55 protein-coding genes and 1 other RNA gene (2 of these 56 cut by a window edge) are annotated in these 57,671 nt (G+C 48.5%); 7 read left to right on the top strand and 49 right to left on the bottom strand.

The features are described 5' to 3' along the window. From murA to ACESLK_RS04765, 14 genes are all read right to left on the bottom strand, one after another. Positions 1 to 331, bottom strand: partial view of a UDP-N-acetylglucosamine 1-carboxyvinyltransferase gene (gene murA, locus ACESLK_RS04830; RefSeq protein WP_372663050.1) — the 5' portion only. 944 nt of this gene lie to the left of the window's left edge; only the first 331 of its 1,275 coding nucleotides appear in the window; its start codon is at positions 329 to 331; its stop codon lies beyond the left edge, outside the window. A 16-nt stretch (positions 332 to 347) separates the two neighbouring features. Then, complete coding sequence (gene murB / locus ACESLK_RS04825) at positions 348 to 1,253, bottom strand: UDP-N-acetylmuramate dehydrogenase (RefSeq protein WP_372663048.1); 906 nt, start codon at positions 1,251 to 1,253, stop codon at positions 348 to 350. A gap of 306 nt (positions 1,254 to 1,559) precedes the next feature. Beyond that, entirely contained in the window at positions 1,560 to 2,663 is a 1,104-nt protein-coding gene (gene murG, locus ACESLK_RS04820) for an undecaprenyldiphospho-muramoylpentapeptide beta-N-acetylglucosaminyltransferase (RefSeq protein WP_372663046.1), read from the bottom strand. Between the two features lie 5 nt (positions 2,664 to 2,668). Continuing rightward, positions 2,669 to 3,766: a stage V sporulation protein E gene (gene spoVE / locus ACESLK_RS04815; protein ID WP_372663044.1), complete on the bottom strand. Its 1,098-nt coding sequence runs from the start codon at positions 3,764 to 3,766 to the stop codon at positions 2,669 to 2,671. Between the two features lie 44 nt (positions 3,767 to 3,810). Next, complete coding sequence (murD, locus tag ACESLK_RS04810) at positions 3,811 to 5,244, bottom strand: UDP-N-acetylmuramoyl-L-alanine--D-glutamate ligase (protein WP_372663042.1); 1,434 nt, start codon at positions 5,242 to 5,244, stop codon at positions 3,811 to 3,813. A gap of 62 nt (positions 5,245 to 5,306) precedes the next feature. Further along, positions 5,307 to 6,269, bottom strand: a complete 963-nt coding sequence (gene mraY / locus ACESLK_RS04805) for a phospho-N-acetylmuramoyl-pentapeptide-transferase (RefSeq protein WP_372663040.1) — start codon at positions 6,267 to 6,269, stop codon at positions 5,307 to 5,309. A 4-nt stretch (positions 6,270 to 6,273) separates the two neighbouring features. Then, the gene (locus tag ACESLK_RS04800) at positions 6,274 to 7,674 is read right to left on the bottom strand and encodes a UDP-N-acetylmuramoyl-tripeptide--D-alanyl-D-alanine ligase (RefSeq protein WP_372663038.1); all 1,401 of its coding nucleotides are present in this window, start codon (positions 7,672 to 7,674) and stop codon (positions 6,274 to 6,276) included. Next, complete coding sequence (locus tag ACESLK_RS04795; protein ID WP_372663036.1) at positions 7,674 to 9,161, bottom strand: UDP-N-acetylmuramoyl-L-alanyl-D-glutamate--2,6-diaminopimelate ligase; 1,488 nt, start codon at positions 9,159 to 9,161, stop codon at positions 7,674 to 7,676. Before ACESLK_RS04795 ends, ACESLK_RS04800 begins: the two co-directional genes overlap by 1 nt. An 81-nt stretch (positions 9,162 to 9,242) precedes the next feature. After that, the gene (locus ACESLK_RS04790; RefSeq protein WP_372663034.1) at positions 9,243 to 11,165 is read right to left on the bottom strand and encodes a stage V sporulation protein D; all 1,923 of its coding nucleotides are present in this window, start codon (positions 11,163 to 11,165) and stop codon (positions 9,243 to 9,245) included. 88 nt (positions 11,166 to 11,253) lie between these two features. Continuing rightward, entirely contained in the window at positions 11,254 to 13,500 is a 2,247-nt protein-coding gene (locus ACESLK_RS04785; protein ID WP_372663032.1) for a penicillin-binding transpeptidase domain-containing protein, read from the bottom strand. A 23-nt stretch (positions 13,501 to 13,523) separates the two neighbouring features. Beyond that, entirely contained in the window at positions 13,524 to 13,931 is a 408-nt protein-coding gene (gene ftsL, locus ACESLK_RS04780; RefSeq protein ID WP_372663030.1) for a cell division protein FtsL, read from the bottom strand. A 47-nt stretch (positions 13,932 to 13,978) separates the two neighbouring features. Beyond that, a complete protein-coding gene (gene rsmH / locus ACESLK_RS04775) occupies positions 13,979 to 14,932 on the bottom strand; it encodes a 16S rRNA (cytosine(1402)-N(4))-methyltransferase RsmH (RefSeq protein WP_372663028.1) in 954 nt (317 codons plus the stop codon). Positions 14,933 to 15,006: 74 nt separating this feature from the next. Further along, a complete protein-coding gene (gene mraZ / locus ACESLK_RS04770; RefSeq protein ID WP_372663026.1) occupies positions 15,007 to 15,444 on the bottom strand; it encodes a division/cell wall cluster transcriptional repressor MraZ in 438 nt (145 codons plus the stop codon). Between the two features lie 127 nt (positions 15,445 to 15,571). After that, positions 15,572 to 16,720, bottom strand: a complete 1,149-nt coding sequence (locus ACESLK_RS04765; RefSeq protein WP_372663023.1) for a DUF4349 domain-containing protein — start codon at positions 16,718 to 16,720, stop codon at positions 15,572 to 15,574. Between the two features lie 322 nt (positions 16,721 to 17,042). On the opposite strand from ACESLK_RS04765, the gene ACESLK_RS04760 reads away from it, so the two are divergent. Beyond that, positions 17,043 to 17,726: a hypothetical protein gene (locus tag ACESLK_RS04760; protein ID WP_372663020.1), complete on the top strand. Its 684-nt coding sequence runs from the start codon at positions 17,043 to 17,045 to the stop codon at positions 17,724 to 17,726. A 324-nt stretch (positions 17,727 to 18,050) separates the two neighbouring features. Here ACESLK_RS04760 and ACESLK_RS04755 read toward each other — a convergent pair whose 3' ends face one another. From ACESLK_RS04755 to ACESLK_RS04735, 5 genes are all read right to left on the bottom strand, one after another. After that, a complete protein-coding gene (locus ACESLK_RS04755) occupies positions 18,051 to 19,313 on the bottom strand; it encodes an adenosylhomocysteinase (RefSeq protein ID WP_372663017.1) in 1,263 nt (420 codons plus the stop codon). Continuing rightward, positions 19,310 to 20,980 (bottom strand): bacillithiol biosynthesis cysteine-adding enzyme BshC, encoded by a 1,671-nt coding sequence (bshC, locus tag ACESLK_RS04750; RefSeq protein WP_372663014.1) that lies wholly within the window; start codon positions 20,978 to 20,980, stop codon positions 19,310 to 19,312. Before bshC ends, ACESLK_RS04755 begins: the two co-directional genes overlap by 4 nt. Before the next feature lie 118 nt (positions 20,981 to 21,098). Then, on the bottom strand, positions 21,099 to 21,503 hold the full coding sequence (locus tag ACESLK_RS04745) for a DUF3397 domain-containing protein (protein WP_372663011.1): 405 nt from the start codon (positions 21,501 to 21,503) through the stop codon (positions 21,099 to 21,101). A gap of 19 nt (positions 21,504 to 21,522) precedes the next feature. Then, positions 21,523 to 22,527, bottom strand: coding sequence for a ketopantoate reductase family protein (locus ACESLK_RS04740; RefSeq protein WP_372663008.1), 1,005 nt, complete (start codon positions 22,525 to 22,527; stop codon positions 21,523 to 21,525). Positions 22,528 to 22,582: 55 nt separating this feature from the next. Then, on the bottom strand, positions 22,583 to 23,233 hold the full coding sequence (locus ACESLK_RS04735) for an RsfA family transcriptional regulator (RefSeq protein ID WP_372663005.1): 651 nt from the start codon (positions 23,231 to 23,233) through the stop codon (positions 22,583 to 22,585). 350 nt (positions 23,234 to 23,583) lie between these two features. On the opposite strand from ACESLK_RS04735, the gene ACESLK_RS04730 reads away from it, so the two are divergent. Next, positions 23,584 to 23,820, top strand: coding sequence for a DUF2626 family protein (locus ACESLK_RS04730; protein WP_372663003.1), 237 nt, complete (start codon positions 23,584 to 23,586; stop codon positions 23,818 to 23,820). 109 nt (positions 23,821 to 23,929) lie between these two features. Here the strand turns inward: ACESLK_RS04730 and ACESLK_RS04725 are convergent, their stop codons facing one another. Beyond that, positions 23,930 to 25,111, bottom strand: coding sequence for a class I SAM-dependent methyltransferase (locus ACESLK_RS04725; RefSeq protein ID WP_372663001.1), 1,182 nt, complete (start codon positions 25,109 to 25,111; stop codon positions 23,930 to 23,932). 54 nt (positions 25,112 to 25,165) lie between these two features. Between ACESLK_RS04725 and ACESLK_RS04720 the strand changes: the two genes are divergently transcribed. Beyond that, positions 25,166 to 26,335, top strand: coding sequence for a coiled-coil domain-containing protein (locus tag ACESLK_RS04720; RefSeq protein ID WP_372662998.1), 1,170 nt, complete (start codon positions 25,166 to 25,168; stop codon positions 26,333 to 26,335). Here the strand turns inward: ACESLK_RS04720 and ACESLK_RS04715 are convergent. Continuing rightward, a complete protein-coding gene (locus ACESLK_RS04715; RefSeq protein ID WP_372662995.1) occupies positions 26,306 to 27,634 on the bottom strand; it encodes an extracellular solute-binding protein in 1,329 nt (442 codons plus the stop codon). The two genes, ACESLK_RS04720 and ACESLK_RS04715, sit on opposite strands and share 30 nt — an antisense overlap. Positions 27,635 to 27,757: 123 nt before the next feature. Here ACESLK_RS04715 and ACESLK_RS04710 point away from each other — a divergent pair, with 123 nt between their 5' ends. Further along, positions 27,758 to 28,255 (top strand): hypothetical protein, encoded by a 498-nt coding sequence (locus tag ACESLK_RS04710; RefSeq protein ID WP_372662993.1) that lies wholly within the window; start codon positions 27,758 to 27,760, stop codon positions 28,253 to 28,255. Positions 28,256 to 28,266: 11 nt separating this feature from the next. On the opposite strand, the gene ACESLK_RS04705 is transcribed toward ACESLK_RS04710, so the two are convergent. Further along, entirely contained in the window at positions 28,267 to 29,598 is a 1,332-nt protein-coding gene (locus ACESLK_RS04705; RefSeq protein WP_372662991.1) for a PhoH family protein, read from the bottom strand. A 179-nt stretch (positions 29,599 to 29,777) separates the two neighbouring features. On the opposite strand from ACESLK_RS04705, the gene ACESLK_RS04700 reads away from it, so the two are divergent. Continuing rightward, on the top strand, positions 29,778 to 30,317 hold the full coding sequence (locus ACESLK_RS04700; RefSeq protein WP_372662989.1) for a YhcN/YlaJ family sporulation lipoprotein: 540 nt from the start codon (positions 29,778 to 29,780) through the stop codon (positions 30,315 to 30,317). A gap of 42 nt (positions 30,318 to 30,359) precedes the next feature. On the opposite strand, the gene ACESLK_RS04695 is transcribed toward ACESLK_RS04700, so the two are convergent. From ACESLK_RS04695 to ACESLK_RS04665, 7 genes are all read right to left on the bottom strand, one after another. After that, complete coding sequence (locus ACESLK_RS04695; protein WP_372662987.1) at positions 30,360 to 30,815, bottom strand: pyridoxamine 5'-phosphate oxidase family protein; 456 nt, start codon at positions 30,813 to 30,815, stop codon at positions 30,360 to 30,362. An 80-nt stretch (positions 30,816 to 30,895) separates the two neighbouring features. Continuing rightward, the gene (locus ACESLK_RS04690; protein WP_372662985.1) at positions 30,896 to 31,990 is read right to left on the bottom strand and encodes an LCP family protein; all 1,095 of its coding nucleotides are present in this window, start codon (positions 31,988 to 31,990) and stop codon (positions 30,896 to 30,898) included. Next, the gene (locus ACESLK_RS04685; protein WP_372662983.1) at positions 31,987 to 32,307 is read right to left on the bottom strand and encodes a hypothetical protein; all 321 of its coding nucleotides are present in this window, start codon (positions 32,305 to 32,307) and stop codon (positions 31,987 to 31,989) included. Before ACESLK_RS04685 ends, ACESLK_RS04690 begins: the two co-directional genes overlap by 4 nt. A gap of 226 nt (positions 32,308 to 32,533) precedes the next feature. After that, positions 32,534 to 32,851, bottom strand: a complete 318-nt coding sequence (locus ACESLK_RS04680; protein WP_372662981.1) for a YlaH-like family protein — start codon at positions 32,849 to 32,851, stop codon at positions 32,534 to 32,536. 510 nt (positions 32,852 to 33,361) lie between these two features. Further along, positions 33,362 to 35,203, bottom strand: coding sequence for a translational GTPase TypA (typA, locus tag ACESLK_RS04675; RefSeq protein WP_372662979.1), 1,842 nt, complete (start codon positions 35,201 to 35,203; stop codon positions 33,362 to 33,364). Between the two features lie 206 nt (positions 35,204 to 35,409). Next, positions 35,410 to 35,892 (bottom strand): hypothetical protein, encoded by a 483-nt coding sequence (locus ACESLK_RS04670; protein WP_372662977.1) that lies wholly within the window; start codon positions 35,890 to 35,892, stop codon positions 35,410 to 35,412. Positions 35,893 to 36,100: 208 nt separating this feature from the next. After that, positions 36,101 to 36,778, bottom strand: coding sequence for a TerC family protein (locus tag ACESLK_RS04665; protein ID WP_372662974.1), 678 nt, complete (start codon positions 36,776 to 36,778; stop codon positions 36,101 to 36,103). Between the two features lie 178 nt (positions 36,779 to 36,956). On the opposite strand from ACESLK_RS04665, the gene ACESLK_RS04660 reads away from it, so the two are divergent. Then, a complete protein-coding gene (locus ACESLK_RS04660) occupies positions 36,957 to 37,649 on the top strand; it encodes a TerC family protein (protein ID WP_372663307.1) in 693 nt (230 codons plus the stop codon). 24 nt (positions 37,650 to 37,673) lie between these two features. On the opposite strand, the gene thiI is transcribed toward ACESLK_RS04660, so the two are convergent. From thiI to ACESLK_RS04635, 5 genes are all read right to left on the bottom strand, one after another. Beyond that, positions 37,674 to 38,894 carry a tRNA uracil 4-sulfurtransferase ThiI gene (thiI, locus tag ACESLK_RS04655; protein ID WP_372662971.1) on the bottom strand — a complete coding sequence of 407 codons (1,221 nt, stop codon included), beginning with the start codon at positions 38,892 to 38,894 and terminating at the stop codon, positions 37,674 to 37,676. After that, a complete protein-coding gene (locus ACESLK_RS04650; RefSeq protein WP_372662968.1) occupies positions 38,891 to 40,072 on the bottom strand; it encodes a cysteine desulfurase family protein in 1,182 nt (393 codons plus the stop codon). Before ACESLK_RS04650 ends, thiI begins: the two co-directional genes overlap by 4 nt. Positions 40,073 to 40,198: 126 nt before the next feature. Beyond that, positions 40,199 to 40,876, bottom strand: coding sequence for a lytic transglycosylase domain-containing protein (locus ACESLK_RS04645; RefSeq protein ID WP_372662965.1), 678 nt, complete (start codon positions 40,874 to 40,876; stop codon positions 40,199 to 40,201). A 123-nt stretch (positions 40,877 to 40,999) separates the two neighbouring features. Next, a complete protein-coding gene (locus ACESLK_RS04640) occupies positions 41,000 to 41,212 on the bottom strand; it encodes a DUF1540 domain-containing protein (RefSeq protein WP_372662962.1) in 213 nt (70 codons plus the stop codon). A gap of 79 nt (positions 41,213 to 41,291) precedes the next feature. Beyond that, positions 41,292 to 41,792 carry a YpuI family protein gene (locus ACESLK_RS04635; protein WP_372662959.1) on the bottom strand — a complete coding sequence of 167 codons (501 nt, stop codon included), beginning with the start codon at positions 41,790 to 41,792 and terminating at the stop codon, positions 41,292 to 41,294. A 226-nt stretch (positions 41,793 to 42,018) separates the two neighbouring features. Here ACESLK_RS04635 and ACESLK_RS04630 point away from each other — a divergent pair, with 226 nt between their 5' ends. Next, positions 42,019 to 43,875, top strand: a complete 1,857-nt coding sequence (locus tag ACESLK_RS04630) for a S8 family peptidase (RefSeq protein ID WP_372662956.1) — start codon at positions 42,019 to 42,021, stop codon at positions 43,873 to 43,875. 88 nt (positions 43,876 to 43,963) lie between these two features. Here ACESLK_RS04630 and rnpB read toward each other — a convergent pair. From rnpB to ACESLK_RS04555, 15 genes are all read right to left on the bottom strand, one after another. Further along, positions 43,964 to 44,377, bottom strand: an RNA gene (gene rnpB / locus ACESLK_RS04625) — RNase P RNA component class A. Between the two features lie 81 nt (positions 44,378 to 44,458). After that, positions 44,459 to 45,574: a Nif3-like dinuclear metal center hexameric protein gene (locus ACESLK_RS04620; RefSeq protein WP_372662952.1), complete on the bottom strand. Its 1,116-nt coding sequence runs from the start codon at positions 45,572 to 45,574 to the stop codon at positions 44,459 to 44,461. After that, positions 45,541 to 46,350, bottom strand: coding sequence for a tRNA (adenine(22)-N(1))-methyltransferase (locus tag ACESLK_RS04615; protein WP_372662949.1), 810 nt, complete (start codon positions 46,348 to 46,350; stop codon positions 45,541 to 45,543). The genes ACESLK_RS04620 and ACESLK_RS04615 overlap by 34 nt, the downstream gene beginning before the upstream one ends. 2 nt (positions 46,351 to 46,352) lie before the next feature. After that, positions 46,353 to 47,186: a hypothetical protein gene (locus ACESLK_RS04610; RefSeq protein ID WP_372662946.1), complete on the bottom strand. Its 834-nt coding sequence runs from the start codon at positions 47,184 to 47,186 to the stop codon at positions 46,353 to 46,355. Between the two features lie 83 nt (positions 47,187 to 47,269). After that, the gene (gene rpoD, locus ACESLK_RS04605; RefSeq protein ID WP_372662944.1) at positions 47,270 to 48,412 is read right to left on the bottom strand and encodes an RNA polymerase sigma factor RpoD; all 1,143 of its coding nucleotides are present in this window, start codon (positions 48,410 to 48,412) and stop codon (positions 47,270 to 47,272) included. Positions 48,413 to 48,446: 34 nt separating this feature from the next. Continuing rightward, the gene (dnaG, locus tag ACESLK_RS04600; protein ID WP_372662940.1) at positions 48,447 to 50,276 is read right to left on the bottom strand and encodes a DNA primase; all 1,830 of its coding nucleotides are present in this window, start codon (positions 50,274 to 50,276) and stop codon (positions 48,447 to 48,449) included. A gap of 90 nt (positions 50,277 to 50,366) precedes the next feature. Next, positions 50,367 to 50,861 carry a YaiI/YqxD family protein gene (locus ACESLK_RS04595; RefSeq protein WP_372662937.1) on the bottom strand — a complete coding sequence of 165 codons (495 nt, stop codon included), beginning with the start codon at positions 50,859 to 50,861 and terminating at the stop codon, positions 50,367 to 50,369. A gap of 224 nt (positions 50,862 to 51,085) precedes the next feature. Continuing rightward, positions 51,086 to 51,895 carry a pyruvate, water dikinase regulatory protein gene (locus ACESLK_RS04590; RefSeq protein ID WP_372662934.1) on the bottom strand — a complete coding sequence of 270 codons (810 nt, stop codon included), beginning with the start codon at positions 51,893 to 51,895 and terminating at the stop codon, positions 51,086 to 51,088. A 27-nt stretch (positions 51,896 to 51,922) separates the two neighbouring features. Continuing rightward, a complete protein-coding gene (gene glyS, locus ACESLK_RS04585; RefSeq protein WP_372662931.1) occupies positions 51,923 to 54,004 on the bottom strand; it encodes a glycine--tRNA ligase subunit beta in 2,082 nt (693 codons plus the stop codon). Then, positions 53,997 to 54,884, bottom strand: coding sequence for a glycine--tRNA ligase subunit alpha (gene glyQ, locus ACESLK_RS04580; protein ID WP_372662928.1), 888 nt, complete (start codon positions 54,882 to 54,884; stop codon positions 53,997 to 53,999). Before glyQ ends, glyS begins: the two co-directional genes overlap by 8 nt. A 318-nt stretch (positions 54,885 to 55,202) precedes the next feature. Then, complete coding sequence (gene recO / locus ACESLK_RS04575) at positions 55,203 to 56,015, bottom strand: DNA repair protein RecO (RefSeq protein WP_372662925.1); 813 nt, start codon at positions 56,013 to 56,015, stop codon at positions 55,203 to 55,205. Between the two features lie 6 nt (positions 56,016 to 56,021). Further along, complete coding sequence (locus tag ACESLK_RS04570; protein WP_372662922.1) at positions 56,022 to 56,171, bottom strand: YqzL family protein; 150 nt, start codon at positions 56,169 to 56,171, stop codon at positions 56,022 to 56,024. 89 nt (positions 56,172 to 56,260) lie between these two features. Then, positions 56,261 to 57,163, bottom strand: a complete 903-nt coding sequence (gene era, locus ACESLK_RS04565; protein ID WP_372662919.1) for a GTPase Era — start codon at positions 57,161 to 57,163, stop codon at positions 56,261 to 56,263. 49 nt (positions 57,164 to 57,212) lie between these two features. After that, entirely contained in the window at positions 57,213 to 57,638 is a 426-nt protein-coding gene (gene cdd, locus ACESLK_RS04560) for a cytidine deaminase (RefSeq protein ID WP_372663305.1), read from the bottom strand. Next, positions 57,638 to 57,671, bottom strand: partial view of a diacylglycerol kinase family protein gene (locus ACESLK_RS04555; protein WP_372662916.1) — the 3' portion only. 353 nt of this gene lie beyond the right edge of the window; only the last 34 of its 387 coding nucleotides appear in the window; the start codon falls outside the window, past its right edge; the stop codon is at positions 57,638 to 57,640. Before ACESLK_RS04555 ends, cdd begins: the two co-directional genes overlap by 1 nt.

The raw sequence follows: 57,671 nt of genomic DNA, 5'->3' as shown, positions 1-57,671 counted from the left end.
AGAGCTGCACTTCCCCGAATCGCGCAAGAAGCGGCCCCATCAAGAACACCGAGGAACGCATTTTTCGCATCAGCGTCTCCGGAATGTGAGAGGATGTTGCGACTGCCGTTTCGACTGTCACCACCGTATCCTGATGTCGGGCCTCGCACCCGAGATCTCGCAAAATATCCAGCATGACTTCGATATCGAGCAGCCTGGGGACATTGCGAATGGTCACTTTTCCTTCCGCGAGCAAGCTGGCGGCCAAAATCGGCAAAGCGGCATTTTTGGCTCCGTGGATACGAATGGTTCCCGAAAGCGGCTGTCCGCCTTCAATAACCAAATTGTCCAAGGGTTTCACCTCCGGGTTACCGCTCACCCATCAAGAGAACCTCAGGTACTAATAATATTCCATTAGTTTGTTCGATCGTTTGTTGAACTCGTCTCATGAGGGTGAGGACGTCCTCAGCCGTAGCATCCCCATGGTTAACGATAAAGTTGGCGTGTACTTGGGAAACTTCGGCTCCACCTTCGCGCAGCCCTTTTAATCCGGCCGTCTCAATCAGCCTCGCTGCATGATCGTTCGGCGGATTACGGAATACGCTTCCCGCGCAAGCCATTTGGAGGGGTTGGGTCCGCCGCCTGCGGTCTTTGTAAGTAGCCATCGCCGCGGCGATTTCCTTACGGTCTCCCTCTTCCAGACGAAACACCGCACGAGTAACAATACCCCGACGCTCATGTAAAATCGTATGGCGATACGTAAACGCCATCTGCTCATTCCCCAGCACTTCCCGACTTCCGTCTTCCCAAGTGATGTCGACTGACTGTAAGATACGTGAAATGTCCGAATTGTGCGCACCGGCATTCATGTATACGGCCCCGCCTACCGTTCCGGGAATTCCTCCCGCGAATTCCAGACCGGTCAGCCCTTCCTTACCGGCCATGACCGACAGCTTAATAAACGAATACGATGCGCCTGCCGTCACCGTATCATCCTCAAATCGAATCTCGTCAAAACCGTCACCCAGCTTGATGACCGCTCCGCGAATTCCTTTATCGGACACTAGCGTGTTAGAGCCTCGGCCGAGTACGCACCAAGGGACGCCATGGCGGTACAGCAAAGCTAAGGCTGCCGCGAGCTGTTCCTCTGTATCTGGCATGACGAACAAATCTGCAGGCCCGCCAATCTTCCAGGTGGTATGTCCGGCCAGCGGTTCGTGGAGCCGTACACGGCCGATGCGTGCTTGTTCAAGCTCAGCGACCAACTGTTCCATAGCGTTATCCTCCTTGCAAGTCCTTCAGTGCTTAAGCTGCCGTCGTTACCGGTGCCTTCACGTTCGGCAGTCACGATCACGCTGTATCTTATGACAGGTGGGCGGGGGTGGTGACAAATGCCCACAAGCAAGCCTTCTGGAGGACGAGACGGTTTATCTTTTCCAGAACTATCAGATGAGTATAAGAGTCTATATCCTTATACTTATCTGATAGCTGGATACAAACGTATACTGCCATCCAAATGCAACAAACGCTGCGGTGCTTTGCGCTCGCAGGTTTGTTGGCATAAGGACGGCGAAGCCGTTTTACCGGTGCAGCCGGGTAATCTGTTCATAGATCGCAGCAGCAGCATTAGGCATTCCCAGCTTGCGAGATGCTTCAGCCATTAAAGCTCTATGTAAGGTATCGTCCATGATCGTTCGGATATGGCTGAATAACAATTCACCCGTTAATTGACGTTCTAAGATCATGACTGCCGCCCCAGCATCCGCAAGGCTGCGCGCATTCGGCTCTTGATGATTGTTAGTCACGTTTGGCGAAGGGATCAATATGGACGGTATCCCTAGAGAAGTAATCTCGGCCAGGGAAGAAGCGCCGGCCCGGCTGACGACAAGGGAAGCTGCGGAAAGCACTTCCGGCATATTATTAACATAAGACAAAACATGCACCCGGTCAGCGATGCCTGGGAGCAGCTTCTTCATTTTTGTTTTGGTTTCCTCGTAAAATCTTTCACCCGACACGAAAACAAAGTGAACGCTTGGAAGCTTAGACAGCATCGGCACCATGTCTATCATAGCGTCGTTCAGCGCTTTGGCGCCGCGACTTCCTCCCACGATGAGCACGAAAGGAGTTTCGGGATGAAGTCCCAGTGAAGCGAACCCTTTGTCTCTCTTGGCCAGCACGACGGCTGAAGCACAGGGGTTGCCGGCATGCTCAACATCCGGGGAGCGTTTGAAATAGCTTACAGACTCCGCGAAGCTAACGGCAACAGCATTCGCGTAGCGGCTAAGAAATTTGTTCGTCAGTCCTGGAATAACGTTCTGCTCATGAATCAGCGTTGGAATACCCAGGCGGGAAGCGGCGTAGACGACCGGCCCGCATACGTAGCCGCCGGTGCCTACAACAACATCCGGCTTAAACTTTCTCAGCAATTCTTTAGAGCGTCGTACCCCTTGCCAAAAGCGAACTATTGTCCGTACGTTCTCCCAGGACAAGGATCGCCTAAAGCCAGTAATCGTTATCGCTTCGAACGCTATGCCCTGCTGCGGCACGATGCGACTTTCAAGACCTCGGCTCGTCCCGATATAAAGCAGAGATGAATCTGGTTGCTGCTTCAGTATTTCTTGACCGATAGCCAACGCGGGGTAGATGTGCCCTCCGGTACCTCCTCCGGTCAATACAACTCGCATGGACGTCACCTCGAATAACGGGATAAATTAAGGAGTAAACCTAGCGCTGTTAGTAATAATGTCAACGAGGAGCCTCCATAGCTGACTAACGGAAGCGTAACGCCCGTGACTGGTAATAAGCCGATAACAACACCGATATTTATAAGCACCTGTACAGCGATAATGCCGACAATACCGGTAGCAAGGAAGCTGCCGAACGGGTCGGAAATCGTAATCGCTGTTCTCATTCCACGCCAGATCAGCAGCAGGAATAATATGATTAGCAAGGAACCCCCGATAAATCCGAGCTCCTCCGCCAGAATAGAGAAAATAAAATCAGTCTGCGGCTCCGGTAAATAATTATATTTCTGACGGCTCATCCCAAGTCCTAGGCCTACCAGACCTCCAGGCCCAATCGCATACAGCGATTGGATGGATTGATACCCCGCACCAAGCGGATCCTGCCAGGGATCCAGGAAAGCCGTAATCCGTAGCAGACGATAGGGCGCAGCCGCTATGAGCCCAACAAATCCGGCAATTCCTACTAAGGCTAACCCGCCCAAATGGGCATGTCTCGCTCCAGCCACATAGATTACCAGCAGTGATGCCCCGATCATTACCGCTCCGGTTCCTAAGTCGGGCTGCAGCATGATAAGCGCGAATGCAAATCCCATTATACCAAGCGGCGGTAGTAATCCTCTAGTGAATTGAGTAATTTGATTCTGTCTCTCGGCTAGCAGCTTCGATAGAAATAAGATCATGGCGAGCTTCATAAATTCCGACGGCTGAATGCCGAAAGAACCAATGCCAAGCCAGCTTCGAGCTCCTCCGCGAATGACGCCCAGTCCCGGAATGAGTACAATGATCAGCATGCCAAAGCATGCAAGCAGCAACGGAACCGCCCATTTGCGCCAAAAGGTATAGTCTACATTCATCATAAATAACATAGAAACAATACCTAGTACAGCGAAGATGAGCTGCCTCTTCACGTAATAATAAGCATCGCCATAATCATGAAAAGCGGCGACAGCGCTTGCGCTATACACCATTACTACGCCAATAGCCAGAATACCAAGCGTAGCGGCTATCATCCATACATCAGGAACAGAACGGGCTTTGGCCATGTACCGGCACCTCACGGTTTGCAGAAGTGGGGACGGGCCCCCTTCTACAACGTATGCGCCGATTGCTTAAAAATGCGACCCCGTGCTTCATAGGAGGAGAACATGTCCCAGCTTGCGCAAGCCGGCGACAGGAGAATGGTATCTCCCGGCTCGGCTAGGGCAGCAGCTTCCTCTACAGCACGGCGAAGCGTAAGCTCAGCGTCATCTACAGGTTCGACGATTTTCACTCTCGTTAAACCGGCTAACGACGCGACAAGCCCAAGCTTCTCCCGCGTCTGACCCAGCGACACCAATCCGCTGACTCGTTCCCGGAATACCGGCAGCAGCTCCATATAGTCAGAGCCTCGATCCAAGCCTCCCGCAATAAGGATAAGGGGTGAGGGCAGCGATAGGATCGACATTGTCGAAGCCATAGGGTTAGTCGCTTTGGAATCGTTGTAGAACTTCACTCCGTTAAACGTTCCTACATACTCCAGCCTGTGCTCCACTCCACGGAAATCGCGCAGCGGCTGGGACAGCTTATGCAGCTCAGCGCCGGCGGCGATAGATATCGCGATGGCGGCCAAAGCATTCGCAACATTATGGCGACCTGGAATTCCAAGCTCGTCGACGGATAGGATCCTCTCCTCCGAGCCCTCCTCATTGCGATACACGATCCATCGATCGATGACAGCTTCATCCTCACTAGGACGAATATCCAGGTACGGCGGCTCGACTATAACCCCCTGCGGTAAGCTTCGCGTCAAGGAAAACGGCAAATGACGCCCGCGAAACTCCCTAGCGAGCCTGCGACAGGTTTCGTCATCCTCGTTATATATGGCTACATCATCTGAGGTTTGGTTTTCGAACATTTTCGCTTTGGAGCCGACATAATCGGCCATCGTTCCGTGATAATCCAGATGCGTTTCCGCGAGATTAAGCAAGCAAGCAATGTGCGGCTTGAAATCCGACGTCCCCTTAAGCTGAAAGCTGCTTAGCTCCGCAACCAGCCACCCGTCCGCCGCGATCTCTTGGGCAGCCTCGCAGAGAGGTCGTCCAATGTTGCCTGCGACGATAGGCTTTAGTCCGGCCGCTTCCAGCAGCACGCCGGTCAAGGTTGTTGTTGTTGTCTTTCCATTTGAGCCCGTGATCCCAATAATCGGCGCCGGCGATAAATGTCCGGCAACCTCTACCTCGCTTACCACTTCAACGCCAAGCCGGTTAGCAACGATTATGGGTTCGGAGGTGTAGGGAATACCCGGATTTTTGACGAGCAGCGCGGTTTCCCTCGTCACAAGTCCATCCGGATGACCTCCGCAGACAACAGAAATGCCCAAAGCCGTCAGTTCATCGGCTTCAGGGCATAGCTCCCGCTCTTTCTTGTCGTTTACGACGACGTCGGCGCCGAAGCTATGAAACAGCTTGGCTGCCGCAACGCCGCTCCTCGCTAAGCCGAGCACGACAACATGCCGTCCTCGGTAGGCTGTGAGATGCATCATATTGTAGCGCTCCTTTATTCTAGGACGGCAAATCGTAACGCAAGCGTTACCTCATTCATCGCTTAGCTTACCTTATACAGTAACAGTCCCGCTCCCGCCAGCAGTAAGCCCACGAACCAGAAGGTCGTGACGACACGCCACTCCGACCATCCCGACAGCTCGAAATGATGATGGATCGGACTCATTTTGAATACCCTTTTACCACGTGTCTTGAAGGAAATGACTTGAATTATGACAGACAGCATCTCCAGAACAAAGACGCCGCCAATGACAATAAGCAGCAGCTCTGTCTTCGTTAGGATCGCAACGGCGGCAATTCCGCCGCCGATCCCAAGCGAGCCGGTATCTCCCATGAAAATTTTGGCCGGATGTGCGTTATAGACGAGAAAACCCAGTACGGCGCCCACCATGGCTGCACTAAAGACCGCGGACTGGGGCTGCGTTGCTTCCAAAGCAACAATCGCGAAGGCACCAAAAGCTAATGCGCTTGCCCCTGACAACAAGCCGTCAAGTCCGTCTGTTATATTTACAGCATTGCTAGAAGCCCAGAAGATAATGACAACCAGCAAGTAATATCCCCAGCTTAAATCCACGGACCAGTCTGTACCTGGAACGGAGATGAGCGTGCTATGGTCCATTTGGTATAGGATAAGGCAGAAAATGGCCGAAACTAATAATTGTCCGAATAACTTCTGTTTCGCGGTTAAACCTAGAGAGCGTTTGAATACGATTTTAATATAATCATCGAGAAATCCGACAAGTCCAAACCCTAGGCATGCTGTCAGCAGGGCCCAATACTCAGGACCTGGATCAGCGAATTTCAAGAACGCCAGCGTCAAAGCGACTAAGATGATAATGCCGCCCATCGTTGGGGTTCCGTTTTTCTTCAGATGAGATTGAGGTCCGTCATCACGCACCTGTTGTCCGAATTTAAGCCTCCGAAGGAGTGGAATAAATAGCGGCCCGAACAGCACCGCAAGAACAAATGATACCCCTAACGTCCAAATAATAGATGTGTAATCCATTCCGTCACCCCCTGGCTCCTCTCTGCAGCGCCGTTACGATTTCCTCTAGTCTAATGCCTCTTGATGCTTTAACGAGCACTAGGTCCTCTGGAGCCAGCTGCTTAAGCAACTCTTCGATCAACATGCCCTTATCCTTAAAATAAAGCACATGACCGTCTGGATAATTCGACTTGGCTTCCCTATACGTGTGTTCCGACAAAGGACCGAAGATGAGCACCCTATCCGCTTTGGATACCGTCAAATAACGACCGATAGCTGCATGAAAAGCAGCTTCGTCCGGCCCAAGCTCCAGCATGTCTCCTAATACGATCCACTTACGATTATAACCTGAAAGCTGCTCAACCAGATTAATTGCGGCTTTAACAGAAGTAGGGCTCGCATTGTAGGCGTCGTTAAGAATAACAGCCCCATTGCTTGCAAAGCTCCGTTCGATCCGCATTCCGGTCAGCTTCAAAGCCTTCAACCCAGCGCTGATTTCCTCTTTACTTAGATGGAACAGCCGCCCAACTACGATAGCAGCGAGCGCATTGATCGCGTTATGTCTTCCCGGCACCGGCAATTCATAATCTCCGGAGGCCTCGCCATGAACTGAGAATAAAGTCTCTTCCGCGGTTACTCGTATATCGCGGGCAATCCAATCATTCCCCGGTTTCTCGCCAAATGTGACAGCTGTTACCCCATCCGGCAGCTTCATTGCCGCTAATTGTTCGGACAGCAGAGGCTCATCACCATAATAGACGAGTTGACCTCCTGCGGGAAGCCCTTCTGTTATCTCCAGCTTAGCCCGGGCAATATTGCTCCGCGATCCTAATTGCAACAAGTGAGATTCTCCCACATTCGTAATAATGGCTATATCGGGCTTCGCTATCTTAGACAACGCTGCAATCTCGCCTTTACCGCTCATACCCATCTCAAGCACCAATACTTCTGTATCCGCTGGTGCGCTAAGAATAGTTAACGGTAGTCCGATGTGATTATTGTAATTCCCCTCGGTTTTATGTACCCGATACCGCGTGGATAGAACAGAGGAGACCAGATCTTTAGTCGTGGTTTTGCCGTTGCTGCCCGTTACCGCTACAATCTTCGCCTTCAGCTGCTGCAAATAACCAACCGATAATGCCTGCAAGGCAATTAACGTATTGTCTACACGTATAAGCGGCATATCGAATGGAGGTAACGGTACGCTGCTATCCCATAATGCAGCCGCTGCACCGGCATCCCTTGCAGCTTGGATATAATCATGTCCATCGAAATTATCGCCCTGCAAGGGCACGAACAACTGTCCCGGCTTAATTGTGCGCGTATCGGTTGAAACACCCGACAACAGCATATCGCCATCTGCAGAGAGAAGAAGCTTCTCCTTAGCCCCACACCAGTCGGCTACCTCGCGAAAAGCTGCCTTCATCAATTCATTCGACTCCTTATCGCTTCTTTAGCTGCGAGGCGGTCATCAAAATCCTGCGTATGCCCGCCAATAATTTGATACGTTTCGTGGCCTTTCCCCGCAATCAATACTACATCGCCGGAGCTTGCCATATCAACCGCTTTTTGAATGGCGGCGCGCCTATCGGGCTCGAGCGCATAACGCTCGGAGGACGTTCCCGCTGCTTTCAATCCGACTTCAATTTCATTCAAAATAACGAGCGGATCTTCTGTTCGGGGATTATCGCTCGTCACGATTATCCGATCCGCAAGCTCCGCTGCAATTCGACCCATGATCGGACGTTTGGTCTTATCTCTGTCTCCCCCGCATCCGAAGACACAGATGACTTCCCCATTTGTCAGCTCCTTAACGGTACGAAGAACATTTTCCAGACTGTCCGGAGTATGCGCATAATCAACGATCACGGCGTAGGGTTGACCTTCATTAACGGCTTCTACCCTTCCAGGCACACCAGAAATTCGCTCTAAGCTATGGATAGCCGCATCCAGGTCGATCCCTTCACAGAGGGCGGAACCAAGGGCAGCTAGCGCGTTATAGACATTAAACTTGCCGACTAGCTGCAGGTTGACCTGCCGGTTACCGCGGAAAGAATGAAGCTCGAAGGAGGTCCCGCTGGCCGAAATTCTCACTTTAAATGCTTGAAGATGCGCTTCTTTCTCGATACCATACGTTAACACTTCGGATGATGTTAATTTAGCAAACCGATGGGACGCTTCATCATCGGCATTAAGAACCGAGAAGCAGCGCTCCTTCGGATTGTCAGAGAAGGTATTGCCAAGCCGGGAGAAGAATAGGCCTTTGGCCGCCTCGTAGGCTTCCATCGTGCCGTGGTAGTCGAGATGGTCCTGCGTTAAATTCGTAAACACAGCTGTACGGAAATGCGCGCCCTTGACCCGCCCTTGCTCTAATGCATGGGAGGATACCTCGATGACACAGCGCTCCGTTCCCGCTTCAACCATCGAATGAAAGATTTGTTGAAGCTGCAGGATATCGGGAGTTGTTCCCGACATCGGAAAGCTCTGTCCGCCGTATCTCGTTTCAATGGTGCCGATCACCCCGGCAGCTACTCCGGCATCCGCCCAGATCTGTTCGATCAAATAAGTCGTTGTCGTCTTGCCGTTCGTTCCGGTAATTCCGACGGGACGAAGCTGATGAGACGGTCTGCCATAAAAGAAGTCAGCCAGCATCGCAAGCGCCTGTCTTGTATCCGGAACAATGAGCTGGGCAGCGGAAATCGGAAGCTCGCGTGCAGTAACAAGTGCCGCTGCCCCCCGTTCGATCGCTTGTTCAGCGAAGTCATGTCCGTCAACCGTATGTCCGGGTAAGCAAACAAACAAGCAACCCGGCTTAACTTTACGAGAGTCGACCTCCAAACTATGAATCTCTGCCTTTGGATCGCCGATTATTCGGGAAATTAACAGCTGCTGTGACAGTTCGAATACATTCATATGAAACCGGCCTCCTAATCGACCTTTTGTACCCTCATTATGGTCTAATGACTCCTAATCATTCAAGTGGTAATAACAAACTTAGTCCTCCGTCCCTAGGTAGATCCGGATAACGGAGCCCTGATCGACCCTTGCACCTGCTTCTGGAGCCTGCCGGATGACGGTTTTACCGCTTCCCGATGTCGCAAGCTGGAAGTTTGAATTCATATCCTCATAGAGGTCGGATATCGTTCTGCCTATCAGATCCGGAACGGTGACAATCTTGGTTTCCCCGTATTTATATTCCTTCTCCACTTGTTTGTTCCGAGGCTTAACCCCCAAGTAAGGCAAAGCATCCGCCATGATGCTTCGTACAATAGGAGCGGCGACTACCCCTCCGAATTGGATTCCCTTAGGATTGTCTACGGCTACGTAGACGATCAATTCCGGATCATCCGCGGGTGCGAAGCCGATGAAGGAAACGATGTGCTCATTCGTTGAATAACGTCCATTAACAACCTTTTGAGCGGTTCCCGTTTTACCCCCAACACGATACCCGTCAAGAAAGGCCTTTCCTCCCGTTCCTTGTGCAACGACATTCTCCAGCGCCTCCCGAACCATCTTGGAGGTTTCCGGCGAGATGACCTGCCGAACTAGCTCGGGCTGCGCTTCCTCAAGAAGCATCCCCGTTTCGGGCTGAATCCATGATTTCGACACATAAGGTTTAAACAGCTTTCCCCCATTAATAGCTGCCGACACAGCTGTGATCTGCTGAATAGGCGTTACGGATACCCCTTGACCGAAGGCAGTTGTTGCAAGCTCTACGGGGCCAACCTGCTTCGGCTTGAACATGATCCCGTTTTCTTCCCCTTTAAGATCTATCCCTGTTTTCTTCCCGAAGCCGAACGCGTTGATATAGGAAAACAATTTATCCTTGCCGAGTCTCTGTCCCAAAGTGACAAACCCCGGGTTGCAGGAGTTCTCAACAACCTCCATGAAAGTCTGGCTGCCATGGCCGCCTTTTTTCCAGCAGCGCAGCCTAGCTCCAGCGACTTCAATATACCCCGGATCATAGAAATGCTCCTTCAGAAGGTCAACCTTACCTTCTTCCAGCGCCGCAGCAAGGGTGATGATCTTAAACGTAGAGCCTGGCTCATAAGTCATCCAGATCGGAAGATTTCTATTATACACCTCTGCCGTTACTTCCTGATATTTGTCAGGCTGAAAGGTCGGGCGGCTTCCCATCGCATAGATTTCGCCGGTCTTCGGATTCATAGCTATCGCGATGACGCTGTTGGCCTGGTATTGCAGCAGCGCTTGGTCGAGCTCCCGCTCTACGATCGACTGGATCGTCTGATCGATGGTCAATTGCAGGGATAAGCCATTTTGCGGCGGCACGAATTTATCCGAGGATTGCGGCATTTTCCCGCCACCCGCTTCGGCTAAATAGGATACGGTCCCCTTAAGGCCTGTTAATCTCTGGTCGTATTGCAGCTCTAAACCTGACAACCCTTGGTTATAGCTGCCCGTAAAGCCTAGTACGTGGGCAGCTAGACTGCCATAGGGATAAAACCGTTTGTTGTCCTCCGACACGACGATCCCGGGTAAATTCATATTGCGTATTTCCATTGCCTTCTCCGTCGTGACCTTACGGCCGCCCGGTTGAAGTCCTACGCTCGACTGTTTCTTAATGAGAAGCTTGTATAGCTGCTCTTCCGACATACCGAGGGGACCGGAAAGCTTACGGGCGGTTTCGCGCTTGTCTTTAACCTGCACGGGAATGGCCATGATCGTAGGGGAGCTTATGTTATAGGCAAGCTTTGTTCCGTTACGATCCAGAATCTCGCCCCGTTTAGCTGCGAATGGAATATCCCGCCGCCAGGAATTCTCGGCCTTCTCGGCAATTTCCCCGCCTTTCCATAACTGCACATAACCAAGCCTAAGCACCAAAGCCGTAAAAGCGAGCACAGTCACGATCAATGCCATATACAACCTTTTTCTAACTGTCACTTGGGATACCTTCAACCTGAAAAACCCCCTTATCCGGGATTGTCTGGACCTTATAAGGCTTAGTTCCAGACTATTCTCGGGACAAAGGGGTTAGAACAAGCCCTCAGCCCTCAGGCGAGGCTGCCTCCGTTACCGGCGATGGCTCAGGGGTTTCACCCGGCGGTGCAAGCGTAAGTTGAAGAGTCCACTTCCCATCGACTTTAACGGCTTTCTGACCGGTCACATATCCTTGGCCTTCCACGGTGCAGACGACCTGCAGCAAGGAGCACATTTCAAGAGCATCTCTCAGCGAGAGACCCTTCAGACTGGGTACATTTCCGCTTTTGGTATCCGTCAGCAAATAAATTTGCTGAGAGGTTGGAAGTACGCTGCCCGCCTTCGGCAGCTGTTGGAGCACTTTGCCTCCGCTGCCTAGTACACCTACCGGGAAGGAATGCTGCTGCAGCTGCTTCTTCGCTTGCGCCACGGTCATGCCGGTTACATCCGGGATTGTAGCAGTCACATCAGCATCACCGCTCTGAGAAGAGGCGGCAGAAGCATTAATCGCAGTCGGAATCGTGTCGGGTAAATCTTTACGAATGCCAAGATGAAGCAATGACTGCTCCATAATTTTCTTGAATATCGGGGCAGCGACGGAGCCTCCGCCCGCACGCTCAATTTGCGGCTCATCTACGATTACCAGCAGAACGATCTTCGGATTTTCCACAGGCGCGTAACCGATGAAGGATACGACATATTTGTCCTCGGAATAACCCGTTCCAATAACCTTTTGCGCTGTTCCTGTCTTACCCGCAATTCGATAACCGGGAATATACGCGTTTTTCCCCGTACCGATGACTTGATCGCTGACCACCTGCTCGAGATATTCGCCGACCTTCCGCGAAGTCGCTTCAGAGATGACCTGTCTTATTACTTCAGGCTCAACAACCTCTTTCTGACCTGTTGCGGGATCTGAAATCGACTTGACTACGTGCGGCTTCATAAGCTTCCCGCCATTCGCGACAGCCGCCACCGCAGTAACCTGCTGGATCGGGGTAACGAGAACCTTACCTTGGCCAAAAGCGGCCGTAGCGACCTCGGACGGATAATTCAGGCTAAAGGTTTTGGATACTTCGTTCGGAAGATCGATACCCGTCTTCTGCCCGAAACCGAAATCATTGATATACTTTACTAATTTCTCTTTACCAAGCATCTCGAATCCCAGCTTAACGAAAGCCACATTACTAGAATGCTTAAGACCATCCAGGTAGGAAATTTCGCCCCAGCCCGTCCAGTTATGATCTCTGACAGGCCTATCCTTCTCGGTGTATTTAATGGAGCCGGATTTGTAGAAATCGTCCGGGTTGAAGTACCCTTCCTCGACTGCGCTGGCTAAAGTCACGATCTTGAAGGTAGACCCCGGCTCATATAAGGATTGAATTGCGTTATCACGGAAGGAATTCTGATCCTCCGTTTCCCAATATACATTTGGATTATAGTCCGGCAAGCTGGCCATACCCAGAATTTCCATCGTATCCGGATCGGCAGCGATTGCCGTGATACTAACCGGGTCATATTCTATATACGCCGCTCTTAGCGCTTCCTCGATGTAGAACTGTATGTCCCTGTCGATCGTCAAAGTCACATTTTTGCCGTCTACCGCTTGTTTTGCTTCCACTTCTCCGTTCGGCAACTGCGTTCGGATACCATCTTTTTGATACTTAATGAATCCTGGTATACCGCTCAGCTGATCGTCCAGCCTCTTCTCTAGTCCATAGATTGCATCACCCTCTTTGTTCTGATAACCCAGAATATGAGACGCGAGTGAACCATTAGGATAATAGCGTTTCTGTTCATCCATGAAATAGAGGCCAACGTTTTTTGTACCAGTCAGCGTGCGGAGCTCCTCGCGAAAGAGATCAAGCCTGTCTTTGACCATCTTATCGATCTTCCATCCATCCGGCCGGATCTCTCGTTGATCCCGATAGGTCCCGTCTTCCTTCTTGGATGTAATCATCTCGCGCAGCTTGACTTCGGAAGTTCCTAATACCGAATGAAGCTTAGCAACGATTTGATCCGCAAGCTTCCATTCGGGATGTTCTTTATCTAAATCAGCTATACGCTTCGGACCGACCGCAACTGTATAAGCCGCAGCATCGGCGGCCAGCACCTTGCCGTCACGATCGAGCAGCATTCCTCTTTCCTGAGGAATGGTTTCACTCGTGATCCAGGTGTCCATAGCGTGCTGCAGATAGACATCACCTTTATAGATCTGCACCCAATAAACGCGAAAGATTAAACCGGCAAAAAGGAGGGTGATTAGCCCTCCCATCAGCAATGTCCGAAGCTTAATTCTTTTTGTCATAACCATAGCAAAGCCCTCTTCATTCCCGATCAGCCCTTAGGCTTCATAGCCACTACGGTTTGATCGATTTTGGAAGTTACAGTAATCCCGCCTGGTATCGGCACCATTCCGGCTTTAATCGCCATGTCTTTAATGCGTTTCGGATCGCTGAGGCGCTCCACTTCGCGTTGAAGCTCATTTATTTGCTCTGTCGTTTGTCCAACGTTTTTATTCGTTGTTTGAATTTGTCCATTGATTTGATAGATTTCCGCATAACGAAAAATAATAAAGCCTGCTATAAACACGACAACGGCGATCGTAAACAAATATAATAGCTTTTCTCCGATTGGAATTGAGCGGCGGCGAATCGCTTTGCTTTTTTGCGTTGTTTGTTGTTGTCTGACTCTCTCTTCGGGTGCGCGCTCCGGGCGAAGCGCCAAGTTGCCGTAATAAGCCATGTGTGGACTGTTCCCCTTTCGAATCTATCTATTTAGGTCTCGGGTTATCAGAGCTTCTCTGCAATTCTTAGCTTTGATGAACGAGCGCGAGGATTAACCTCTAATTCTTCTTCCGAAGGCAAAATCGGCTTGCGCGGTGTCAGCTTCAGACGACCCTCGCCGCCGCCGCATACGCATAACGGGAAGTCCGTCGGACAGCTGCAGCTTGCAACTTCCTTAGTGAAGGCCAGCTTACATATCCGATCCTCTAACGAATGGAACGTAATGACCGCTATACGGCCTCCTGGACTTAAGCAGTCAATGGATTGCTCCAACGCTTCACGAAAAGCTCCAAGCTCATCATTCACCGCAATTCTCAGCGCTTGAAAGGAGCGCTTCGCGGGATGCGGACCCGTGCGGCGAGTTGCTGCAGGAATCGACACTTTTATTAATTCCGCTAGCTCGCCAGTCTTCTCGATCGGCGATTTCTCGCGTGCTTTGACAATATTCGCGGCAATTTTGCGAGCGAATTTCTCTTCGCCGTAATCGCGAAGGATATTCGCTATTTCTCGCTCTTCCCACTCGTTCACAATTTCTTTGGCAGTCAGTGATTCATCGCGATCCATTCGCATATCGAGCTCTGCGTCTTGGTTGTAGCTGAAGCCGCGTTCGGCTTCGTCCAGCTGCGGACTAGATACCCCTAGGTCGAACAAGATGCCATCCACTTGGGGGATGCCGTCCTTTTCCGGTACTCCGGCTTCCCGGAGCGCCAGCTTCAGATACCGGAAATTGCTTTTCACCAAGGTTACGACTTCACTGTAAGCCGCTAATCGTATGCGCGCGTTGGTAAGAGCGGCTTCATCCTGATCCAAGGCAATCAATCGACCCTGCGGGCCGAGTTGCGAAGCTATAAGCTCGCTATGTCCCGCCCCCCCTAAGGTACAATCGACGTAAATCCCGTCTGGACGAATGTTCAGGCCTTTAACTGACTCTTCTTTCAACACGGTTACATGGTGAAACATAATTGCTGCCTCCCGGTACCCGACAAGGGGTCCGTCTTTCTTTTTTATGTATTTGGCAATAAGTTGTTAGCATTCTAGAAGTTAAAATCAAAGTCGACCAGCTTTTCGGCAATTTCGTTAAAGGAGTCGGCGGATTGCCGGGAATATTCCTCCCAGGTTGCCTTATCCCAAATCTCTACTCTGCTGGAAACTCCAATAACGGTGCATTCCTTATCTAGCTTAGCGTACTCGCGCAAGTGATTCGGCACATTTACCCTTCCCTGTTTGTCCCATTCGCATTCGGAAGCGCCCGAGAAGAGGAGCCGTGAGAAAGCTCTGGCATTGGCCGCCATGGAAGGCAGGCTCTTAACCTTCTGTTCAAGTGAAGCCCATTCCTGGCGTGGATAGACGAATAAACAATTGTCCAATCCGCGGGTGACGATGAAATCAGTGCCGAGAGCGTCGCGGAATTTCGCCGGAATAATAATTCTTCCCTTATCATCGATGCTATGCTGAAATTCGCCTAAAAACATACGCTCTCTTCACCTCCCCCATCTTTCACCACTTTACACCACTTTGAACCACTTATGATGATTATTCGCGCCATAAAATAAAAATCCTGCTTCGAGAGCAGGATTTTTGAAAATATATTTTACGAGATTAACGATCCTCGTCTTTGGTTTGTTGCTCTTTAACGTCCGATAGAGGTTCGGGGTCGGCGTTGCTGTCCGCTTCTGGAATTTCCGTAGACACTCCTTGGGAGCCCGACTGTTGGTTATTCCATGACTTCCTGGTCTCCTCTGCGTTTTTGCGGCGTGTATTCTGACGTCGGCGAACGAGGAAATAAACCGGAATTCCGATGACGGACAAAACAATCAGCACTGGCAGCATGGCTGCGACAACAACTAGCAGACCCTCGCCGAATTGTCTCAAAACCTTGGTGCTTCCCGAGATCGCATCAGAGATACGTTCTGCGAAGGCTTTTCCCTCATCCTCTTCCATGGATAAAGGCTCTATGCCCGAAGCTTGATATAATCTCAGGTTAATCGTGGAGAACGCCACATTCTGGTCCAGGTATCGCATGCGGCCTTTGATTTGCTCAATTTCCTGCTGCACATTGCCTAGTTCATTGGAGAATCGGACGAGATCATCTGATTTGGTGGCTTTATCCATGAAAGCGAGGAGTCTTTCTTCTACGGTTTGCTTCGCTTTCAGACGGGCCTCCAGGTCTACGAACTCTTCTGTAACATCGCTGCCTTCCACCTCGCGATCGAGCTTGAGGTTTTTAATCTTTTGTAATTTCTCTAGAAATGGAGAAAAGCCATTGGAAGGAACTTTGATGACATAGGTCGCTCCGACTTCGTCGGTATTCCGGCTATCCGAAAACTGAAGGACATACGCACCGCTTAGGTGAATCAGGTTTACCAATTCCTCTTCGGCTGGGGCGAATTCCTTAACCTTCATAACCAGATTGGCGCGATAGATCACTTTGCGGTCAAAGCCCGCATTGGCGTCCGCAATCGGGCCAATCCCTCCTCCACCGACGTTTGTGTCGCTTGCGGCCGATGCTTTCGGTGCTACAGCTGCCGCTTCACTTTGAGCCGAAGTCACTTGGACTTCAGTGGAGCCGAATTGATCATTTACCGAGAAACTAGTGGAATCAGCTTTACCCTTCGCATCTTGCGCAGCCGGAGCTGCCGCCTCATTCTCTACAGACCCAGAATTACTATCGTTGCTTCCACTGCAAGCCGTCAATCCAATGAGCAACAATAACACCGCCAACAACAAACTGCCGTTTCGAATTCCCATATTCCAAATCCCCCTCATCCAGATCGCCCCTTCTTAGGTTTCTGAACACATAGACGAGAGGAGTTAGGGAAATGTTACCTGAGTTGAAAATATTACCTAAAGCTGAACCGGATGGCCAGCCACAATCCTTTCGATTTCGGATCTTTCAGCCGGATTTTATAGTTATCCATTTTCCTGTTGCGCTCTCTGACAATATTGTGGCACTCTATCGATATCACGCAATAACGGAGTGGCAAAGAATGCCCCGCTTCCTTTCTAAATCGGAAAGGAGTCGGGGTTTTGTGTTTTTTAAAACGAATATGGAGAGGCGAGTGATCAGGCAATGGGTTTTGAGATCGAACACGATAAATGGATAGGTGATCATCTTCGGCGAAGAAGAGGGGAACGACTAGATGCTCTGAAACGCGGCCATGGGTTCGGAAATCGATTGTTCGCTGAGCAAATCCGGTGGCAGCTTGTCGGACATTTCCATGGATTGCATCCTGAATATGAAGTGAAGGACTGGCGAGGGAGATCCTACTTTGTAGATTTCATGTGGATTGTTGGAGCTATACATATTGTATTTGAGATTATGGACTTTGGCTCTCACGGCACGGATCGAACCAAGTATCGGATGGATTTGAACCGGGGACTTTTTCTTCAAGCTCAGGACTGTACGGTCTTCTACATCTCTTTGGATGAGTTAAAAGAGAACCCCTCGTTCATTCTCTCCGCATTGCGGAACATCTTGTTCCCTTATCTGTCTGCTAAGAGTGGAACCAAAAGAATGGTAGAGAAACGCTATTCAAAAATCGAACGAGACTTGATGCGAGCGGCCATTCGCCATAATCGTGCTATTCGCCCATCCGAAGCTGCAAGGGAGTTGGAACTACATATTATGACTGTCATCAAGCACTGCCGCATGCTCGTCGATAAAGGGAAATTTCGGGCTGTGGCCAGAGGAGTGTCCCAGCGAGTCAACTACTATGAATATGTGGGCTCTATCCAAAGTCCGGATTTGGTTTGAGTACTGTTTCCGTTTCGATGCTTGGAATTATATATGAAAAATCATATAGAAAATTCCCTGGGCTGGCTAAAGTGAAAAATATATGTGAAAAATCGTATATAATTTGTCCTTTTGCATGAATCCCGCCAATTATGTTCGAAAAATCGTATATATCAGTGGACAGCACATTGGATTTACTTCTTACTCTCCCGCAAACTCCCTTCGTCGGCTCATACAGCAAAAAAGACACAACCCGTTCCCGGTCGTGCCCTTCTTGTGCTTCGCTGCCCAAAACCTTAGGGACAGCCTCGCCAAGCCATGTTTATCGATTTAATCTAGACTTACTTAATGAGAAGCCCAGCTATCCAAGTAAGATTTCTGCTCTTCGGTTAAGGTATCAATAGTGATACCCATGGACTCCAGCTTCGTACGGGCGACTAGCTCGTCGAGCTCGAACGGCACATTAACAACCTTGCTGCCCATGCTCACGTAGTTCTCGTTCACATAACGAAGGGCCATCGCTTGCAATGCGAATGTCATATCCATGATTTCAGCCGGATGTCCGTCGCCAGCTGCAAGGTTAACTAGGCGGCCTTCGGCAAGCACATAGATCTTGCGGCCATCCTTCAACTGATACTCTTCGATATTGCGGCGCACAACTCTTTTGGAAACCGACATCGCTGCCAGCTCAACCAGATTAACCTCGATATCGAAGTGTCCAGCATTGGATAATATCGCTCCGTCTTTCATGTTCGCAATATGCTCACCGCGAATGACATCTTTATTGCCTGTAACCGTTACGTAGAAATCCCCTACTCGCGCAGCTTCGGCCATCGACATCACTGCAAAGCCGTCCATATAAGCTTCTACCGCACGAATCGCATCAATCTCGGTCACGACAACGTTCGCACCAAGTCCCTTAGCACGCATCGCTACGCCTTTACCGCACCAGCCATAGCCGTTAACTACCACTGTCTTACCCGCTACGACGAGGTTAGTCGTCCGGTTGATTCCATCCCATACGGATTGACCGGTACCGTAACGGTTATCGAACAAGTATTTGCAATAGGCATCATTAACGGCAACCATTGGGAACTTCAGCGATCCGTCTTTCTCCATTGCTTTGAGACGAAGAATTCCAGTCGTGGTCTCCTCTGCACCGCCGCGAACTTTAGCGAGCAGCTCCTTGCGCTCGGAATGAAGGATTGAAACCAAGTCTCCGCCATCATCGATGATGAGATCCGGCTCTGTATCCAGTGTTTTGACCATCAGGTCCTTATATTCTTGCGGATCCGGATTGTATTTCGCGAATACCGCAATTCCATCCTCAACAAGCGCGGCACAAACATCATCCTGTGTGGAAAGCGGGTTGCTGCCCGTAATTACGACTTCAGCTCCGCCAGCTTGCACGACTTTGGCTAAGTAAGCTGTTTTGGCTTCCAAGTGAAGCGATATCGCTACACGCAGCCCTTTGAACGGTTGATCCTTTTCGAATTGCTCGCGGATCTTGTTAAGCACGGGCATATGCGCTTGTACCCAATCGATTTTAAGTTTACCTTCCGGTGCTAACGATGGATCACGGACTATGCTTTTCAAAGATGTTCTCATGAAATGATTCCTCCAGATTCTATTCTATAAGTCGGTAAACTTCTTACTAAGCGTTGCCCGCTCACGGCGTCATAAGGTACTTCCAGCCATTGCGACAGCCAATCTGAGCCATAACGGTTCCAGAAATGCACAATCCCGTATACCCTCTCCTGCGGCTTATCCAGCGGTGAAAGTGATAAGTGGATACGATCCCACTGCTGAAGCGATGCCTCATTCTGCTTGGCAAGAGCGTCTATAGAGCGGGCTTCCAAGTAAGCGATCTGCTCCAGTATCTTACCCCGATTCGTTTCTGCCAACGGGGCAAGCCCAGGCTGCATATTCGAAACGGTATCTAAGATTGGTGCATACAAGTCCATGAACTGCTGTTTCGCAAGCGAAAACTTATCCTCGAGATCCCACTTATCCTGAGCCAGCAGCCACTGCATTTTCCTTTGTTCCCACTCGCTTAAGGCTTCTTCAGGGGTTAGACAAAACTTCTCTAGCAGCTTCCATATATTATGCTCCAAATAGGTGAATGATTGCCGCGGAATCAAGATTGGCATAGACCTGCCGAATTCCTTGAATGAAGGACCCAGTATACCCCAGTACGCGAGCTCAGAAGGTCCTAATACTGCACCAAGTACAGGAAGCAAGTAATCCTGCATTAAGGGACGTGTCAACGCATTCGTGCTTAAAAGATCCGGTGAAGAGGCTGTTGCCTTCAACATTTCCTCATAAGAAAGAGTAACATTACCTTTCCGATCTACAAATGCATCCTGCTCTTTATAAAGAAGAAGTCTGCCTTGTTCATGCTGCAGAAATAAATTCGCGCTGCCCGGCGTTATCTCGGCTTGAAGCTTGAAGCCCCTGTCCGCGACTTGGATTTCTCCAGCCTTTAATGCCGATTCCAGCGCGTCGTTTCTCTGGATAAGCTCTCTGAACATGGGGCCTTCCAGCGCTCGCAGGTTAGGATCATCCGCGTCTAATAGAATAAGCCCTTGATTTCCGAACCAATCAGCAAGCAAACGAGCAAACGCCAGACTAAGAGTAGGAGCGTCCTTTATATGACTCTGGAGACGTTCCAGAATAGCGGGTTTGAACTCGCTATCCGGTAACTGAGAGGCCAGCTCTTGCAATGCAAACTCCCATTGCTGCGTTGTTATCGAAGTTCTGCTAACAGCTAATCGTGGCCCTTCCGGACGTTCGACCCTAATTCGCCTAACGCCGTCCGCAGCGGTTTGTACGTTCACATGATTCGCCTCGTCGAAATCATGATCTTCTCCCGCAATCCAGAAGACCGGGACGACAGGTCTGCCTAATTGCTTCTCTGCATGGCGCGCGGCTTGAATAACGGATATGGCCTTATAATAAATAAGCATTGCTCCACCGAACAAGCCAGCCTGCTGTCCTCCAACAACAACTAAAGAGCTGGATAGCTCGAGCTTATCTAGAGAAGCCTCAGCCTCTGAATAATAGGGGAGCTTTGACTGATATTTTCTAAGCGCACCTGCCACTTGGCGAAGGTTTGCTCGCTGTGAAGCTGATTCGTCCAGTTGTAACGCTCTTTTAACCCAATCCTCACTCTTTGAGGGATGGCTGCCGAACAATTCACTCACTTCAGAGTCTCCTGAACGGTAACGTTCCGCCATCGAAGAAGGGTCGGAATCAATAAGGGATATAATGTCCAAAGGGAAGGTTCCCCCCGATCTATCGTATTGCCATCAAAATTGATTTTACACAACAGAGTAAAGCGAGTCAAAAGGGCTTCACATCCCCGGAGCATTAGAACTCCGCAAATAATACTTTCTATAGGTTTTTATTCATACCCGTTGGAAATATAATTTCCATGGACATCAGAAGGATATAGAAAATAGCCATTGCGAAGAAGGACAGCCTCCACACCGCCCTAATCAGCTTAGACGTATCGAGCTTCCCCTTCATTCTATTCTGGGCGTTACCAATCAAACCTCCACCGATAAGGAGTAATAAAATAATAAAAAACAGACCAAAATTCGTATCCAACCGACTATTCAGGAGAGTGGCCACACACCCGATCAAGAATGCATTGGTCACATCCATAGCCAACCGAATGGCTTTCTTCCGGTCACCGCCCCTAGTTGCAGAAACGACATATACGAGAAGAAATGGAACAATGGGTACGACGGCCAAAACCGCGTATGCATGCACTAGCGATTCCCATATGGAGCTCATTTGTTACCTCTCCCCTAATTTAATGGGCGGCTTTGACGAGGGCCATAACGGCTTGGTTCCATGGCGCTTCTATACCTTGTCGGATCGCCATCCGACAAATCGCCCCATTAATAAATTCAATCTCTGTTTCTTTATGTAAGTTTATATCTTGCAGCATAGAAGACTCATTGCTGTATGTCGTATGACATACCCTTAACACAGTTTCCCATAGTTTAGATTCGTCCTTTAAGCCATAATGGCTTAAAATTCCGAATGTTTCATGAAACAAGGCTTGCATCAATCGCTTGCGATCGGCAGTTTCGGTAAGCTCTCCGTTGCGAATCCGCAGAATAGCGGTAAGAGGATTGATGACCGCATTGATCAGCAGCTTCCGCAAAACCACATCTTCCAACTGTTTCGACAATAAAACGGAAAATCCTGCCTGCTTCAGCAATTGCTCCACTTGCAATAATGCTTCATTGGCGATATCGCCGTCTATATGGCTATTTCCCGATATTTCTGCATCGCCGTCCGGAAACCACTCTCCTAATCGGATTTCTCCTTCCCCCGTATGACGAACAATTACCTCGCTTATTCGTAAAGCGCCTTCAGTCGTAACTGCAGTAATTAATCTCCTCCCAGGCAAAGCCTGCCGTAATAGCTCCACATGGCCAATTCCGTTTTGAAAGAGTACAAGAGTACCGTTAAACGGAATAATGTAAGCAAGCTTCTGCAGAAAATCAGGAGTAAGCGCCGTTTGCTTGACGGTAAGCAGTATAGGTCCATTCTCGAATTTCGATAAGACTTCCGTCAATGAAGCTGCTTTTACGGTAACCTTAGCTAAGGTCTCTCCAGAAGGATCCTGAATCGTGAGTCCTTCGTGATTCAGTAGGGAGGCCTGATGAAGGGTTTTGGTCCATAACTCGCAATTACATCCGGCAGCCGTTAGTCTTCCTGCCAGCAGCAACCCAAGAGATCCTCCACCTAGTACAGCAATTGCAGCCATAACGATCCACTTCCTATGCTTACTTTTTCTTACCACCATACCAAAGCAAAACCCGCGAGGAAAGTCCCGCGGGTTTTGTTTACCATCATTTAGTTCAGTCGTTATTAATTCTTTCAAGATTTCCGTTTGCGTCCATCTTGAACCTAGCACGATCCTCGTCTACTTCCTCTGACAAAAAAGCGAGTCTGCGTGCACGGTCCATAATGCGAATGAGCGATTTATAATCATCATTCACGACCCGATAATCGGTTTGAACCTCATTAACCTCTTTAGATAGACGTTCGTTTACCTCGCGTAATTCGCTTAGTTTGTCGTCCTTGTCTTTCAAATCCTTCTCTAAATGACGAATTTGTCTGCTCATTTCCTGAACGGTACCCTTCCACTGGCGCAAATATCGAATGATTGCTTCCAATGACATGGACTCCGCGGACAAAAGCTCGGCTTTCCCGTTATCGCTTTCATCAACGGTCAAGCGGTCCGTGCCTGAAATCGTGGAAATACCTTGCTTTTTCAAATAATTACGTTTCTGGCGCTGTTGTTTAGCCATGCCAATAGCTTCATCGTATTTTTTGCGAACAAAGCTATTCCATCGGAAACCACATGCAGCAGAAGTCCGGGCAATTCGCTGCCCAACTTCCTCAAAAGCGGCCAATTGGGTACTGCCTTCGCGGATGTGGCGCAGTGTAACCTCCGCCAATATCAAATCATCATCCGGACTCCATGCGTCTTGTCTCACAGCCGTCATGGGTGCCCTTCCCTCCTCGAGATTCACATATATTTTGTTGCTTTCTTCATTTCTATGCCCGCAGTAGAATTCATAGAATCTATCGGATACTTCTATTTATATCCATTTTTCGAATCACTATACCTTTGGGCAGTAAATAGGCAACACTAAATCCTAGATACATACCTTCTTAATGAAAAGGGAACACTAGGATATGCAGCAAAAAGTTTGCCGTTTCGTCACTACTTATTGGGTTTACACACATTTGTCCAAACGGTATAATATGCTTTAGAAATCAGCGTATAGAATACGACCGAACGTGACGATAGATGTGCATTTGTTCGATCGCATCGGAGAGAGGGGATCTTTACATGGCGCGTATGTTTCGTGTGCTCGGCTTCTGGACACTAGTTATTGCCCTAATGGCATTTGCAGGAGATATGTATGAATTTGCACTGTTGTTCTTCATGCAAACAGCTGTTTTCTTTCTGCTCGGCTATCTGAACTTCTCCGAACGTACATATCTAATGATGTTCTGGGGATATATGGTACTTGCGTTCCTTGGGTTCACTTATTGGACCGTATTCGAAATGGGTATGCCGGTATAAACCGCACCCCACCCGGATACAAAGCTTCACCACTAACATAATCTATAACACGAAGAGGCTGATCATACGTCTATGAAGACGGAATGGCAGCCTCTTATAGTTTCATCCGTTAAACGTTTTTATGGAAAATCTGAACCTTGAAGAGCTCACTCATTCCATCTGAGAGAAGCAGCTGGCGAATAGCCCGGTTCCGACGAACAAGCGGATGAAAGGGATCCGTGAGCGTGTGCGAGCTTAACTTGTTTAAAATCCCCGACTCTACTAGGAACTTCTTTTGCGTCCCGTAAAACAGCTCCTTACAGCCGCGGTCCAAAGCGCTTCGCCGAATATGACTGAAGTTCACATGTGCCGTTATATCCTGCTCTCCTGGAAATACATACGGATCGTTATGGGCTCTGTGCTTGTAATAACATAATAAAGTACCATCCATGCGATGAGAAGCGATTAGCTCCTCCCTCTCGTCCCCGTAATCTATAAGCACCATAATAGCTTGATTCAATCGTTTCACAATGTTTGTTAACCACTGCGCCGCATCCAGATTCACTTCGATAGTCTGATTATTTAGCAGAGTGATGCCTTCCTCATTAATCCAATCCACTAGACGAGGATTCGTCGGCTCCATCACACAGGGAATGAACCTTAGCTTCTCTTCGTCCCAAGTGACACCCCACTCCAGCAAGCGCCCCGCCCTCTGAACCAATCTATAGACCGGAAATGCGTCAAGCAGCTCGTTCGCAACAATAACTACAGGATGATCGCTTAGAGTTAAGGCTTCTCCCTCCTCGCGGTTTAGAACGCGCGCCTTACCGGCTAGAATGTAAGGTTTCAAATGCTCTGAGGCTAAGCGACGGTGTTCGGGATTCTCGTCAATAATCGTTAAAATAAAACGCCTCCGCATATCGCTTGAAAGACCTTCGGACTCGTCCTCCTTCTCCCATGACTCCAGCAGCTGCCGTCCCAAACGACCTGTGCCGCCGCCCCAGTCGATGACTTCAATAGATTCCGCGTCGGCGAATCGTTCTTTGGCAAGCCGTTTTATCTCCGATGCCAGCTGCTCACCCATTAAATCACCGACGTAAGCACTTGTGTAGAAGTCTCCTTCACGCCCAACCCTTGAAGCTCCGGCCCGATAATAACCAAATTCGGGATGATAGAGACAAAGCATCATATACTGATGAAAGGGGATTGCGGACAGCTCTTTACCGCTATCCGTTCTCCCTATTTCTAAACTATCTGATATCCTATCCCTAATGATTATAGAAAGAGGCGATTCTGTTTCTAACGGTTCCACCAGTTACACACCTTTCGCAGGCTCTGTTGTCATATTATAATAACATAGGATCGAATGAACGTACGGAATGATGGCGCGACCAACCTGTGGTACGAAGGCGTACTTAATCGGAGCGCATCGCAAAAAGGGGGGATATCGATGCGTCGTCTGGCAGGAGCTTTTCTAATAGCTTCCATATTGCTGTTATTCTTATCCCGTGCCGGCGCGACATTGCCGGTATTCGCCGAGCCTCTTCCGGAAGAGACGAGAAGATTGCTGGAGAAAAGCTTGTCCGTGGTCGAGCTCGACCGTGAAATCGAGAGAATATCAAGTCTAAAGAGTGATACTCAGACTGCCATCCAGAAAAGTCAAAACAGACTGGCGGAACAAGAAATCGCGATCGCCGTCCAAAGAGAACAGGCGGGGCGTGTGCTGCGGTCTTATTATATGGGGTACAAAGACTTCTGGTTATCCTCCCTATTATCCGTATCTTCTCTGCCTGATCTCCTTCGAGTGTGGGACGTGATGGATATGATTGTCGAAGCAGATAATCAAATAATGGATCGATATAAAGACGAATACAAGAAGCTAAACAAAGGTTACGAGCAATTAAAGAAAGACAAAGATGAGCTAATCGCGGTTGGAAACCAGCTCATAGCTCAACGTGAACGGATTATTGCCTTACAGAATGAGTTAGATGAAGCCCTTGCCGCAAGCGGCGACGAACAAATGCTGCTTCGTTTAATGGAGGAGCTGCAAGCTTATTGGAAAAGTGTTGGATTATATGAGGTGAAGCAGCATTTCAAAGCACTTGCCAGTGCGATGACTAACCTGCCGAGCTTTGTAAAGGAAACTCCCGGAATCATTCAATCAAGCGGTTTAAAGACAAAGCTGACGATCTCAGATGACCAATTAAACGAATTTCTGCGAAAAGAAGACAATCGATTCGATGATTTTTCCTTTACCTTCGACGATGGCCTCTTAACGATGGAAGGAGCCAATGGAGGTATGGAGGTAAAAATCCAAGGCCGATACAAGGTTGAAGATGAGCCCGAGAATGCGTTGCGGTTTCATGTGGATACATTGATATTTAATGGATTAGCCTTGCCTGATACGACTAGAGCCGAGCTGGAACGTGAATTCGACTTAGGCTTCTATCCGCAGAAGCTGATTAAATATGTGAAAGCCCAAAGCGTATCACTAGAGGATGGGTATTTAGTCGTTCAATTGAAGATTGGCAATTGACTCCGTCCATCGCTTGTTCCAATCGAGTAATGTGATGTCCCCCATTGCGAAGCTGTTCCAGATAACGCCAAGCTCCTTTAACCGTTCCGGAAGCTTTGGTTCCTTAATAAGCGAGGCTTGATTCGGGAAGGATTTCCCGTCTCTGCCTGGCAGAAGATTGGATAATTGCCTATCACTATCGTAAAGTGAACGGTAGACGGGAAGTTTATTCAGCTCCTCCATATTCTGCAATTGAATCGAAATGTCCGTCATTTCGGCAATCCAAGTACGTGCAGCATCCCCCGCCTCTGAATGGGAAGAAATAGCGAAGCTGCTCCCGCGCGGCCACACATGTGGAAGCTTCCAGGCGTGGTGATCCAGCTCAAGCTTTGCATCTGACGAAAGGCGCGGTTCTGCCGCCATTGCAGCTGCTATGGAATAAGGGATTACAGCTGCCAGCGTTTCTCTATCCTGCAGCAATCGACTTGCTTCTTCTGCAGTCTGCGCCAAAGTAATACCGCTTCTATGTTGCTCCAGTAAGGATAACGCTTGTTCGAATAGGGTCCCCTCCCAAGGTCGGTTGCCGCCGCTCCAGATCCCATCGCTGCGCTCATCCGATACGCTCTCCAGCCAGGCTAGCAGCGTTAATGGATCGCTTGGATGGAGCGTCAGCCATGAAGGGGTTCCCTGTAATTCAGAGCTTCTTATCGCTAGAGCGCTCCATTGTTCAATCGTTAACGGGAGCGCGGCATCCTCTCCAAGCCATTCGTGTAACCATTCCGTATTCCATACGAGTACGAATGGATCCATGGAGCGAGGAACGCCCCATAAGTAGCCGTTCCATTTCAGCGGAGATGTCAAAGCATCGAATTGCTCAGCAAGAGCTTTGCCAACGAATGCTGCATCTGCAGGCAATAGATACCCCGATGCAGCGAATTCCTTCACCCATTCGTTAGCTAGCAGCATGATATCCGGTGAATCGCCCAGCTGCGAAGATTGGTGAAAAATCCGATAGGCTTGATTAGGGTCAATCCTTATCAATTCAACCGTTATATCGGGATGCCTAAGTGTAAAAGCTTCATTCTGACCGGCCAGCACACTGAATTCAGCCTCCTCCAGACCAACCTCCACCGTTAGCAGAGAGAGCTCTTGCATCTTAACCGGCTGTACGGTTGCAAGTGCTTCAGCTTCGGGTTCGGGGACAATCGGAGAGACAGGAGAAGGTGCTTTCGCCCAAGGAGATAATATCAGGATCATTACACAAAGCATTAGGAATACTAGGGCCGATTTATGACGGTCCACAGCCTTCACCTTTTTCATCGTTTACGTTATAAGTACTTTATTTATGATAACAGGACAAAGGCAACCTGTCTCTCTTTTTTAGAAAGCGCTTTATCGGTTATTCTATTTAAAAGACAAGTAATGAAGAGAGGCTGAGCTTTTATGAAACTTGCAAAGATGATTGGCTTGGATATGCATCTGCCTGCGGGTAAGCTTCCCGGATTTTATGCTCAAATCATTAAAGGGATCGCACAGAATGCTCCTCTCTATGGTCGATACAAGGAGCTTCTTATCTTTAAATCAGAAGATCAAATACCCCAAGCCCTCAAGGTACTTGAGCATTATCGCGTCCCTTCTGAACGTTGCGACTTACTCCTCCTTCCCCCTGAAGGCTTAGAGCAGGATGACTTATTTGATGATTATGCAATCATTACCCGAAATGAAAATATCTTCGTCGATCTCGCTTTGGTTGCTCTGTTTACAATTCATGCAACAAAGCCGGATGCGGAACCCGCCCCGGCTTTGCTGCAGCTTAAGGAACATATGATCGGAAATATAAGCTCGAATAACGTTACGATGCACTTAATCGATCGGCAGCTTAAGGAGCTTGCTGATCGGATTGCCAAAGCATATAGCTGCGATGTCGAGTGGCATTATTGAGCAATCGTTATCTAGAGCCTTTCTGTTGCCAGCTGGGCCAAGCGAGACCTTTCGCCTTTCTCCAGTGTGACGTGGCCGCTAACCCCTTCTTCCTTAAAGCGCTCCACCAGATAAGTAAGGCCATTGCTCTGAGAATCCAAGTAAGGATGATCAATTTGCTCAGGATCGCCCAGGAGAACGATTTTACTGTTCTCTCCGACCCTCGAGACGATGGTCTTAACCTCATGCTTGCTTAGGTTCTGCGCTTCGTCAATAATGATGAACTGACCGGGGATGGAACGGCCGCGGATATAAGTGAGCGCCTCTACTTGGATACTGCCCATGCCGATTAATATTTTATCAAGATCCCCGGATTTCTTCGTATCAAACAGAAACTCTAAATTATCATAGATGGGTTGCATCCACGGACGCAGCTTTTCTTCCTTCTCCCCGGGTAAATAACCGATATCCTTTCCCATTGGGACAACTGGACGAGCGATCAAAAGCTTCTTGAATTTATGCTCGTCTTCCACCTTCATCAGACCCGCCGCAAGGGTTATGAGCGTCTTCCCCGTCCCCGCACGGCCGGTTAACGTCACAAGAGGAATATCGTCATTCAGAAGCAATTCCAGAGCCATTCGCTGCTGAGCATTCCGTGCTGTAATTCCCCAGATCGGATCATTGCTCATATGCAGCGGTTCTAGTCTTTGACCATCTGAGTTGACCTTAAGAAGAGCTGACTTGGAGGTACCAAGCTCATCTCTCAGGATGACGAATTCGTTCGGATGCAAGTTTACCTTAACCCCAAGCTGAGTAATGCTAAGTGAACGAGTAGAGTAGAATTCATCGATAACGGATGGATGGACATGAAGAGTTACAGAACCCGTATATTGATCAGAGACAGACACTGTTCTATCCGATAGATAATCCTGAGCCGTAATGCCGAGAACATCTGCTTTGACCCTGACGAGAACATCCTTGCTTACAATAATAACCGGACGGGAATCTTCGCTCTCCTGCTGTTCCATATGATAATTCAACGCCACCGCGAGGATCCGGTTGTCGTTAGTCATCTCCCCGAATAATTCCTGAACTCTAACATAGTGGCGATGATTCATTTCAACCTTTAACGTGCCGCCATTCCTGAGAGTAACGCCATTATGAAGCTGCCCCATAGCCCTCATGTTGTCCAGCTCTCTCGAGATATTGCGAGCATTGCGTCCGATTTCATCAGCAAGTCGCTTCTTGGAATCAATTTCTTCCAGCACCACGGAAGGAATAATGACTTCATTGTCTTCAAAGGCAAACAAGGAGAGCGGATCATGCAGCAGGACATTTGTATCGAGCACATAAATTTTTCGCATGCGGTGGTCCCTCCAGGTTTGGCGATTTGGTTGGCGATTACACAAATTCTACTTTGCTTCTTTACATAGTGAGCGAGTGACAGGGAACAATAACACCATCGAAGCTTTCTCCTGTTACAGCCGAGCAAATGCACCTCGGCCAATACGGGCATCCCTCCAAACCAGGGTGGTGAAAACCAGTGAAGAATTATAAGGTAAAAGCTTACGGAGCCGCAATGCTGCTGCTGATAATATTAGCTATGGGCTCCGCAGGCTGTGGTCAAAAAGAATCAGCGCCATTGCCCCCCGATAACCAAATGGAAGCTCAGGCTAATAACAACCGTACCAACAACAAGCCTATCGACAATCCAAGGAAGGTTGCCGCTCATCTCGAAATGCTGGCTCGAGGTGTAGAAGGCGTTAGAGATGCTAATTGTGTCGTCTTTGGCAATTACGCTATTGTCGGTATCAATGTCAATGAGAAGATGGAAAGATCACAGGTCGGTACGCTCAAATATGCGGTGGCTGAAGCCTTCCGTAAGGATCCATATGGAATCAATGCTGTAGTAACAGCAGATATGGATTTAGCGCAAAGAATACGGGAAATTAGGGTTGATGTCAGAAACGGCCGTCCCATTGCCGGATTCACGGAAGAACTCGCTGATATTATCGGCAGGCTCGTTCCGCAAATTCCGCGTAATATTATTCCGCCCAACGCCCCCGAGAATATGGGGGGCTGATTCCTGCAAAAGTATAAAAAGTGACAAAAAGCCCAGTGAAAATCACTGGGCTTTCCTCATCGCATCGAACACTTGGGTATCCAAGCGGTCTGCAGCTCTTTTATCATAGGTTTTCTCATACTCCGGTTGTACAGACAGACGGGCGCCATAAAACATAGCATCTCTGACTGCATTCACTTCAATGTCAACACAAGCCAGTGGAAAGGGAACCCCTTCCAGATGGTCGCTGATCACGCGGGCTTGCCCATAAACGGCATGCACGCTTCCTCCACCGAATAGCGTAACGCTTACTTCCGGATTTGCCTTAAGATTCGATATCAAGCGGGAACGTCCATCAAGAGCGAACCGGAGTTTTGTCGGATCGACTGCATAAATCCAAGAAATCGCGCTTGATGTTGGACCATTATTCTCGGCATCCAACGTATGCAGAAGAACGAAATTCTCCTTCTGAAGTTGCGTGTAAAGAGCTTCGGTAAGAGCGGTTAATGTTTCTGCCATCCGCAGCCCTCCTGCTGAACAATTTCTGGCTTTATTATAACATAAGCCATTAACGTTTCCAACGGACAAAGACAGTACTCTTATTCTTCAGTCGAAGCAGTCGCCGAGTTAACAGGCGAAGCGGTTGGGCGTCCATCAGGAATTAATTCCTCGGCCAAAGCTTGTTTGGCTTCCGCCAGCTTTTCTTGATTTAAGTATACATATGGACTTTTCCATTCGCCTTCTAAAGGTATGAAACGAATGCTGGAACGATTAATACCGAAATAAGTTTTTATGATATTTTCTATCTGCGCTTTAGGAATGTCTGTCCTCATGTTATCTCCTACCGCATTGAGGATGCCATCAATTTTTGTCACCGTTCCGAGAGATTTCATCCGATCCGTAATCGCACCGAGCACTTGGCTTTGTCTTTCGTTACGTTCAAAATCGCTGGACTGTGCTGTACCCCGATTGGATTGACGATAGCGGACGAAGCCGAGCGCTTGTTCACCGTCTAGCTCCTGCGCACCCTCTTTGAGATCGATATTCGTACCATCAGCATTGTCGACATAACGCATATCCTTGTCTACCGTTACATCTACGCCTCCAAGAGCATCTACAACATCGACGAAGCCTCGGAAGTCGATTACAGCCGTATAGTCGATCTTAATATCGAAAAATCTCGATAACATCAGCCGTGTTTCGTCGCGCGCATAAGCTGCGACAGCATCACCCTCAAGGTTCTTTTCATTCCGGCCCTCTCGAGAGAATGCAGAATAATAAGCATTAGCCTTATGTTTTTTGTACCCATCTATATCCATATCGCTGTCTCGTGGAATAGAAACAACCGTTGCGGTTTTGGTTTCCGGATTAAAGCTTGCTACCATCATGACATCCGTATTCATGCTTCCCGTCTCGGGTCTTGTATCCAAACCTAATAATACCAGAGCGATTGGTTTGTTTTGCGCACGTTCTTCCTTCGGAATAACGCTTCCGTTATTCGGTTTGCCAATCTTGTTCAGATTCCCTTGCCATGAATCAAAATATAATATCCCCGCATAAGTCCCCAGCACAACAATAATGAGGGAGAGAAGCAGGAAAACAAACCTTCCCCAGCGAAATTTTTTGCCAGGCGGCTTGATTGCTTTAGCTGTACGTTTATCCCTTCGAGACGGCAACGGTGTATCCTGGCTCATTTCAGTTCCTCCTCGTCTTCGTTGTCGAGAACTTCGTCATCATCCAAAGCGCTAGGTTGTCCGAACAGATCCCGGCCTAATTGTTCAACGGCTTCGCGATCGAACCATACGGTTCGCGTGGATCCATCGGCTTTGGAATAAGTAACGTGAATCTTTGCTGCATCTTCTGCGCTGACATCATAGGACATAAGTTCGTGGTCTTCCGACAAAATCTGCGCAAAAAAGACAAGGGTCTCCCTTGCCGCCTCATCATCAGGATGGGTGGAGGAAACCCACTTCATTTGCAACCAGTAAAACAACGCATCCATCAAAGACACGGCCGTTTCCCCTCTCCAAGCAAGTAAAACGGCTTCGCTGTCTTTAGACGGCGGAACACGTTTGTATCAAGCTATCAGATAAGTATAAGGAGTAGAAAACTTATGCTTTCTGATATTGTAAAAAAACGGCTCACCGTCCCTGTGCCAAAACCTGCGAGCGCAATGCGCCGCACGGTTTGTTGCACTTGGTTGGAGACGTTTGTATTGTCCGGCTTTATAGAAAGGCTTATTGCGGATCCGCAGAATTCACGTGAGGTTCGGAGCCGTCTTTGGCATTGCGGAAAGCTTTGCGCCTGTCGTAGAACTGGCGCATCCGAAGAAGCGCCATCATTCCAACAGCAACGGCCATGCATTGAATAATCGGAAGTTTATCCAGCTGCAATAATAGCAAGATCAAACAACCTAATGCCATTACGATATGAACAAGTATTTCCTTTAGGATTGGGAGCTTCCCCGTCCGGAATACCGCATTAAAAATATATATCGTACATACGAGAATGAGCAGATAGGATATGATCCCGTGATCGTGGAACCACTGCTGCATGTTATAGCCTCCCTGCTCCGGGATGCTGATTGTTGGATCTCCGATGTCTGATCGTTAGCATGACTCTCATCATAGATGAGCGCTAGTAACGCACAGACATGAGTCGCCCAAAATCAGCATCCCTCCGCATACTCTTTGATATTAGAGGGAGTTGGATCTCCGATGTCTGATCGTTAGCATGACTCTCATCATAGATGAGCGCTAGTAACGCACAGACATGAGTCGCCCAAAATCAGCATCCCTCCGCATACTCTTTGATATTAGAGGGAGTTGGATCTCCGATGTCTGTTCGTTAACAGGACTCTCATCACAGATGAGCGCTAGTAACGCACAGACATGAGTCGCCCAAAATCAGCATCCCTCCGCATACTCTTTGATATTAGAGGGAGTTGGATCTCCGATGTCTGTTCGTTAACAGGACGCTCATCATAGATGAGCGCTAGTAACGCACAGACATGAGTCGCCCAAAATCAGCATCCCTCCGCATACATTTAATATTAGAGGGAGAGATTAAACTCCCGCTTCCGCGGTACGGCGTTGTTTCTCGGAACGCTCGCGCTCACTTTTGTTCAAGAATTTCTTCCGAAGACGGATATTCTTGGGAGTGATTTCGCAAAGCTCGTCATCGTTCAGATATTCTAAAGCTTCCTCAAGGGACATCAGACGCGGCGATTTAAGCTTAACCGTTTCCTCTTTGTTAGCTGTACGAATATTGTTTAATGCTTTTTCTTTACAGATGTTAACGACAATGTCAGTATCGCGCGTATGCTCACCTACGAGCATTCCTTCGTAAATGTCTGCGCCCGGCTCTAGGAACAAGATGCCGCGATCTTCCACGGACATCATACCATAAGTTGTTGTTTTACCCGATTCACTGGCAACAAGCACCCCTTGATGACGTCCGCCAATTTGGCCGGCCAATAAAGGTCCGTAGCTATCGAATGCATGGTTCATTACTCCGTAGCCGCGAGTCAAGGTTAAGAAGTTTGTACGATAACCAATCAAGCCGCGTGCAGGGATCAGGAATTCAAGACGAACTTGACCTGTTCCGTTGTTGATCATATTGACCATTTCCGCTTTGCGCGTTCCAAGACTCTCCATGACCGCTCCCATGCTCTCTTCCGGAACATCGATAAGCAGTCGTTCGATGGGCTCAGACTTTACGCCGTCAATAAGTTTAATAATAACTTCCGGCTTAGAAACTTGAATCTCGAAGCCTTCACGACGCATGTTCTCGATAAGGATTCCTAAATGCAGCTCTCCACGTCCGCTAACAACGAATGCGTCAGGGCTATCCGTCTCTTCAACACGTAAGCTAACGTCGGTTTCAATCTCTTTAAACAGACGCTCACGAAGCTTACGGGAAGTTACCCATTTGCCATCACGACCTACGAATGGGCTATTGTTAACCATGAATGTCATTTGCAGTGTCGGCTCATCGATCGCAAGAACAGGCAATGCCTCTGGTTTAGCAGGATCTGCGATTGTCTCTCCGATATTGATCTCCTTCAAGCCCGCGATAGCCACGATGTCTCCAGCAGCCGCTTCTTCGATCTCGATACGCTTCAGTCCTTGGAAACCGAACAGCTTCTCAATACGCGCTTGCTTTACAACACCATCGCGATTGATTACGGCAACGACTTGACCTTGACTAATGCGACCGCGGTTAACGCGACCAATGGCAATACGACCCATATATTCATTGTAATCAAGCAAGGTTACAAGGAACTGCAATGGTTCATCAGGATTTTCTTTAGGGGAAGGAATTTTGTCGAGAATCATCTCGTACAATGGCTCCATTGTTTCTTGTAATTGATCCGGCTCATTGCCTGCGATTCCGTTAAGTGCGGAAGCATAGACAACAGGGAATTCAAGCTGCTCATCCGTTGCTTCAAGCTCAATGAACAGCTCAAGCACTTCGTCTACAACCTCTGCTGGACGAGCAGCGGGACGATCGATTTTGTTAAGGACAACAACCGGCGTCAAACCTTGTTGCAATGCTTTACGCAGAACAAATTTAGTTTGCGGCATACAGCCCTCAAACGCATCAACGACGAGCAGAACTCCATCAACCATCTTCATGATCCGTTCAACTTCTCCGCCGAAGTCGGCATGGCCCGGTGTATCCACAATGTTAATCAGATTGTCTTTGTAGTTAATAGCTGTGTTCTTAGCCAGGATGGTGATTCCGCGTTCCCGCTCGAGATCATTGGAATCCATTGCACGTTCTGTAAGCTGCTCATTCTCACGGAATGTACCCGATTGACGCAGAAGCTGGTCAACTAGCGTTGTTTTACCATGGTCAACGTGGGCGATAATTGCGATATTACGAATACGGTCTCTTGAATGCATAATTCCACTCCTCAATTTATCTCTGTTCCCTACATAGGGTTCTCAAAATCCACAAAACAAAACGCCGACGCGAGGCCGACGTTTAATTTGCATCACCGGTACGATCGACACAGCCGAGCATTCAGAGCGTTCGCTGGTCCTCATCCCTTTAATTATACGCTAAAATGGTTAAAAAGCCAACTACATTCTGTTTGTTCGACTGATGATTACCAAATTTTCGGTCGGCGAAGCACTAACCATGCGCCTAAACCGATCAAACCAATGGCTAATACATAGATCCCCCACGTCCACAGCAGCGTCATTCCGAACAGGAGAAGAGAGAGCGCCGCAAGCCGGACTGCCGCCGTCCAAATCTGACGAGACCGGTTATACCCGAATACGTAGAATTCGTATAACCCGACTGCAATCGCAAAGGGAAATAATGGCCATAAGTACTTCATGAGTCCCCAACCAAACCAATTGCCAATCAGCAAAATGATTGAGATTACAGTTAGAATACCAGCCGGAATTAAAGCTACGGATGGTACCATACGACCGAAATAGAGCACATGGAGCAGCACACCTGGAATTAAGATAAACAGCGGCCAGAAGACAGCTCCTATAAAGGCAAAAACACCTAACTTACCTAAAAGAATAATCAATCCAACAGCCACAACTCCGAGTCCGACTGCGGCCGATTGTCTGTTCACGAAGGTTCCTCCACTTCATTCCATACTCTGAAAGTCATGATTCCTTTGGCGGATTATGACGTCTTTTTATTTAGTGTAAAGGAATTCAAGGGAAAAAACCAGTTCGATATCACAAAATTTCACCTAAGAATAGCCAATATCACTGCTATTAACAAAATTTAATGTGCAATAAATACTAAAAATAGAATAGACGCATATGTAAGAAGACTTAGGGAAAACGAGCTTTATTGCTGCGGCGGAGAATTAGTGCTAGGACCAATAACATTACAACCGTCAGCACTGGAATGAGCTTATCGATTTCCGAGGGTAACATCTGGCTGAACCGTTGTAAACCAGGGTCGCTCAGCATCATTTCAGCTGCGGTATACCCAAGTAACCCTCCCCCTAAGTAAATAAGTCCCGGCAGTCGGTCCAGCAATCGCATAATGAATGAGCTGCCCCAAATAATGATGGGGATACTCATGACGATTCCGATAACCAGCATAACGGTATCTCCTTCCGCAACTGCGGCTACGGCCAGCACATTATCCAGGCTCATTACGAAATCCGCAACGACGATTGTCCATACTGCTCCCGCTAACGTAGAAGCAGCATGAGTAGAAGCGGAATGGTCACGATTGTCTAACAGGAGCTGTAATGCAATAACCAACAGCAGGACTGCTCCCGCGGTTTGCAAGAATGGAATATGAAGCAGCGTTAATGCACCAAGCGTAAGTATGCATCGCAGTAAGATGGCCGCAACGGCTCCCCACCATACTGCTTTTCTTCTTTGAGCGGCTGGCAGCCTGCGACCCGCCATCGCGATAACAATGGCGTTATCACCGCTCAATAGCAAGTTGATCATCACGATTTCAAGAAATACGAATAACGTTTCCAGTGTTCCCATGGGACACCCCCTCTTTCCTGTTTTATGTACAGGCTCGCTAGGATATGTGAGCACATTTTATGAATCGATTTTTTACGAGTGCCGTATTACCTCTTGAATATTTGGATTGACTTAGGAGGGATAGCTTGTGGAGCTGTTCGGTTGGGATTTATTGAGCGTAGATTTCTGGTCAATTTTAATGACAATCATATTCATCGATTTACTGTTAGCAGGGGATAATGCTATTGTAATCGGTCTCGCAGCTCGCAATTTACCTAAGCACATGCAGAAAAAAGCCGTTATGTTGGGTACGGCCGGTGCAGTCATCATACGTGTCGTTGCAACGATGCTCGTCGTCTCTTTACTCAAAATCCCTTTCCTGCTTGCAATTGGAGGCATCTTACTCATTTGGATCGCTTATAAGCTTCTCGTTCAAGCGGAAGCCCACAATAACATTAAATCTGGCGCTACTCTCTGGTCCGCCATTAGAACCATTATTATCGCCGACGCAGCAATGGGACTCGATAATGTCATTGCTGTTGCCGGAGCGGCTCACGGAGACTATTTCCTAGTTATTCTCGGCTTGCTAATCAGTATCCCGATCGTTGTATGGGGCAGCACTTTGTTTATTAAAGTCTTCGAGAAATTTTCTTGGGTCATTTACTTGGGGTCCGGCGTTCTAGCCTATACTGCCGCTAAAATGATTACGCATGAAAGTGAATTCGCCGACTTCTTCACAAGCAACCCGCTCTTCACCTGGATCTTCATTGCCACGATAATTGTACTCGTTGTTGTCGCTGGCGTTTGGACGAACGCCATAAAAGCACGCCGAATCCAACTGAATGAAACCAGTCCAGCCATAGTCACACAAAAAAGCCGTGAGTCGCTTTAATTTGCGCTCACGGTTTTCTTTGCTTTAGAACCATGAATCTTCCTTCTCTTCTGCTTCCCCAGGTATCCCATCTTCGGTTAGGACAATTGTTTCCGTTTCTTGAATCGCCCTATCGGTTAAACGAATGATTTCATCGCCCATGTATTTCTCGACACGTTCGACAATATTAAGATTCGGATTTATCGCTGGATTCTTAGGTACGAATAATGTACAGCAATCCTCGAAAGGCAGAATTGAGGTGTCAAACGTACCGATTTTCACCGCAGCATCAATGATATCCTGCTTATCCAGCATAACAAGCGGACGCAACAACGGTAAAGAAGATGACCGTCCGATTACATTCATGCTGCCAAGCGTCTGACTCGCCACTTGTCCCAGACTATCTCCAGCAACGATGGCAAGCGCACCATTTTTCTCCGCTAGAGCTTCGGTAATTCTCAGCATATAACGACGCATAAGGGTAATAATCAAGCTGTCATAACCTGTTTGCGAAATTAGCGTCTGTATATCTGTAAAAGGTACTAGATGCAGCTTGATTTTACCGCTGTAATATGAAAGCCGTCTGGCAAGGGTTATTACCTTGTCCTTTGCCTGTTCGCTTGTAAAGGGATAGCTATGGAAATGAACAGCCTCAATTTCCAACCCTTTGCGCAAGGCCATCCAACCTGCAACAGGACTATCTATGCCTCCGGATAACAGCAGCATCGCTTTCCCATTCATACCGAGCGGGAATCCGCCTGCACCCTTCTCGACCTTGCAATAAACGTAAGTATTCTCGTATTGCACGTCGATTTTCAGTTCGATATCCGGCTTCCTCACATCGACCTTAAGCTCTGGCGTATTACGCAGCACATGAGCACCGATCAGTTGATTCATTTCCATCGTGTCATGAGGGAATTCCTTCCAAGCCCGTTTAACGGATACCTTGAAGGTCCTTGGAGCAGGACTCAACTCTCGAAGGACTTGCAGCGCAGCATCACGAATAATTTCGATTTCCTGAAGGCACCTCACCACTGGACTAAAGGATAAGATACCGAAAATATCTCTTAACCGCTCAGCGACCTGTTCATAGCTCGCTCCATTCAGGTGCAAATAAACCCTGCCGAAGGTTCGCTCGTATTCCAATGCCGGGAACGCCTTTAATGCCGTCTTCATTTGTCCAAGCAGCATTTTCTCGAAGCGATTCCGGTTACGTCCCTTTATCGTAATTTCGCCAAACCTCACCAAGACCAAATCATAATTCATCGGTGATTCCTCTCTAGCGGCTTGAGCTTAGCCATAGCCAGCTTAAGCCTTTCGCCAAGTATTTCAATATCATTGCTTGTATGCTCATCTCCGAAGCTAATACGAATACAGCCTGAAGCCCGGTCCTCGTCATAACCCATTGCGAGCAGGACACGACTTGGCTTTAAGCTTTTCGAGGAGCAAGCTGACTGGGTGGACACCTGAATGCCATGCTTCTCAAGCATATGAACCAGGACTTCAGGTCGCATCCCCGGGTATGATAAGCTTATAACATGCGGAGCTGTATGCTGCTCATCTACTTCCATTTGATCCGAATAGATTCCATTTACTAGTAATTCCGGAATTTCTGCTACGATCCCGAGCAGCTGCCGCCTTAACTCATACATAAGCTGCCGTCGGCGATCCCGATCCTCTAACGATAACCTTAAAGCTTGCGCCATCCCAACAATTCCCGGGACATTATGAGTACCCGAACGAACGCCATTCTCCTGGTCTCCGCCGCTAAGCAAGGGAGCGAGCTCTATCCCCTCTTTAACAAGCAGAAATCCAGTACCCTTAGGCCCTCCGAACTTATGAGCAGAGCCCGAATAGAGATGTACTCCGCTTTCCTTCCAGGAGACGGGTACTTTCCCGATGGCTTGGACTCCATCCACATGAAAGCGGATTTGAGGATATTTGGACACGATATCGCCAATTTCCTGGATCGGTTGAATTACACCCGTTTCATTGTTCACATGCATGACGCTTACAAGTACGGTATCCTTGCGAATGGCCTTGTGAACTTCTCGCGGATCCACCATACCCTCGTGATTCACGGGCAACACGGTAACCTCAATTCCCCATGATTCGAGTTGCTGCACGCACTCATAGACAGAAGCGTGCTCGATAGCTGTTGTAATGATATGTTTAGACGGTCTTGTCACCTTAAATAAGGAGCCTTTAATGGCTAGATTATTGCTCTCTGTTCCGCCCGATGTGAAGATGACCTCTTGCGGCTGCGCACCCATTCGTTCTGCTATGCTTGTACGCGCCCGCTCCACCAGCTTCATCGCTTCCGCACCCGAACGATGCAAAGCTGCCGCATTGGCATAATGCAACTTCATAAGCTCTGTTACGGTCTCGATTACTTTCGGGTACATCGGCGTGGATGCACAATGATCATAATAATACACTTTCATATCCGATTCCCCATTCTTCCTTCTAAGCTTCGCGTTTTTTCAATGTCACAGGAAAGGGACCAAAAACGGAGGATATTCATCCCGTCTTGATCCCCTTTAACTGCTGTTAACGGCTAAATAGTCAACTTAGGCGGTCCATTGCTGCGACGCCGTTAGCACCTTGCGAATGTAATTCTGAGTTTCTTCAGGCAGCTTATGAAGGTTGGCAGCGACATCTTGATCATTTGCTATCCCCAACCGGTCTACTCGACCCGGCCCTGCATTGTATGCAGCAAGCGCAGCAGATACATTTCCATCATACTTGCGAAGCAAATAAGATAAGAACCGTGTTCCTCCATCGATGTTCTGGACCGGATCAAAGGAGTTTGTTACTCCCAACCCGCGGGCCGTACCATCCATTAGCTGCATGAGTCCTTTGGCACCTGCTGCGGAAAGGGCATTAGGGTTGAATGCGGACTCCGATTGCATGACCCCTTTAATCAAGGCTGGGTCAACTCCGTATTTCGCGCCTGCAGCGGAAATGAGATCGTCGTATGCCGATGACGAACCGTTGTCGTCAGTCAATGCTCCTCCCCAAGAAGCAGTCGGCATTAAAGGCACCGACAAACCTTCTGCAGACATAACGTTCGCAGAATTCCCCAGCGATGAGCCTGTACCTAACAATTGATTAAGAAGCATATCAAAAAGGCCATTGCCCTCACTTGCAGTTGTATCCGTTGCTGAAGCAGCTAATGGATTAACGCCAGACGTCCATTGAGCCAGCAGCATTTGTTTCATTATACGTGGATCCGTCGTTACATTCACGTCGGTTAGCTCCCGGTCATCAAGTAATATATTGTAATATACCTATTGTACAACAACTACCGATGTCCGACCAGTCCCGACAAAGTTAACCTCGAATGATCAGGCAAAGATCATTCTTACGACCTACTTCTCATTCTTAGGCTGAAAAGTCAGGCAGCAGGTTACAGATGAGCTAGGCGCTGTATCCTGATGGGAGAAAAACTCGTCGGCGAATTCCTCATTCCAACGATTCTTAGCATGGGAATCGACCTCTATCGCAATTTCTTCGGCTCCACAACGATTTCCCTGATTCCAGAAAGAACAATTGCTAACACTGCAAGCAACACCATTCGGCATCCAAATCACCCCCCTGTCTATTGTGCACCCCTTAACTTCGGGTATGCGGACAGGGGGGCGGAGGGTGTTGGCATAAATGTTATTTGGAATGGCTTTGCATACGCCGCTGAGTCAGATAGTCGCTTTCGTAATAAGAAAGATCATCACGCAGCTCCTCATAGATCCGGGAGACTTTCAATATGACATCACGAGCTGGACGCACCGGCTTCATACGGAAACGGATGGCATCTTGACCCGTATATGCATATCGGCCATCTTCGGAGTAACATTCGTTCTTCGGGTAGAAAAAAGAGTTAACTCCATTATGGTAAACCTCATACAATGCACGTTCAGCCAAGTCGTTATCAAAATTCGGACGTCTAAGTAATGCACCCAGCTTCTCGTAGGTCACTTCCGAAAAAACGAGCAGGTGGCGCATATCTGATAACAAGCCACTGTAAAAGCTAACACTGTTCGGTTCTTGATTCTCGGCAAGCTGTTCAAGCGTATTATGGTTCAAGAATGGTTCAATTTGTTCAATGGCTGCCTTTAACTTCTCTCGGCTAGATTCGGCAAGACCTTTAATGTTGCTGGCTGGCATGGATTGTTCCCCTTTCCATTATGCAAAAACGTAACCCTAGGTATTGGTTGGTTAGAGAGGTAAAAAGCTAACGCTTGTACTGTGACAAACTCTATTCATCGTACCATAAAATGTTTTCTAAAGGTACTGCCCAGAAGTAAAATGTGTTGTATATTTTTCTACTTCAGCCTCATCCTAAGGGGAACATCTTTCTAATTGACTAGGCGAGAAGAAGGAGAGATACATCTTGCATCGAAAAACCCTGTTCGGGATTTTGTTTACCTTTGCCGCTGTTCTGCTGGCCATCCCGCTTTTTCCTGTTTTTTTTAAGCAATCACAGCCGTTACCCTCTCCACCTCGTTCTCAGGAAATGCAATCTGTTTCCCGCAATGAAGCGATTTACAAGCAACAAACCGTGCAGAATGACATGAAAGCCACCGAGCTGCTGTCAAGATCCCAGGTTACACGCGATATTCGAAATTTTTTACAAACAAACGACACCCACAAATCTCGTCTGAAGCTGCAAAAGCTGTTGACAATCCATCCTGAAATACTCTTTATAGAGTGGTCAGAGGGTAAACAACAGAAAACTGTCGGTTCCATTCCATCCGAGCTGAGTCCTAAAGCGCGTCCGCACTTGTCGAAAGCTCGGTCCTCTTTACAGAAAGTAAATTTTTATGAGTCTCCAACCTTTCTTCACCAAGGCAAAAGCTTTTTTGTATTATCCAGCAAATCAGCCTCTGCCAACCATAGCATAGTCGCGCTCATTTCCACGGAGGTCGTTCAAGCTGTCGAAAAACATCAGCGGCGAAATATGCGTCTCGTTCCTTACCCAGCTGAAGGCCGTTACCGAATAGAATCCGTTATTCCGGGTACGAATGCGGATATCACTGTTAAGAAAGGGGACAACAACGGAAACGCCAGCCATTATGCAATAGATGAGATCGTAGTTAAATTCCGTACTCCGTTAACAGAGCGTCAACTATTGCAGCTGCGCAATGAGCTTGATCTAACCATCGTTCGGCATACTGGTAAAATATACGTATTCCGTTCCAAGAAACATAAAGCCATGGAGCTTAAAGCGCATTTTCTCCGAAAATGGAACCCTGAATACGTAGAGCCGCATTACTTATATTTAACCAATGCTTTAGACGAGGTTACGGAGGAGCCGCCCATCGTCCCCAACGATACGCTATACTCCGAATATCAATGGAACCTGCCTGAAATAGCGACGGAAAACGGCTGGAGCGTAACTAAGGGCAGTGCTGATGTTGTCGTAGCCGTATTGGATACAGGAGTGCAATCTGATCATCCCGATCTTAAGGGGCGATTGGTAGAAGGAATTAATATCGTTGATCCATCCAGCGCTCCTGAGGATGATGTCGGACACGGAACGCATGTTGCAGGCATTATTGCCGCAGAGGTTAACAATAACGAAGGTGTAGCCGGTATGACCTGGTTCACTAAGATCATGCCTGTTAAAGTGCTCGACAGCACAGGAGCGGGGTCAACCTACTCCGTAGCCGAAGGGATTATATGGGCTACGGATCACGGTGCGAATATTATTAATATGAGTTTGGGTAATTATGCGGAAGCAGAATTTCTGCATGATGCTTTGAAGTATGCTTATGAGCGCGGAGTTGTATTGGTTGCCGCAAGCGGCAATGACAATACAGATCGACCGGGCTTCCCCGCCGCTTATCCGGAAGTGCTTGCCGTGTCTGCTACGGATGCCGATGAATCGCGTGCCGATTATTCCAATTATGGCGATTACATTGACGTCGCGGCGCCCGGCACCTCCATTCCAAGCACCTATCCCGGCAGCCGTTACGCTGCCTTGTCGGGAACATCGATGGCTTCTCCTCATGTAGCTGCGCTTGCTTCATTAGTTCGCGCCGCCAATCCGGGGCTCGGCAACGAGGAAATAATGGAGCTTCTGCGTACCACTTCCAAAGATTTAGGAGCCTCTGGCAAGGATTATGAATACGGGTATGGTCAAATCGATGTGAGGTCGGCACTTCAGTCTGCCAGCGGAATCAATAACTCACTCCAGCTTTATCCGCAACAGGTGCGAAGGGAGCTTGAGCGGTTAAATCAAAGGTAGGAGCGTTTATGTATTCTGAATTAAAGATAAGGAGCTGTACCATAAGATTACCTTATGGTACAGCTCCTTCTAATGGAAAATAATAAAGCCGGAAAGCTTGCCGTAAGCCGGGTTCTGTACTTCAAGTGGTCATAACGGACTGCTTGAAGCAATCCTCCCACGAACTGAAGCGACAATCATCTTTCTAGGCCGTACATTGCTATACGGCTCAAGCGACCAACCCGAACGCACCCCGGGCTAGGGCTGCAATCCTGCGATTGCGGCGTTCTCTTCGGTCTTGCTCCAGATGGGGTTTACCAGGAACAAAGTCACCAGTGCTCCTCGTGGTCTCTTACACCACGGTTCCATCCTTACCTGATCTGCATGCGCAGCCATCGGCGGTCCATTTCTGTGGCCCTATCCTTCAACTCGCGTTGACTGGACGTTATCCAGCATCCTGCCCTGTGGAGCCCGGACTTTCCTCTCGTGGCGCGAAGCCACCAGCGATTGTCTGTCAAGCTTTCCGGTATGTAACGAATAGTATAGCGCGAATCGCTCTCTCTGACAACGGCAATGATTGGTATATAACATTCCAACGATTCATTTATCGAAGTTGAAAAGGCTCAGTATCAACATTGGAGGCGAATACTTCCGTATCGTAACCTTTGTCCTTAAGCTGTTCAGCCAGCCACTTCGCCGCCTTCGGTCTCATGATCTTCTCGGCGTGATGTCCCGGATCAATTATCGTTAACCCGGCAGCTAAGGCATCCTGAGCCGAATGGAAATCGATATCGCCCGTTACAAGCACATCCGCCCCCGCGAATGTGGCATGGCGGATATACCGTGCACCAGAACCGCCTAGAACAGCCACTTTGCGGATCTGCCTAGAGCCATCTCCGACCATTCGGACGAATGGTACATCGAAAGCCGCTTTCACGCGTTCGGCGAATTGATCTAAACTCTCCGCTTCTGGCAGTACGCCAACTCTTCCAAGACCTAAAGAACGCCCCTTCAAATCCATACTATACAGATCGTAGGCAACCTCCTCGTAAGGATGTGCCTTGAGCATCGCGGAGATAACCTTCTTCCTCACGCTAAGCGGTACTATAGTTTCCAAACGAATTTCCTTCGTTTGCTCCATCCGTCCTTGTTTCCCAACAAAGGGCTCACTTCCTTCCCTTGGTAAGTAGGTACCTACTCCCTCCGTATTGAAGCTGCAATGACTATAGTTCCCGATCCATCCTGCTCCAGCATTGAACATGGCAATCCTTACGGTCTCGTGATGGGTTTCGGGAACGAACACGACAAGCTTGAACAGCTTATCCGTATGAACCTCTTCCAGTACATCACGGCCCTTAAGCTCTAATGCTTCCGCCATCCAGTCATTAATTCCGCCTTCCGCTGTATCTAGATTCGTATGGGAGATGTAAACGGCGATATCTTTGCGCAGCAAGCTTGCCGCTAACGCTCCCGCAGGTGTATCGGTTCTTAAATGCGCCAGAGGCCTATAAATGACCGCATGGTGAGCAATGATAAGCTCAGCGCCCAATGCTGCGGCTTCTTCCACTACAGCAGGGGTGACGTCCAGTGTGACGAGTACACGACGAATTTCTTTGGCTGCAGAACCTACCTGTAACCCGATCTTATCGTCCGGCACTGCATAATGCTTGGGAGCTAGACGCTCCATCAATTGGATGATGGTTTCTCCGCGGGCAAACATGATAGCACCTCCCGAATTTCTCGAACGTCTTCTTCCCATTCTCTTGCTTTCTCAGCAGCACCTGAAGTGGACGAGTAGCTGAGCTGAGCAATTACTCTTTCTCTTTTCGCGATTTCTTCTTCCCACTTGACGTGAAAGGCTCTCGTCGGATTTCTAAGCAAATGAGGTCCCATCTCATACAGCCATACAGCCGACATCTTCCTTATTTTCGGCGCTAGCAGCCCTTCGTTGTACAGGTTGGAATGACGGCTTCGGAATTCTCCTGCGTCACTCATCCGAATAGCTCGCAGCAGCGTATAAATGATGCCCTCTTCCTCTAGCAACATCTCCTGTTCGAGAATGTATTGATGTTGTACAAGCCAGCGTCGGACTGCTTCTTCTGCTACATGAGGGGAAAGGATAAGCGTTTCTACCCCCTTTAGACGCTCTCCAGACTGCTCCAGAATTCTCACCATTAAGCTGCCGCCCATACCTGCGATAGCGACCGTATCTACCTCTCCGGGAGACAATACGGACATGCCGTCACCTAATCTTACGGACACCACATCTTCCAAACCTGCCTCAGCCACTTGACGTTTAGCTGCTTCTACGGGTCCAGCATGCACATCTCCGGCAACAGCATAGGTTATTTTCCCGCTGCGTGCCAGAAAAACCGGAAGCAAAGCGTGATCTGTTCCAATGTCAGCGAAGCGAGCACCTTCCGGAACCCATTCTGCGAGTGTAGATAAACGACGAGACAGCTTAAAGCCTCCGCCGCCTGTTTCTAATTCATTCATATCTAAGCAACCCATTCCATCCATTGTTTTCTTAACCGAAACATACCCACGCCAGCTATAACGATTTTCGCAAGCAATTCAATCTGAATCAACTCTGTATTGATGCTGTATAAGGCCGAATAAACCTCAGGTATAAACCATAAGATCAAAGCCGTCGCAAAGAAGACTGCCCCGATCGCTTTGTTGCGGATATGAAGAAACCAGCTTAACCAACCAAATAATAACGCTGCCGGAATCCAGAATACCTGAACCTCGAGCCAAGATGGATTTGTTGCATGCTGCGACAATAACAGTGCATAGAGCACGATAACGGCCATCCAACCAAACCAATGTAATATGGCAAACCGCAGCAATATTCCCAATCCGATCCATATGACGGCACACAGACCTAGCAACCAGAGAAAACCGGAGCTTTCAGTCCAACCGTTTACCTGAATGATGGAGAAGCCCGAAGCTGCCAGGAATGCCATGCCAGCCCCCATATATAACAACCCGCGTAAGGGATTTTCCTTCCGCCGTCTAACCCCGATGATGACTAAAGCTGCCGTGACAACAGCGGTCAGGCCTATTTGCAATGCCAATGGAAACGCGCTAAAATGAAGTACAACAAAACAAAACAAGGTAAAACTTCCAAATGCAAGAAGCCATTGCCTGCCTGTCGCTTGACCGATTCTTTTTAACGTCGAACTCATAAAGCCTTTCGGACGCTCATTTATATCATCCAAATATATATTTTGCAGGAAGTCGCAATACTGTTCGGGCAATAGCTTGCTTCGACGCCAAGATTCAATTTCATTTACGATTAAATTGCGCTTTTCTTCATCCGAAGCAGCCATCGAGGTAAGTCCTCCTTATACGGTTGGAAGAAAAAGACCTTCAACCATTACGGCAAAGGTCTCTACATGAAATGACGATCATTTTATTCTAAAAAGTCTTTCAACCGTTTGCTGCGGCTAGGGTGACGCAGCTTGCGAAGGGCTTTGGCCTCGATCTGACGAATACGTTCGCGCGTTACGCCGAATACCTTACCTACTTCTTCCAGCGTACGTGTACGCCCATCATCCAACCCGAATCGTAGACGAAGTACATTCTCTTCCCGCTCTGTCAGCGTGTCCAGAACATCCTCAAGCTGTTCCTTAAGAAGCTCGTAAGCTGCTGCATCTGCTGGAGCCAATGCTTCCTGGTCTTCGATAAAATCACCCAAATGGGAATCATCTTCTTCACCGATTGGCGTCTCCAAGGATACAGGCTCTTGCGCGATTTTCATAATTTCCCTGACTTTATCTACGCTAAGCTCCATTTGTTCGGCAATTTCTTCAGGTGATGGCTCTCTTCCAAGCTCCTGCAGCAGCTGGCGTGACACTCGAATCAGCTTGTTAATTGTCTCGACCATATGCACAGGAATACGAATCGTCCGTGCTTGGTCCGCAATAGCCCTGGTGATCGCTTGTCTGATCCACCATGTCGCATAAGTACTGAACTTGAATCCTTTGTCGTGATCGAATTTCTCAACCGCCTTCAGAAGACCCATGTTCCCCTCTTGAATAAGATCAAGAAAGAGCATACCCCGTCCGACATAACGCTTGGCAATACTGACGACTAAACGAAGATTGGCTTCTGCCAGTCTTTTTTTCGCTTCTTCACCATCAGGTCCGCCAATTTCAATCTTTTTGGCCAATTCAACTTCATCGTCCGCGCCGAGTAGTGGTACTCGGCCGATTTCTTTCAGATACATCCGAACAGGATCGTTGATTTTGATTCCAGGCGGAAGCGCTAGATCATCGTCGAAATTAAATTCGTCGCGTTCTTCTTCCTCGCCGCTCCCGTGACCATGCCGTTCACGACCCAATTCATCGTGGTCATTCAAGACCTCGATGCCAATATCTGCTAGTTGCTCGAAAAACTCGTCAATCTGCTCGGGATCCTGATCAAAAGGAGATAGCTTCTCCATGATGTCTTTATAGGTCAAGGAAGACTTCTTCTTACCTTGTTCCATCAGCCCGGCTTTGACCTGTTCTAGTGTCGATTCCGTCTCTAACCCGGTGTGTTGATCGTTTGCCATTTCCGACTCCCTCCTCCCTGAACAGGCAAGCGCATCAGAATTGTTTGCGCTGCTTTTCCAAGGCGATAATCTCTATACCCATTTGTGTTGCACGTGAATAGTTTCCAGCACGCTGTGCGCGATTTAACTGTTCAGTCAACCGTTCAATCTCCCTTGTAAGGGAAGCCCGACCGATCGTACGAATACAATCTTCTAGTTCCCGCTCGCCAAACGGGACGTCTATTAAAGCAATACTACTTGCAGTCCGTTCCAGACGATCATCTTGCAAGACCGCAACAAACCGACCGACATCAGGATCATTGAATTGAGCGTAGTAAGCATATAAATAAGCAGCTAAAGCCGCATGATCCTCTACATGAAACCGGTCGCCAAGCCGCTGCTCGACAAGAAGCGCCGTATCTCTGTCCTGTAACATCCAAGAAAGCAGCTGTCGTTCCGCATTCACATGCGCAGCTCCAAGCGGCGGATTCTTAGATGAAGACGATCTCTTTTCATTCCATTCATTATTCCACGATCCCGCTGGAATATCCCCTGTGTTTCCCAATTTCTCTTGCTGACGCACTTCGAGGCTCTCTTGCTTCAGCGTATCTAAGGATACACCGAATTCCTGGGAAAGCTCCTTGAGCAGCAGCTCCCGTTCCGTCGGAGATTCCCGCCTTGCTACGATTCTAACGGCATCGCGCAAATACCGGATCTTCCCATCTTCCTCTAGGAGTATATGGGATTTCCTTAAATATATTAGCTGAAATTTAACTGCGGAAACCGCTCCTTCAATGAATTCCCGAACAAAGGGATCCGGACCATGTATCATTATATACTCATCTGGATCCATTCGATTAGGAAGTACGCTTACTCGTACGCGGAATCCGGCACCTTCCAGCAAGGGAATGCTTTTGTGAGCGGCAGCTTGTCCAGCTTCATCTCCGTCATAACATACGATGACTTCATCTGAGTACCTTCTCAGCAGCGCCGCATGCTCTTGAGTTAATGCCGTTCCCATGGTGGCAACACCATTATGAACACCCGCTGACCAAGCTTTGATTACATCGACATAGCCTTCGAATAGGACGACCTGCCTTGCTCGTCGTATGGCTGGACGGGCTTCATGCAACCGATACAGCGTTCGGCTCTTATTAAAGAGCGCGGTTTCTGGAGAGTTCAAATACTTAGGTTGACCATCCGAAAGGATTCTTCCGGCAAAAGCAATGATCTGTCCGCCCGCATCATGAATCGGAAACATAATCCGATCACGGAACCGATCGACATAACCGTCTGACTCTTGTCTTCGCGATAACAATCCTCCTGCTTCCATCTCAGCCAGCACATACCCTTTGCGTTCCAAGGCTTGAGTAAGCGTGTCCCATCTTGCTGGCGCATACCCGACACCGAATTGCTCGATGAGCGAGTCATTGAAACCACGGGATAACAAATACTCCTTTGCAGACTTCGCAACCTCGATATTTTGCAATAAGTAATGATACAATTTCGCACTGTAGTCATGGGCCTCATGCAGAATTTTCTTTTCCTTCTGAAACGCGGACGGTTCATCATTGCTCACGGAGGACCAAGTAATCGGAATACCGGCATCCTCTGCAAGTGTTTTGACAGCTTCAGGAAAAGTTTCCCCTTCCATCTCCATGACAAACTTGATGACGTTCCCGCCTTTACCACATCCATAGCAGTGAAAAATTTGTTTCTCCGGCGTGACTGTAAAAGATGGTGTTTTCTCGGAATGAAAGGGACAGAGACCCTTCAAGTATTTACCGTTCTTTGTTAGATGAACATATTTGCCAACGGTTTCTGCAATCTCATGGCGGCGCAACACTTCATCAATAACGGATTGGGGAATCATTCCGTAGTTCATTTCAAGCCACCTTATCTCTCAGTGCAGCGAAGCCGAATTCTATACAGTCAATTACCCTGCCGATCGATTTCTTGCACGTATTACAATTCGCTAAACGTCGAGGTTTTCCTGCATCCCCTGCAATAGAATTGTCAGTTTTTGTTGAAACCTTTCACGATCATCATCGGTAAAAGCTCTCGGCCCCTTGGTACGCATGCCTCCGCGACGTTGGCGTGCCGAGAAATACCGTTGCTCAAGCAAGCCCTCGATATCCGCTTCCCGAATCTCCTTACCCCTCGGCGTTAAAACCGCAGAGCCCCGTGCAAGCCCCAAAGCCGCTAAACCATAATCTCCGGTAACCAATATATCGCTTTTCGTCAGAACGTTAGCAATATAAAGATCAGCCGATTGATCACTTGCGTCTACAGTCACGACTTCCACCGATGGTTCAGGCACTAAAACATGAGCATGGCTTGATACTAGGAGCGCAGTTGCTCCAACACTTCTCACTGTTCTGGCAATTTCCGCCTTAACCGGACATGCATCGCCATCCACAACAACCCGTTGACGTGAGACAGCCATCGACATCACCACACGTTCACCCAAAGTTTGCCGTAATATTATATACGCTAACGGGATTCAAAATCCTTCCTTGCACCCATCAATTTTTATGTTCCCCAATTTCGCCCATTTGAAACTTCTTCTAAATGTGAGAAGGAACAACCAATTTAGCAATTGTACTACTTATACGAAATCAATAGGTCCAGGGTTACAAATGTCACAGAAAATTCGGTATTTTCACACTACTCGACAGTTCATAATGATAAAAATCAATTTTGTTGAAAATGCTCTAAAATGATACTTGCCGTTTCCTCTACCGCTTTGTTCGACACATCTATGACGATACAGCCAATTTTTTCCATCACTTGCCTGGCATGAACCAATTCCTTTAGAATTCGCTCCGAAGTTGCATAGGGAGCAGAATCTGGCAGTCCCAGCGCTTTAAGCCGCTCTTTACGAATCGCATTCAGAGCTTCGGGATTAATGGTTAGCCCGATCACCTTACGTGGAGATGCAAGATACAGCTCTCTAGGCGGCACTAACTCCGGCACCAGCGGAACGTTAGCAACTTTAAAGGTTTTATGCGCCAGCACCATGGACAACGGAGTTTTTGAAGTCCGAGATACGCCAATAAGAATAATATCCGCTTTGAGGATACCGGCCACATCTCTTGCATCGTCATATCGAACGGCAAACTCTACAGCTTCTACTTTACGGAAGTAGTCGGCATTCAGCACATGGTTTAACCCGGGTTCATTCTTGGACTCATGACCGAGAGTCTGCTCCAGATTATCTATAAGCGCACCAAGCAGATCAATAACAGGTAAATCCAATTGGTTCGCTTGCTCTACCATATAATCGCGAAGGAAGGGAATAACAAGCGTATAAAGGACAATACTGTTCTCTGCTTTCGCGGCAGCCAGGATTACATCAATACCTTCTCTTGTCTGGATAAAGGCTGCTCGGCGAATGTTGATAGACAGCGGATGGAACTGAGCTGCGGCAGCACGCACCGCAAGCTCCCCAGTATCCCCAGCTGAATCGGACACGACATAGACGGTCACGTTAGCTTGTGCCATAAAGGCCAGCTCCTCTCGGATCGTTACTCAACCCGTTAGCTTAGCAAAATCTGCGAATAGCTTGACATCATCTGCAAGCAGCGCCAATATCGCCAAGCGGTTGCGCTTTAACGCTTCATCTTCCGCCATAACCATTACGGCCTCAAAAAAGCCGGCCACGGGTTTGCTCAAGGAAGATATCGCCGATAAGGCATCCATCATGCTCGCTTGCGCGTATGCGTTCACGAATTCACCGTGTGCTTTTTGCCAAGCTTCAAACAGATAACCTTCTGCGGAATCTGCGAACAGCTGAGCATCCACCTGCTTGGACTCTGCCTTAGCGGCAAGATTGCATACCCGGTTAAAGGCTTCAACCGAATGACGGAAATCAGATTTACCGCTGTCCTTAAGAGCAGCCTGCAACGCTTGCGCCTTAAGAACAGTCCGGCGTACATCCTTCACGCCCGCTCCTAGCACCGCATCCACGACATCATAACGGATCGACTGATCAGCTAGAACGTTTTTGATTCGAAGGCTGAAGAATTCCTGCATATCTTTACTGATGTCATCAGCTTCGCGTTTAAGACCTTTTGCACTGTGAACATCAAGTGCAATCTTGAATAAATCCGTAAGAGTAATATCCATCTCGTGCGCAAGCAAGGTATTGACGATACCTGCTGCTTGGCGGCGCAGAGCATAAGGGTCTTGCGAGCCTGTCGGTACGATACCGATAGAGAAGCATCCGGCAATTGTATCTAGTTTATCCGCGATTCCGACAATGGCTCCAACTGCGGAAGCCGCAGGCTTGTCACCGGCATTACGAGGGGAATAATGCTCATTGATGCCCCGCGCTACGCTTTCACGCTCTCCCGCTTTGCGAGCATAATCCTCTCCCATAATGCCTTGCAGCTCGGGGAATTCATATACCATCTGAGATACGAGGTCGAATTTGCAAATATCAGCTGTGCGGCTGACGTCTTCAGATGCAGCTTGATCTAATTTCAATTGCTGCGATATTCGATCCGCAATGAGACGGGTACGGCGAACTTTATCCGCAACTGAACCCAGCTCTTCGTGATATACGATATTTTCAAGCTTTGCCAATGCATCTGCAATCACTAACTTTTTGTCTTCTTCGTAGAAGAACTTAGCATCGGACAAACGCGCCCGCAGAACCTTCTCGTTCCCCCTAGATACGACATTCAGCGACAAATTATCCCCGTTGCGTACAGTAACGAAATGCGGCTGTAAGCGGCCTTCAGAATCCAGCACCGGGAAGTATCTTTGATGCTCACGCATCGAAGTAATAAGCACCTCTTGAGGAATCTGCAGGAACGACGGGTCGAATGAACCCGTAAGCACTGTTGGCGTTTCTACAAGAAACAGTACCTCTTCAAGCAAATCGTCCTTTACCGCGATATTCCAGCCCCGTTCCACCGACAAGCTTTGAATGCCTGCGAGTATGGCTTGCTGGCGTTGGTGTACATCGACTATAACATGCTCAGTAAGCAATCGTTCGACGTAAACGCTTGGCTCCTCCACTAAGATATCTTTACCCAAAAAACGATGTCCGCGTGTGACGTTGCCTGTTGCAACTCCCGTTATTTCAAAAGGAACTATCTCTTTGCCGTGCAGGGCGACTAACCATCGAATAGGACGAACATAACGAAGCTCATAATTACCCCAGCGCATATTCTTAGGAAACGTTAAGGAGGTCACCAGTGCAGGAAGCGCATCTGGCAGTAAGCTCGCGGTCTCCACGCCAAGGCTGCTCTTCTTAGCAAAAATATATTCAATGCCCGCGATTTCCCGAATGAACAAGCTGTCCGGCTCCACGCCTTGGCTGCGGGCAAATCCGAGCGCAGGTTTACTCCAACCGCCATTTTCATCATATGCGATTTTGCGGGATGGGCCTTTTACTTCTTCGGATACGTCCTCTTGCTTGTCCGCTAAATCCGTTACATGAACTGTCAAGCGACGAGGTGTAGCATAGGCTTTCACCTCACCGAATCCCAAGCGGCTTTCCGTTAACCACTTTTCGGTTTTCTCTTTCAGTTGATCCATAGCGCTTCGTACGAAACGGGCAGGCACCTCTTCTAAGCCAATTTCTAATAACAGGTCTTTAGCCATTGTGCACCGCTCCTTTCTTCAGCAGCGGGAATTCAAGCCGCTCTCTTTCTTGCAAATAAGTCGCTGCAACCTGACGTGCCAGGTTTCGCACTCGAGTTATATAACCCGTTCGCTCCGTTACGCTGATCGCGCCTCTAGCATCCAGTAAATTAAAGGTGTGGGAGCATTTCAGTATATAGTCGTAAGCAGGGAATACAAGATTAACGTCCATTGCCCGCTTGGCCTCGCCCTCATAGGTCGAGAACAGCTGGAATAGCATGGCGGTATCCGATACCTCGAATGTATATTTAGAATGCTCGAATTCAGGCTGCTTGAACACGTCGCCATAAGATACGCCATTTACCCATTCCAGATCAAATACATTTTCTTTGTCTTGGATATAAGAAGCTAACCGTTCCATTCCATAGGTAATTTCTACAGCTACAGGATGACAGTCGATACCCCCGACCTGTTGGAAGTAGGTGAATTGAGTGATTTCCATTCCATCCAGCCATACTTCCCATCCCAAGCCCCAGGCTCCAAGTGTTGGCGCTTCCCAGTTATCCTCTACGAATCGAATATCATGATGAAGAGGATCGAGTCCGAGACGCTTCAGGCTTGCTAAATAGAGCTCCTGAATGTTATCAGGCGAAGGCTTCATAATGACCTGAAATTGATGATGCTGGTAAAGCCGATTCGGATTTTCACCATAACGTCCGTCTGCCGGGCGTCTGGATGGTTCTACGTATGCAACATTCCATGGCTCCGGTCCGATTGTACGCAGGAAGGTCATCGGATTCATAGTGCCTGCACCTTTCTCCGTGTCGTACGGCTGTACAACGATACAGTTCTGCTCCGCCCAAAACTGTTGCAGCGTTAGCGTCATTTGCTGAAAATTCATTTGTTACCCGCTCCTTTGTATAGCAATATAAAAAAACCCCCGTCCCACGTCCGCCTTGGCAGACATAGGGACGGGAGCTGAAGATTCCCGCGGTTCCACCCTACTTGGCTGTCCTCACCACGCCGTCTATGAGACCGACACAATAAAGATAACCCTCCTCATTCCATACAATCTCTCCAGAGCGCCCTTCACCGATCCGTATCTCCGGGCTTTCACTATCCCCGGCTCGCTGCAGCCTGCTAACGGTATTCGGTTACTTTCTCCTTCACTGAGACAAAACAATTATGAAAACATTCTAAACTACTGCGATACGGGCTGTCAAACCGTCCCGTCGCCTGCCTCGACATCCGGCGTCGGATCCGGTCGCTTTACTCGCTCGCCGAGCAGATCGCCATATTTCTCCCACTGATCTAGGAAGCTTCGAGATTTCAGTGTTAGATTCAAATGCATGTCTAACCATTTCCTAAATACAAGCTGCAGCTGACGTTTGGAGCTAGGCTTAACTGTAATGTTTCCGAGGCGACGCATATCAAGGGCTAAGAATACTCGAAGCAGCTTCCATACCGTTTCTTCCAGCTCAAGCGCCGACGGATCCCGATGTCTGCACATCGAGCATAAAGCTCCGCCTGCCGCAGAACTGAACCGGAATACCCCTTCCTGTCTTCCACAGTTCACGCATTCGTCCAATACGGGAGCATAACCCGCAGAGATTGCCACCTTCATTTCATAGACAGAAAGCACCACCTGCGGATCTTTACCTTCTACTAGCGCCGTTTGGCAAGCCTTCAATTGATGGAACAAATATGCAGCGGCTTCATCGTCGTTAATGGATCGATCTGTTAATTCCGCCGCATAGGCAGCATACGCCGGTCCTTCCAAGCCCTCGCGAAGCTCGTGGAAAGATTCGATGATTTCACCGCTGTTCAGAGTTCCAAGCGATCCTGCTTTGTAATAGGAATAATCCCCATATGTAAACAGCTGTGCCAATGCACCATAACGGCTTTTCAGCTTCTTGGCTCCACGCACAACAATGCCCTGCTTCCCATATGTGGGCGTAAGCAGGGTAATAATTTTGTTTCCTTCGCCATAATCGATACTTCGAATGACTATGCCTTCTACCCGATATAACATCGGTCATCATTCCTCGTCCAAGACATGATCCTCTTCGTCTTCCGACCCGGCATCCGTCCCAAGCTCAGACACTCCGAGATTGTGCATTTCCTTGTATAGCAGATAAGCTTCGATATCGCCGGTTTGCGTAAACACGTGCCACGTGAAATCCCGCACAGCGCCTCATCCCCTCCGGTCGAAAATGAATTGCTCTTACCCGGTTAGGATGTCTCGAGGACCGCTTAGCTATGCCTGATAATTTTCGGTTATTCGTTCCGGTAGCCAAGTGTTTTAAGGATGGAATCGCGATTACGCCAATCCTTATTCACCTTTACCCACAGCTCAAGAAAAATTTTGGAGCCTAGCAGCCGTTCCATATCTTGCCGAGCCAGCTTACCAACCTCTTTAAGCAGCGCACCGTTCTTGCCGATAATGATTCCCTTCTGCGAGTCCCGTTCAACGAAAATAACCGCACCGATGTTGACGAGTCCATTGTCCTCCACGCTCATGCTCTCAATTTCCACGGCGATGGAATGAGGAATCTCCTCCCGTGTAAGCTGCAGAAGCTTTTCTCTGATTAATTCAGCGCAGACGAATTGCTCGGGGTGGTCCGTGATTTGATCAGCAGGATAATACATCGGGCCTTCATTCAAATAACGGGACACCTGCTCAAGAAGTGAGTTCACGTTGTTTCCTTGAAGTGCTGATACCGGTACGATTTCCGCGAAGTCCATCAGCTTGCGATATTTATCGATAACTGGAAGCATAGCCTCGGGATGAATCTTATCGATTTTATTGAGCACAAGGAAAACAGGAGTCCCGCTTACCTTCTTCAATTGCTCGATAATATAACGGTCTCCGCCGCCGATCACTTCCGTAACATCCGTAAGAAATAAGATCGCGTCCACTTCGTTAAACGCGCTTTCTGCAGCCTTTAGCATATAGTTGCCAAGCTTGGAATTCGGCTTGGTAATGCCCGGTGTGTCAAGGAATACGATTTGCATGTCATCTGTCGTATAGACGCCATGAATCTTGTTCCTTGTCGTTTGGGGTTTATCTGACATGATGGCGATCTTTTGTCCGATCACTTGGTTCATTAGCGTAGATTTACCCGCATTCGGGCGGCCTACGATGGCCACAAAGCCAGATTTGAATCCTTTTTTCTGCATATAACCTATTCTCCTTCGGCTGGGTTTGTCCCCTGGCCTTTCATGTATCCTAGCTATTCAAATCCCGTGAAGTAAATGCGCCGGGAAGAAGCTCTGACACCGTTGTTACGCGGTACGCGCCCTGCAAATTGCCCAGTATGACCGGCATATCCGGATCGCATAGCTCTACCATCACCTGGCGGCAAACACCGCATGGCGTTATTGGAAGGTCCGTATCTCCGATGACCGCTATGGCCTGGAAAGTTCTCGGCATACAACCGTCTGCCACAGCCCGGAACAATGCAGTGCGTTCTGCGCAGTTGGTCGGCCCGTAAGCCGCATTCTCCACATTGCAGCCATGGTGCAGCCTGCCTTGGGAATCAAGGACGACAGCCCCAACCTTAAACCCTGAATAGGGTACATACGCATTGTCACGCGCTTTCTTAGTCGCTTCCATAAACTGTTCAACCGTTAAGGAAAGATGATCAATGCCCATTATGAACTTCTCCAATCAAAAATAGCCTCCCAC

The sequence above is a fragment of the Cohnella sp. genome (genome assembly GCF_041640265.1).
Taxonomy (GTDB): domain Bacteria; phylum Bacillota; class Bacilli; order Paenibacillales; family Paenibacillaceae; genus Cohnella.
Note: the sequence above shows the minus strand (reverse complement) of the source record. Positions and strands in the feature narration are given on the sequence as shown.

What these genes read in the sequence shown, in the direction of transcription:
- murB (WP_372663048.1), bottom strand. Translation starts at nt 1,253, where the DNA reads ATGGAACAGTTGGTCGCTGAGCTTGAACAAGCACGCATCGGCCGTGTA.
- murG (WP_372663046.1), bottom strand. Translation starts at nt 2,663, where the DNA reads ATGCGAGTTGTATTGACCGGAGGAGGTACCGGAGGGCACATCTACCCC.
- spoVE (WP_372663044.1), bottom strand. Translation starts at nt 3,766, where the DNA reads ATGGCCAAAGCCCGTTCTGTTCCTGATGTATGGATGATAGCCGCTACG.
- murD (WP_372663042.1), bottom strand. Translation starts at nt 5,244, where the DNA reads ATGATGCATCTCACAGCCTACCGAGGACGGCATGTTGTCGTGCTCGGC.
- mraY (WP_372663040.1), bottom strand. Translation starts at nt 6,269, where the DNA reads ATGGATTACACATCTATTATTTGGACGTTAGGGGTATCATTTGTTCTT.
- ACESLK_RS04800 (WP_372663038.1), bottom strand. Translation starts at nt 7,674, where the DNA reads ATGAAGGCAGCTTTTCGCGAGGTAGCCGACTGGTGTGGGGCTAAGGAG.
- ACESLK_RS04795 (WP_372663036.1), bottom strand. Translation starts at nt 9,161, where the DNA reads ATGAATGTATTCGAACTGTCACAGCAGCTGTTAATTTCCCGAATAATC.
- ACESLK_RS04785 (WP_372663032.1), bottom strand. Translation starts at nt 13,500, where the DNA reads ATGGTTATGACAAAAAGAATTAAGCTTCGGACATTGCTGATGGGAGGG.
- ftsL (WP_372663030.1), bottom strand. Translation starts at nt 13,931, where the DNA reads ATGGCTTATTACGGCAACTTGGCGCTTCGCCCGGAGCGCGCACCCGAA.
- rsmH (WP_372663028.1), bottom strand. Translation starts at nt 14,932, where the DNA reads ATGTTTCACCATGTAACCGTGTTGAAAGAAGAGTCAGTTAAAGGCCTG.
- mraZ (WP_372663026.1), bottom strand. Translation starts at nt 15,444, where the DNA reads ATGTTTTTAGGCGAATTTCAGCATAGCATCGATGATAAGGGAAGAATT.
- ACESLK_RS04765 (WP_372663023.1), bottom strand. Translation starts at nt 16,720, where the DNA reads ATGGGAATTCGAAACGGCAGTTTGTTGTTGGCGGTGTTATTGTTGCTC.
- ACESLK_RS04760 (WP_372663020.1), top strand. Translation starts at nt 17,043, where the DNA reads ATGGGTTTTGAGATCGAACACGATAAATGGATAGGTGATCATCTTCGG.
- ACESLK_RS04755 (WP_372663017.1), bottom strand. Translation starts at nt 19,313, where the DNA reads ATGAGAACATCTTTGAAAAGCATAGTCCGTGATCCATCGTTAGCACCG.
- ACESLK_RS04745 (WP_372663011.1), bottom strand. Translation starts at nt 21,503, where the DNA reads ATGAGCTCCATATGGGAATCGCTAGTGCATGCATACGCGGTTTTGGCC.
- ACESLK_RS04740 (WP_372663008.1), bottom strand. Translation starts at nt 22,527, where the DNA reads ATGGTGGTAAGAAAAAGTAAGCATAGGAAGTGGATCGTTATGGCTGCA.
- ACESLK_RS04735 (WP_372663005.1), bottom strand. Translation starts at nt 23,233, where the DNA reads ATGACGGCTGTGAGACAAGACGCATGGAGTCCGGATGATGATTTGATA.
- ACESLK_RS04730 (WP_372663003.1), top strand. Translation starts at nt 23,584, where the DNA reads ATGGCGCGTATGTTTCGTGTGCTCGGCTTCTGGACACTAGTTATTGCC.
- ACESLK_RS04720 (WP_372662998.1), top strand. Translation starts at nt 25,166, where the DNA reads ATGAACGTACGGAATGATGGCGCGACCAACCTGTGGTACGAAGGCGTA.
- ACESLK_RS04715 (WP_372662995.1), bottom strand. Translation starts at nt 27,634, where the DNA reads ATGAAAAAGGTGAAGGCTGTGGACCGTCATAAATCGGCCCTAGTATTC.
- ACESLK_RS04710 (WP_372662993.1), top strand. Translation starts at nt 27,758, where the DNA reads ATGAAACTTGCAAAGATGATTGGCTTGGATATGCATCTGCCTGCGGGT.
- ACESLK_RS04705 (WP_372662991.1), bottom strand. Translation starts at nt 29,598, where the DNA reads ATGCGAAAAATTTATGTGCTCGATACAAATGTCCTGCTGCATGATCCG.
- ACESLK_RS04695 (WP_372662987.1), bottom strand. Translation starts at nt 30,815, where the DNA reads ATGGCAGAAACATTAACCGCTCTTACCGAAGCTCTTTACACGCAACTT.
- ACESLK_RS04690 (WP_372662985.1), bottom strand. Translation starts at nt 31,990, where the DNA reads ATGAGCCAGGATACACCGTTGCCGTCTCGAAGGGATAAACGTACAGCT.
- ACESLK_RS04680 (WP_372662981.1), bottom strand. Translation starts at nt 32,851, where the DNA reads ATGCAGCAGTGGTTCCACGATCACGGGATCATATCCTATCTGCTCATT.
- typA (WP_372662979.1), bottom strand. Translation starts at nt 35,203, where the DNA reads ATGCATTCAAGAGACCGTATTCGTAATATCGCAATTATCGCCCACGTT.
- ACESLK_RS04665 (WP_372662974.1), bottom strand. Translation starts at nt 36,778, where the DNA reads ATGGGAACACTGGAAACGTTATTCGTATTTCTTGAAATCGTGATGATC.
- ACESLK_RS04660 (WP_372663307.1), top strand. Translation starts at nt 36,957, where the DNA reads ATGACAATCATATTCATCGATTTACTGTTAGCAGGGGATAATGCTATT.
- thiI (WP_372662971.1), bottom strand. Translation starts at nt 38,894, where the DNA reads ATGAATTATGATTTGGTCTTGGTGAGGTTTGGCGAAATTACGATAAAG.
- ACESLK_RS04650 (WP_372662968.1), bottom strand. Translation starts at nt 40,072, where the DNA reads ATGAAAGTGTATTATTATGATCATTGTGCATCCACGCCGATGTACCCG.
- ACESLK_RS04640 (WP_372662962.1), bottom strand. Translation starts at nt 41,212, where the DNA reads ATGCCGAATGGTGTTGCTTGCAGTGTTAGCAATTGTTCTTTCTGGAAT.
- ACESLK_RS04635 (WP_372662959.1), bottom strand. Translation starts at nt 41,792, where the DNA reads ATGCCAGCCAGCAACATTAAAGGTCTTGCCGAATCTAGCCGAGAGAAG.
- ACESLK_RS04620 (WP_372662952.1), bottom strand. Translation starts at nt 45,574, where the DNA reads ATGTTTGCCCGCGGAGAAACCATCATCCAATTGATGGAGCGTCTAGCT.
- ACESLK_RS04615 (WP_372662949.1), bottom strand. Translation starts at nt 46,350, where the DNA reads ATGAATGAATTAGAAACAGGCGGCGGAGGCTTTAAGCTGTCTCGTCGT.
- ACESLK_RS04610 (WP_372662946.1), bottom strand. Translation starts at nt 47,186, where the DNA reads ATGGCTGCTTCGGATGAAGAAAAGCGCAATTTAATCGTAAATGAAATT.
- rpoD (WP_372662944.1), bottom strand. Translation starts at nt 48,412, where the DNA reads ATGGCAAACGATCAACACACCGGGTTAGAGACGGAATCGACACTAGAA.
- dnaG (WP_372662940.1), bottom strand. Translation starts at nt 50,276, where the DNA reads ATGAACTACGGAATGATTCCCCAATCCGTTATTGATGAAGTGTTGCGC.
- ACESLK_RS04590 (WP_372662934.1), bottom strand. Translation starts at nt 51,895, where the DNA reads ATGGCACAAGCTAACGTGACCGTCTATGTCGTGTCCGATTCAGCTGGG.
- glyS (WP_372662931.1), bottom strand. Translation starts at nt 54,004, where the DNA reads ATGGCTAAAGACCTGTTATTAGAAATTGGCTTAGAAGAGGTGCCTGCC.
- glyQ (WP_372662928.1), bottom strand. Translation starts at nt 54,884, where the DNA reads ATGAATTTTCAGCAAATGACGCTAACGCTGCAACAGTTTTGGGCGGAG.
- recO (WP_372662925.1), bottom strand. Translation starts at nt 56,015, where the DNA reads ATGTTATATCGGGTAGAAGGCATAGTCATTCGAAGTATCGATTATGGC.
- era (WP_372662919.1), bottom strand. Translation starts at nt 57,163, where the DNA reads ATGCAGAAAAAAGGATTCAAATCTGGCTTTGTGGCCATCGTAGGCCGC.
- cdd (WP_372663305.1), bottom strand. Translation starts at nt 57,638, where the DNA reads ATGGGCATTGATCATCTTTCCTTAACGGTTGAACAGTTTATGGAAGCG.